The following is a 43,870-nucleotide window of genomic DNA, read 5'->3' on the forward strand; positions in this document are numbered from 1 at the left end:
ATTCAATGTAACATGTTGGTAAGCCGTATGCCTTAGTAGGGCACGTGCGGTTTGATAAGGGGGAAGCCTCGTGAGAGGTTTCCCTACTTTATTTACATATCATGACTAGTGTTATGGTTATTACGTGAGTGGTTACGGTTCTTAACTTTATGAGAGCCACTCATTGGCTCCGGCTGTCCTGATTGTTTTGGTGCATTCTTACGCATATCTTTACCATTATTTTTGTTTACCATCTTTCATCCCTCCTATCTGTTAGGATGCAGTCAATAAGTCTTTTTATGCTGAATAAATTTCACGGTTCTGTGCAATTTAACGGTATATAAATTGAAGGAGTGGATTAGAACATGCAAAAATATCCTTATAATAAAGACAAACAGCAAGCATTCCAAGCAGCACAACAGGGATATGAAAATGCACAAGGCTTGTACGAGACAATTGTGAGTGACAGTGCCAGCTATGGTCATCAACTAAAGCATTTAAAGGATGAAGTAAATGAAGCCTACCAGCAGATTGAAAATGCATTAGAGGTGGCTTCAGAACACCAGAGAGCACAATTAGAACGTTTTCAGCAAGACCTTCAATCAATGGTGACCGAAGTAAACCAAGAAGACTAAAAAAGCAGGAGGGAGACCTCCTGCTTTACTATCGCCCAGCTCGTCCAGCTGCAGCGCCTAGGGGCTCTTAGGTCTAGACAATCCGACAAGAAGGCTCGTCTTATGCCTGTCGCCCCTGTTCAAGGCGCTTCCGCTTTTGGATTTTACTGATTCTTTTTACGTTTTTTGTTGTTCATTCTCTCTTTTGCCGTTAATTCTGGCTCGCTAGCAAATTCCTCATTGAAACCAGCGCCTTTGCCTTGACCTTTAGCTGCATTCATTCCTGGAACTACATGATTAGACTTACGTTTTACCATGCCAATCACCTCCTGTCATTTAATATTTCCCTCATAACTTAAATAATGACAAAATAAAAGTTTTTTGCGATAATATTAACGAAAGGGTATTTTCCTAAAATTCTAAATTCACTTGTGTATAGTTGAGATTCACAAAATATTCTGAACAAAATACATAAAAAGCCATAAGAAAAACTTATCAATCGCAATAACTTTCTTGTTATTTACTTATATTATAGGTTGTATTAAGATAAGAATTGTGAGAAAAGTGAAGATGAATGGGAAAATTCAAACTTTCAAGACTTTTCATTAATTTTAGGAACGAATCGAACAGGGGGAATTACACATGGTAAAAAACGATGTATTTAACGCCCGTTCTTCCTTCGAGGCTAATGGTAAACGTTACCACTACTACCGTTTAGCTGCATTGGAAGAAGCAGGGATTGGCAATGTTTCTAAATTGCCATATTCTGTAAAGGTTTTACTTGAATCTGTACTTCGCCAATATGATGGCCGCGTAATTGCAAAAGAGCATGTTGAAAACTTAGCAAAATGGGGAACTGCTGAACTAAAAGAAGTGGACGTTCCATTTAAACCGACACGTGTTATCCTTCAGGACTTTACAGGTGTTCCCGTAGTAGTTGACCTTGCTTCCTTAAGAAAAGCAATGGCTGACCTTGGCGGAGACCCAGACAAAATTAATCCAGAGAAAACAGTTGACCTTGTTATCGACCACTCCGTACAAGTTGATGCTTATGGGGCTTCTGATTCATTAAAGATCAATATGGATTATGAATTTGAACGTAATGCTGAACGTTACCAGTTCTTAAACTGGGCACAAAAGTCATTTAACAACTATCGTGCAGTACCACCAGCAACAGGGATTGTCCACCAAGTAAACCTTGAATTCTTAGCAGATGTTGTGCATGTCGCTGAAGTTGATGGAGAACTTGAAGCATATCCTGATTCATTGGTAGGGACTGACTCCCATACAACAATGGTTAACGGTCTTGGCGTACTTGGCTGGGGCGTTGGCGGTATCGAAGCAGAAGCAGGAATGCTTGGACAACCTTCATACTTCCCTGTACCAGAAGTTGTTGGTGTTAAGTTAACTGGAGAGCTTCCAAATGGTGCAACTGCAACCGACCTTGCTCTTAAAGTAACTCAAATTCTTCGTAAACATGGTGTAGTTGGTAAATTTGTTGAGTACTTCGGACCTGGGGTACCTTCATTACCATTAGCAGACCGCGCAACGATTGCCAACATGGCTCCAGAATACGGTGCAACTTGCGGATTCTTCGCTATTGACGACGAATCACTTGCCTACCTACGTTTAACAGGCCGTGATGAAGAACAAGTGAAAGTAGTTGAAGAATACTGCAAAGCGAACGGATTATTCTTTGATCCTTCATTTGAACCAGTTTATACAGATGTTATCGAAATCGACCTTGCAGAAATTGAAGCAAACCTTTCTGGACCAAAACGTCCTCAAGACTTAATTCCTCTTTCTAAAATGAAAGAAGAATTCGTGAAAGCTGTTTCGGCTCCACAAGGAAACCAAGGCTTCGGTTTACAAGCAGATGAGCTTGAAAAGTCTGCAGTCGCTAAGTTTAATAATGGCGATGAAACTACAATCAAAACTGGTGCAGTAGCCATCGCTTCAATTACAAGCTGTACAAATACATCCAACCCATATGTTCTAGTTGGTGCAGGTCTGGTTGCGAAGAAAGCAGTTGAATTAGGAATGGAAGTTCCTAAATTCGTGAAAACTTCTTTAGCACCAGGTTCTAAGGTTGTAACTGGTTACCTTCGTGATTCTGGTTTACTTCCATACCTAGAGCAAATCGGTTTTAACCTTGTAGGTTATGGTTGTACAACATGTATCGGTAACTCCGGTCCATTAAAAGATGAAATTGAAAAAACAATTGCGGAAAATGACCTCCTTGTTACATCTGTTCTATCAGGTAACCGTAACTTTGAAGGACGCATTCACCCGCTTGTAAAAGCAAACTATCTTGCTTCACCACCATTAGTTGTGGCATATGCTCTTGCTGGTACAGTCAACATCGACTTTGCTACTGAAGCAATCGGTAAAGACAAAGATGGTAAAGATGTATTCTTCAAGGATATCTGGCCATCTACAGCGGAAGTAAATGATGTTGTTAAACGCACCGTTACTCCAGAATTATTCCGTAGAGAATACGAAAACGTGTTTGGTGACAACGAGCGCTGGAACCAAATCAAAACGAGCAATGAGCCATTATATGCTTGGGATGAAGATTCCACATACATTGCTAATCCGCCATTCTTTGAAGGTTTATCACCAGAGCCAGGCACTGTTGAACCTTTAACAGGTCTTCGTGTAGTTGGTAAGTTCGGTGACTCTGTTACAACTGACCATATTTCACCTGCAGGAGCCATCGGCAAGAATACTCCAGCTGGTAAGTATTTATTGGAAAAAGGCGTTCAACCTCGCGACTTTAACTCTTATGGTTCTCGCCGTGGTAACCATGAAGTTATGATGAGAGGAACTTTCGCAAACATTCGTATCCGTAACCAAATCGCACCAGGTACAGAAGGCGGCTTTACTACTTACTGGCCAACTGGTGAAGTTACTTCCATCTACGATGCTTGTATGCAGTACAAAGCAGATGGTACTGGACTTATGGTCCTTGCTGGTAAAGATTATGGAATGGGCTCTTCACGTGACTGGGCTGCGAAAGGTACAAACCTACTAGGCATTAAAACAGTTCTTGCTGAAAGCTTTGAGCGTATTCATCGTTCAAACCTAGTGTTAATGGGCGTACTTCCACTTCAATTTAAAGATGGAGAAAACGCTGAAACATATGGTCTAACTGGTAAAGAAACATTCGAAGTCCAAGTAGATGAAAAGGTAAAACCACGTGATCTTGTAAAAGTAACGGCTACTGATGAAGCTGGCAACAAGAAAGAATTCGAAGTTCTTGTTCGTTTTGACTCTGAAGTTGAAATTGATTACTACCGTCACGGCGGAATCCTGCAAATGGTTCTTCGTGAAAAATTAAAAGCTTAATTAGAAAGCTACAGCGCCCATAGGCGCTGTAGCTAGACTATTTTCAAGTTATTTACCTAACACCATGTCGAAATAGGCATGGTGTTTTTTTAGAAATAGTTGACAATTTTCTATTTTGTAAAATAAAATGGAACTATCAAACGTAAAGGAATGAACAAAGGGCGCATGAAGTTATAATCTTATTTTTCAGCACATTATTCGAATAACGAAAATGTTGAACCTGAAGAATAGGATTTTTCTGTCCTTTTTTATGTCCTGATCGTTTATACCTTTACAATGAAACCTCCAATAGGTCTACTTGTGATTGATTTTTTCGGTATAACTGTCTGACATAACTCTCTTTCAGGTTCATTGAAGGGAGTTTTTTTATGCATACAAATCAAAAAATCGTCTTAAAAGTCAGTGGAGTAGAGAAAAGTTTTCACTTGAGAAAAGTACTTGAAAATATCCAATTTAATATAAAAAGCGGAGATCGAATCGGGCTTGTCGGCTGTAACGGATCCGGAAAAACAACCCTGGCTAAAATCCTACTAGGTCAACTAAATCCGGATAAAGGTACGATTGAAATAGACGACCATGTAAAAATAGGCTACTTATCACAGTCCATCGATTATCAGGTTAATGAATGGGGTCAAAGTTTAGGAGAGGATTTATACCAATTTACAAAGGAATTGGGTCTTAATAAGGTTTATGATTGGAATGATGAACGCCTGTTGCATTTGAGCGGCGGAGAAAAACTAAAGCTTGCCCTATCACACATCTGGTCATCCAAGCCTGATTTTTTAATCCTCGATGAACCAACTAATCATTTAGATTTTAAGGGCATTAACTGGCTTATATCTGAATTGACAAAATTTAATGGACCGGTGTTAATCATCTCACATGACCGCCATTTTCTAGACCAGGCGGTAACCCAGATTTATGAATTAGAACAAAGTAAGCTCCATTTTTACAATGGAAACTATAGCGAATATATGGTTGAAAAACAAAAAAGAATTGAAAACCAACAGCATGCCTATCAGGTACAGCAGCAGCAAGTTCAATCAGTGGAAGCCCAAATGCAGCAATTAAAATCTTGGTCTGATAAAGCACACCGGGATTCAACTAAAAAAGGCTCTGGTCCCTCCAAAAGGCAATTTGGGATTAAAGAATATCATCGGGCAAAAGCGAAAAAACGTGACAGCCAAATAAAATCAAAAATGAAGCGACTAGAAAATGAATTGGACCAGAAAAGAATTGAAAAACCAAAAGAAGCAACAGAGGTTAAATTTCAATTTGAGAAAAGCGGAAAAAGAGGAAAAAGAATCATAGAGGCAAAGAATTTATCCATTGAATTTGACGATCATCGCATCCTTTTTCAAGGGTCGCAATTTTATATCAATCATGGGGAGCGAATAGGTTTATTAGGTGATAATGGCTGTGGTAAAACCACGTTAATTAGGATCATTTTAGGGGAAGAACCTCGCTATAAAGGTGATATTTGGAAGAGTGATTCGCTGAAAGCAGCCTATCTTAGTCAAGATGTGAATGATTTGCCTGCTGACAAAGCCGTTCTTGAAGCACTAGGGTTAACAGACCGACAAGATATCTATAGTGCTAGAACGTTACTTGCTAACTTAGGACTAAAGGAAGAACAAATCATGAAGCCATTGGGAACCTTAAGTCTCGGTGAACGAACAAGGGTGAAGCTTACGGATATGTTGATGAAAGATTACGATGTATTAATTCTCGATGAGCCAACTAATCATCTTGATTTAGCTAGCAGGGAGCAACTAGAAAAAACATTAAATGAGTTCACTGGGACAATTATAACTGTTTCCCATGATTATTACTTTCTAAATAAATTGTGTGATCGGCTGCTTGTATTTGAGAATCAGCAAGTGAAACGAGTTGAAAAGACCCTAGAGGAATATATAAATCCAGGTATTAAAAATACTAAAACCTGTGAAGAGGAATTATTGATTATTGAAAATAAGATTGCCTTCATTTTAGGTCAATTATCAATGATGGATCAAAAAAATCCTCAGTACGATGTGTTAGATCAAGAATTTAACTTGCTTCTTCAACAGAAAAGGAATCTTCAAAATTAATTTGTCACAACATTGGCATACGTTATTTTGTTTCAACTGACTTTATAGTGTAAAATCATTATAGCAGATGAAATAAAGGGGGTTCCCGAATGATTAAAAAAGTAATTGCCGCTGTTGTACTAGTCAGTTTACTAACAGTGGCAATTGTTCAAGCCATGGATAAAAAGACTGAAGCTCCTCAAACTTCGAGTGAAGTATCAGCAGCAGCTAAAGAGGGTCTATCGATTGGGGCTAAAGCACCCGATTTTGAATTAAAAACGTTATCTGGAGACACCGTAAAGTTATCGGATTTAAAAGGGAAAAAGGTAATGCTTAATTTCTGGGCAACCTGGTGCCCGCCATGCAAAGCAGAAATGCCTGAAATGGAGCAGTTTTCCAAGCAAATCGGCGATGATACTGTTATTTTAGCCGTTAATATCGATCCTCAATTAGATGTAAAAGGATTTGTGAATGAAAACAAAATCACGTTCCCAGTACTTCTTGATGCAGAAGACAAGGTGAATGAGACCTATCAGATCATTTCCATTCCAACAACCTATTTTATCGACAGCAAAGGAATCATTCAAAATAAATATACGGGCTCAATGAAACTTGATATGATGAAAAAATATACCCAAGAGTTAAAATAGACATTCAGGCATTGGTGAATCCAATGCCTTTTTTGTACTTTGAGAATTGTCCAGCTCCAGCACCTAGGGGCTCGGGGTCATAAGCCAATCCGTCAAGAAGGCTAAAAAGCAGCCTTCTTGACGGATTGGCTTATGCCTTTCGCCCCTGTTCAAGGCGCTTCCGCTTTTCGAACAAATTTTCAAAAAGTTGTAATAATTGCAAGCGTTATCGGGAATAATACCTGTTAGAATAGATAGTAAGGATGGTGAAAACGATGAGAAAACCTAGAAAACGTTCATTTGCGGAGCTTGTATCAGAAAATAAATCACAATTATTAAAAGACCGTGTGGCTATGGAGAAAATTGAACAACGTTTAGAAGAAAAGCGCCTTGGCAAAGCGGAGTAACACAAGAGTTTCCAATCATGCTTCCCCTTCTTATGGGTAAAATGTAAATAAGGAGGGATTGAAACATGGGTAATCCAAAAAAAGATTATAAACATTTCTCACCCAGTCATCTAGGTACACAACCTAGAGGCTTCAGTGGAAATAATGGAAAAAAAATGAATGATACTTCTGGGAAACACGCGCAAGTCATTCAAACAAAAGGCGAATAAACAATGAATATAAGATCCGTCAGGTACAAGCCTAGCGGATCTTTTTTTAATTCTAAGAAAGCATAAATTTTGCCTTCGAGAATTGTCCAGCTCCAGCGCCTAGCCCCTCGAGGTCCTTAAGACGGTCCCAAAAGGAAGGCAAAAAGCGCCTTCCTTTTGGGACCGTCTTAAGCTTGTTGGGGCTGTTCAAGGCGCTTGCGCTTTCCTATTACATTTCCTATGATTCTCCAGTGATAAATTTTGCTTTCGGTTACAAACTATATCTGTACCAAGTACACTTTGAGGAGGAATTTGACGATGACTAATAATAACCAAACTTATTCTACCAAACCTAATCCTGATGACCGCAGTGATAATGTTGAAAAACTTCAATCAATGATTCACAATACGATTGAAAATATCGAAGCCGCAGAAGATTCACTTGCTTGTACAGATAGTGAAACCCAAAAACAGCAAATCCAAGCAAAAAATGAACGCAGACGTGAAAGCATTGAATCATTCCGCTCTGAAGTAAAAGACGAGGCAAACCAACAAAGCTAATTAGGGTATAAAGGACCTGTTCATTGACGGAACAGGTTCTTTTTATAGAAATTGTCTAGCTCTAGCGCCTAGCCCCTGGATGGTTTACATGCGCTCAGGAAATGAAGGCAAAAAACGCCTTCTTTTCCTGAGCGTCTTATGCTTGTCGGGGCTGTTCAAGGCGCTTACGCTTTTCTTGAGACCTCTTATTTTATCATTGATTACTGATTATGGTAAGATAGTGTAAACTTGAGCAGTAAAAGAAATTTTAAATAGAAGAGTGATGATTTTGAATCAATTGGAAAAAAGTCGATCCGATGCCCATGAGCAGCTTCAACTGTGGGAAAAGGAATTGGAGAAAAAAGGGTTTATTTTAAATGAGGCAAAACTTGTAACCGCTATTCGAGATGAACAAAGCCCTATCACACGGTCTAAACTATTAACGTTAGGGGCCATATCTAGACTTCACCATAATAAAGAAGATTCCATTGCTGAGGTATGGTTAGAAAAGGCCTTACAGCTTAATCCGCATAATCAAAAAGCAAAAGAATATAGCATACAATCAGATTGGAAGAAATTCCAATATTTGTTAACACCTCTAACATTTCCATCAATGCGGGAAACAGATAATCGAACTGCCAAAAAGAAAACGGCAGAAGAGTATATTGCGGTATGTAAGAATTTCTTAAATGAAGCAGATGAACATTTGCACGAATTACAAAAAATGGTTGATACTGCTTCTAAGATGAACTTAATTGAACTTTTTCAAAGGTATGAAAAGCTAGCAGATTTACTTTCATCCGCGATTGAAGAAACAGGAAATTTACTAAAAGCAGCAGAAGAATATAATCAATCCATTACGGGCGTTTTCCATACATCGACTTATTTTGATGAATTAAAATTGTATATGGGAAACTTAGAAGAAATAAAGCAGCACTGGGAACAACTGTTTATTCAGGAAGAGATGCCTATTCCTGAGACTTTGGCAGCATTGGACCAACTGCAAAACATGGTTGGCATGAATTTAGTTAAAAAACGAGTGAATGATTTTTACCAGTTTTTAAAATACCAAAAACAACGTAAGGAACTGGGTTTTCAAATTAAAGACGAGCTTAGTCTTAATATGATTTTAACTGGGAACCCTGGAACAGGAAAAACGACTTTAGCCAGATTGTTGGCAAAGATTTATTATGAATTAGGAGCATTACCTCGGGAAGAAGTCATTGAGACCAATCGCTCACAATTAGTTGGATCCTTCGTCGGACAAACGGAAGAAAATGTCCGAGCTATCGTTGAACGCTCAATTGGAGGCGTCTTATTTATTGATGAAGCTTATAGTTTAAAACGTGAAGGTCAAACTGGAAACGATTATGGACAAGCAGCCATTGATACACTTGTTTCATTGATGACAAGCAAGGAATATGGCGGCAAGTTCGCGGTCATTTTAGCTGGTTACCCTGATGAGATGAGAAGCTTTATTAATGCGAATCCAGGTCTGAGAAGCCGATTCCCGCAATCTAATTTTATTCATTTGCCTAATTACTCAAATGAGGAATTAATTCAAATTGCTGAACTTGTAGCAGCTGAAAATGACTATCTTCTAACAGAAGAATCAAAAATAGAAATTCATCTTCGACTTGAAAAAGAACGTGTTGATGACACATTTGGTAACGCGCGAACGGTCCACAACATTGTTTTAGATGCTATTTTTAAAAAAGGGGCCAAGACCCCCGTTGAGGATAGAGATATTTTGGATATGATGCTGCTTGACAAAGAAGATTTTCAAATTGAAAAAGAGACTGTTTCTGAATCCCCTCAGGAACAGCTTAATCAATTAATAGGTTTAAGCTCTTTAAAATTAGAACTAAGGAAGCTTATTTCATTTGTCAAAATGCAACAATTTAGAAGAAAAAGGGGTCTTCCCACAGTACCGATTCAACTCCATGCTGTTTTTACAGGGAATCCGGGGACAGGGAAAACAACAGTCGCAAAAATCTACGCAGAGTTTTTAAAGGAATGTGGAATTTTAAAACGGGGGCATCTGATTGTTTCTAGCAGGGCTGATTTTGTGGCCGGATATGTTGGGCAAACTGCCGGAAAAACGAAGAAAAAAGTGAAGGAAGCATTGGGCGGAGTTCTTTTCATCGATGAAGCCTACTCACTACTCGGTCAAACGACCGGTGATTTTGGGAAAGAGGTCATTGATACACTTGTCGATGAAATGACAAAGCAAAATGAAAATCTAGTCATCATTTTAGCGGGTTATTCAAATGAAATGAATCAACTGCTCGAAAGCAATCCTGGGCTTCGTTCTCGTTTTAAGAAATTTTTCCAATTTCCTGACTATACAAACGAAGAATTGCTAGATATAATGTCTAATTATGCTGAAAAGTACCAATATATACTAACTGAAAACGCTAAAAACCTATTGCTTCAAACTATGGAAGATGAAAGTTTCAAAGGGAATGGTCGCTTTGCTACCAATTTAGTGGATGAAATGATACAAGCACAGGCCTTACGGTTAATGGAGGAAGAAGAAGAAGATAGCCTTTTAGAAAAAGCGATGTTTCTCGAGGTAGAAGATGTAGAAAAAGTACTAGGAAGAACTTCATATTGAGGAATGAAAGGAACTTATAGAGTGGAAAATTATTTTGTTTCAACGAGAGAAATCCAATTGTATTATGCAGATACTGATATGATGGGTGTCATTTATCATGCCAATTATTTAAAATTTTTTGAACTTGGAAGGACTGGGTTTATTGAGGACATAGGCTATAGCTATCTTGCTATGGAAGAATCCGGTTACTTTGCTCCTGTTTATGATATTCAAATAACGTACAAAAAACCATTACGGTATGGTGATAAAGCCTTTGTAAAAACTTGGGTTTCTTTAAATGATGGTATCAAAACGGTATATTCTTACACAATCGTAAATGGCAACGATGAAGTTTGTGCAGAAGGTACTTCCACACACATTATTGTGAAAAAAGATAATTTTAAACCGACCTCCTTTAAAAAGGCTTTTCCTGAATGGTACTTAAAATATGAGGAAATCAAGAAAAAATAATGGCTTTCTATGGCTGCATTTCCAACTAGGAATGAGGTGATGATTTGGCCTTTGGAATTAAAAGACATGAACTAAGAGAATGGAAACAGAAAATTGATCAAGGTGACATTGCTTTTTTAACTCATTATTGGTTGGATGACCGTTTTCCTGACTGTAAGACGGTGACCAAAGTAGGGTGCCAAGACATCGAAAAATTAGCAGAATGGGGCAAAAAATACGGGTTAAAGAAAGAATGAATCCATCATCGAAAGGATGGCTACTCCCATTTTGATTTACTGGGTCATATCCAAAGCGAAATTTTACAAAAAGAAGGTTTTATGGGACACCTTTATAAAAATAAAAACAAGCATACTTGATGAGTAAAAATATCAAGTATGCTTGTTTTTGATTATTGCAGCCATTGGTACATATGCTTTTGAATTTCTTCATACTTGGCTTGAGCGTTTGTCAGCCCAAATGAACCAGCCTTTTCAAGAGGTACGACCCGAAAGCTATGATTCTTTTGACTGCTTACATACATTGGTGTAAAAAGGGGATTGGAAATCTCAATCATGCTGCCGTTCCTGGAAACCTGTTTGGTGATATCAATGGTAGCTAATCCACCAATATCTCTGTTTTTGCCACGCTGTCCAGAAATAAAATTTCCTAAAGAATAGATGACAAACGATTTTCTACCATCTCTTGTCTTGATCCATTCCATCGGCTCTAGAACATGTGGATGAGAGCCAAAGATAATATCTACCCCTTCATTTGCAAGAAACTGAGCTAAATCCTTTTGATCTTTGCTCGGTATGGGTTGATATTCATTGCCCCAGTGAATACTCATTACTACCACATCTGAATTATCTTTTGCTCGCGCTATTTCTGATTTCATCGCATTTTTATTAATGATATTAACCAGATAGTCTTTCCCTTTGGGAATTGGAATTCCGTTTGTTCCATATGTATAGGCTAGAAAGGCGATTCTAATTCCATTCGAATTGATGATTCGTAACTTTTGGCGGTCCGCTGGATCAATAGAGCTGCCAACATGCGGTAAACCGATGTGGTCAAGGTATGATAATTCTAAACGAATTCCCTGTTCTCCCTTATCTAAGGCGTGATTATTGGCAGTTGAAACAATATCAACGCCTGAATGCGCGAGTGCATTTGCTACTTGGAAAGGGCTATTAAACCTTGGATAACCAGACAATCCTAGCTCTTTACCTCCCAAGATACTTTCTTGATTAGCTGTGAGGATGTCTGGTTTTTCTAGAATCGATTTTACCTGCTCGAAGATTGGATCAAAATTATAGTCGGCACCGTTAACAGCATCCTGGTAGACCGGACTATGAATGAGGATATCACCAATAGCTCCTACTGTTATTTTTTTTGTAAGAGTTGGGTCTCGATCAACATTAAATAGTGGACGTAATGAATGTTCCTGGACACGATAAATTTTATTCCCTGCACTTGTGCTCTGCTTCTGCTGTATGATTAGGACCGTTGAAATTGCAATACAACCAAAAATAATGAACATAGAAGGTAATAAGGTCTTTTTCTTCATAAGCTCTCCTTTATCAAGCAAACTGAAAGCAGATTATTTTTCTCTCCTTAGTCATACTATATTATATTTAAATATAAATTTACATTTATTATTTATTATTTAAACAAAAAAAGCTATAAAAGAGAGCAAGCCCTTTTATAGCCATTTTATTTTTGGTTCTGTCTTATTTCTTATTCTTTTAATATTTGCCCTGTGGCGGTATATGACAAATGACACTAACAACACTATCACGATTAATAACGGGATATTCCAATTAATGACTAATCCTGATATAACGGTATACAAAACAGCAGTAATGCCTGCAATAATTGATGATAGTGAAACATATTTGGTTATGTATAAACTAATAAAGAATACCACGATAACCGTCAAAAACATATACGGAGCTGCAAACAATACGACTCCGCCAGATGTTGCGACTGCCTTTCCACCACGAAATCCGGCAAAGATTGGATAGGTATGACCTATTACCGCAAAAATCCCAGCCAATAATGGATTTATATCCAAATGGAAGAGTACAGGAAGAGCAGCTGCTAACGTGCCTTTCAGGATGTCCGCAATCGTTACCGTTAAACCCGCTTTTACACCAAGTGTTCGAAACGTATTTGTACCACCTAAATTTCCGCTACCATGTTCACGGATATCGATTTTGTAAAATGTCTTCCCTACTATTAAGCCTGATGGAATGGAACCCAGCAAATACGCGAGGATCAAAACCAAAATAATTTGAACCATTCACAATTTCTCCTTCTATTAAGATCCAGTTCTTCTATTTTACCATGGATTTGCAAAAAAACACTAAACTTTCATCGATAACGTCCAAAAGAGACTAGAAATTAATGAAATTTAATTTAATAGATCATTAATCCCGTGAGATTTCTCCTGTTTAAGGCTAAAGTTAGAACAAATAAGGTCAAATTTATTACAAATATATGGAGAATTTAGAAACGGTTGATAAAGCAATTGAATGAGCTGAAATGTGCACCTATAATTAAGAAAAATCTATCTAATACATAAAAAAACCGACCAGGTTGAAATAGTTAAGGTCGGTTTTCTTACATAATCAAAACGTTGGATGAGGTGATTATCCTTATGGCAAGAAGTGTCTTGCAATATCTTAAATACCAATACCCAGAAATAAGAGTTTTATATGTGGAAGATGAAAAGTTTTCCCGAGAAAAACTTCTTCGGGTTTTAAATCGCCGCTTTGCACATATCCATGTCGCTATCGATGGCGTAGAGGGTTTGCAACTCTATCAAAAATATAAACCAGATTTAATCATTGCTGATATAAAGATGAATCAGATGAGCGGTTTAGAGATGATTAAGAAAATCCGTGCCCAAAATGAAAAGGTACAAGTGATTGTTACAACCGCATATGAGGATAATGAATTTTTTGTTCAATCGATTGAAAACAATGTAAACCATTATATATTAAAACCAATTGATTTAGATTTATTTCTTCAAGCAATCCAAAAATCTGTTTATCAGATTCAATTGGAAAAAGAGTTGGAAAAACAAAAGAATCTAACCAGGACTATACTTGATTTCCAAGATAATCTCATTTTTGTCATAGAAGATGACAATATTGTTGAATGGAATCAAGCTTTTACCACTATCACTGGGATTGGGATACACACCAATCATTCATCAAGCTATCAAAGTCAATTGCTTTCAAGTTTTTTTGTCGAGGATCCTCACTATTTTTATCCTAAAGATAAAACTCGTTGGATTGAGGAATTTTTAGCTACAGGGAAAACAAGCGCTAAAATCCGCTGGATATCTTCTCTCGGAAATGACTATAACTATGTCATGAAAGCGGGAACGATACCTGGTTCTAAACAAATCTTATTTGTCCTTACTGATATTACAGATTTAGAGAGAGAAAGCTGGCATAAGAAACACTTAGCCATGCTCGACCCATTAACGAGCAGTTATACACGACAAAAATTCAAGGACATTTTAGTGAATGAGATGAGACGTACCGAACGATTTGATCGAGCATTCTCACTCATTCTGATGGATATTGATGTCTTTCATACTTTAAATGGACATTTTGGTCAGACAGCAGGAGATCAAATATTAATCACCGTCTCTACCATTGTCCAGCAGCGGATTCGTGAATGTGATATCTTTGCCCGCTGGGGTGGCGAGGAGTTCATTCTTCTAGTCCCTGAGACCAATGGAAAAGAGGCTGTATTACTTGCGGAATCGATTCGTTCGATCATTGAAAAATACCCATTTCCCCATATCGGACAGGTTACGTGCAGTTTTGGAGTTTCCGAATTTGCTCCGGGAAAAACAAAAAATGAACTGCTTTTAGAGTTAGAAAAAGCACTTGCTTTTTCAAAAGCTAATGGACGAAATCGCGTAACATTATTCACCGAAGAACTTTAAGGGAGTGGTTAACTTGTTATTAATATATATTTCCATTGCATTAGTGTTTGGGTATATTATTTTGACCATTTCCTTGTCTGCATTTAAAAGTCGCATATTATTAAAAAAGCTGCAAGAGAGTGAAAAAAGCTATCGGGACTTGGCAGAGAGATACGAAGCGATTAATCGAAATTTAGAAAAAAAAATTCAGGATGAAGTAGAAAAAAATAGACAAAAGGATCATCTCCTCATCCAGCATTCTAGACTTGCTGCGATGGGAGAAATGATTGCTAGTATTGGTCATCAATGGCGGCAGCCCTTAAACAGTTTATCGCTTACCATTCAAGATGTAAGGGAGGAATTTGAATTCGGTCAGTTGGATGAAATTTATATCAACAATTTCACCAAGGAAAGTATGATTCAAATTAAACATATGTCCCGTACCATCAATGATTTTCATAAATTCTACAAACCGAACAACGAAAAAATCCCTTTTTCAATTGGAAGTTCCATTGAGGATGCCTTGTCTATTTTTTCATCAAGTCTCAAATATTATGGAATTGAGATGGAATTTGAATACCGTGGTCAACTTATGGCATATGGGTATCCAAACGAATATAGTCAAGTGGTGTTAAATATTTTAACCAATGCTCGTGATGCTTTTATTCAAAAGGATATCAACAATCGTCATATAAAGATTCAACTTGACGAATCAAAGGAATTCATTACAGCGGTTTTCACGGATAATGCGGGGGGAATTGAGCCTTCTCTTCTTGAAAAAATATTTGATCCCTATTTTACGACCAGACCGCAAGGAACCGGTCTAGGGCTATATATGACAAAAATCATTTTAGAAAATATGAACGGATTAGTAACAGTTGAAAACCATGAGGATGGTGCCTGTTTTTGTCTCTCCGTTCCAAAGTTAAAAGAGGAAGTAAAATCTGTTTCTTAAGTTAAGCTCTCTATTTTTTAGGGAGCTTTTTGAGTTTGCAAGCGTTTTATTATGGTTTTTATTGACAAAAGGGGTAAAATAAAGATATTAAACCCAAGGAGTGGTCCTAATGGCAATTGAAATTCCTAGACGGGAAGAAATAGGCGCTATATTAAATAAAGCAAAAAGAATTGCAGTGGTGGGGCTAAGTGATAATCCAGCAAAGGCCTCCTACCAGGTTTCAGAGGTTATGCAAAATGCTGGTTATGAAATCATCCCGGTTAATCCAGCTGTCGATCAAGTTTTAGGTGTCAAAGCTGTCGCTTCTTTAAAAGATATTGAAGGGCATGTTGATATCGTCAACGTATTCCGCCGTTCCGAACAATTGTTCGATGTTGCGAAAGAATTTGACGAGATTGATGCGGATGTATATTGGGCGCAGCTGGGGCTTGCCAACGAAGAAGCATATGACTTTTTAAAAGCAAAGGGATATACCGTCATCATGGATCGCTGTATTAAAATTGAATATGCTATGACAAGATAAAAACTGCTAATTTTTAGCAGTTTTTTTTTCGTTTTTCAGCTTAAAATGCACTAAAATTGTTTTACAAAAATATGTTGTTTTTGATTAGATATTTGCCAAATCGAAATAAATCGCTACAATAAAGCATAGACGCCACAAGAAGTTGTGTTAAAATAAGGGTGGCAAACATTAGTTCTATTGGATAATTTTAAAGGATAAATGACTCTTTTAAACGAATGTTATACTAAATAATTAGTTGAAAATGGCGGAGAGCGCCATTTATGTTTTTTAGGTATGAAAGGGGTATTTTAGTGGCAAGAAATCAGCAAGCTTTTGATTACAATGATGATGCCATCCAGGTACTAGAAGGTCTTGAGGCGGTTAGAAAGCGCCCAGGTATGTACATCGGCAGCACTGATTCACGTGGTCTCCACCATCTCGTCTATGAGATAGTGGATAATTCTGTCGATGAAGCATTAGGTGGTTTTGGGGATCAAATTATTGTAAAAATTCATAAAGATAATTCCATCAGTGTAATGGATAAGGGTAGAGGAATGCCGACGGGTATGCATAAAATGGGAAAACCAACCCCTGAGGTGATTTTAACCGTGCTTCATGCCGGCGGTAAATTTGGCCAAGGCGGTTACAAAACAAGTGGAGGCTTACATGGAGTAGGTGCTTCGGTCGTGAATGCCTTATCAGAATGGCTAACTGTGACCATTAAGCGTGATGGCTTCGTGTATGAACAACGTTTTGAAAATGGCGGTAAACCTGTAACAACTCTCGAAAAAATCGGTAAAACCAATCAAACAGGAACGACGATTCACTTTAAACCGGACCCAATCATTTTTTCGACAACAACTTATAACCTTGAAACTTTATCCGAACGGCTGAGAGAGTCAGCATTCTTGTTAAAAGGATTAAAAATAGAAATCATTGATGACCGTAATGATATTCACGAAGTTTTTCATTATGAAAATGGAATTGAGGCTTTTGTTCAATACCTAAATGAAGACAAAGAAACACTCCATCCTGTTGTCAGCTTTGAAGGTACTCAAATTGGCATAGAAGTAGATTTTTCCTTCCAATTCAATGATGGCTATTCTGAAAACGTCCTATCGTTCGTTAACAATGTCCGAACTAAAGATGGCGGTACACACGAGGCAGGAGCAAAAACCGCGATGACCCGTGTATTCAATGACTATGCCCGCAAAGTTTCACTTCTAAAAGAAAAGGACAAAAACTTAGACGGCAACGATATTCGTGAAGGATTATCAGCGGTTATTTCTGTTAGAATTCCGGAAGAATTGCTTCAATTTGAAGGACAAACAAAAGGAAAACTCGGAACTAGTGAAGCTAGATCTGCTGTTGATTCCGTGGTTTCGGAACATTTATCTTATTTCCTTGAAGAAAATCCTGATATCAGCTCCCTTTTGATCAAAAAATCAATTAAAGCCTATCAAGCTCGTGAAGCGGCAAGAAAAGCACGCGAAGATGCCAGAAACGGAAAAAAGAAAAAGCGTGGAGAAGCCGTTCTATCTGGTAAGCTGACTCCTGCGCAATCACGTAACCCGCAAAAAAATGAACTTTACCTAGTAGAGGGAGACTCGGCAGGAGGTTCTGCCAAGCAGGGCCGTGACCGACGCTTTCAAGCCGTCCTTCCACTGCGAGGAAAAGTTATCAATACAGAAAAAGCAAAACTAGCTGATATATTTAAAAACGAAGAAATCAATACAATTATCCACGCAATTGGCGGCGGAGTCGGTGCCGATTTTACCATAGAAGACATCAACTATGACAAAATCGTGATTATGACAGATGCTGACACGGACGGTGCCCATATTCAGGTATTATTGCTTACCTTCTTTTATCGTTATATGAAACCTTTAGTGGAAGCTGGTAAGGTATTCATTGCCCTCCCGCCTTTATATAAGGTGAGTAAAGGTTCAGGTAAAAAAGAAATAATTGAATATGCTTGGAACGAGGATGAGCTACAGGGAGCTATTAAAAAAGTTGGAAGAGGCTATATAATCCAGCGTTATAAAGGTCTTGGTGAAATGAATGCTGACCAATTGTGGGAAACCACTATGGATCCTGAAACACGAACATTAATCCGCGTCAAAATTGATGATATTGCTAGAGCGGAACGCCGTGTCACAACCCTTATGGGTGATAAGGTTGAACCGCGCCGTAAATGGATTGAAAGCAATGTAGCATTTGGTCTAGAAGAAAATGATACGATCTTAGAAAATGAAAATATTACAGTCTCAGAGGAGGTTACGGAACAATGAGTGCACTTGAAAAATTTCGCGACTTACCTCTAGAAGATGTAATCGGAGATCGTTTTGGACGCTATAGTAAGTATATTATCCAAGAACGTGCTCTGCCGGATGCACGGGATGGGTTAAAGCCTGTACAACGAAGGATCCTATATGCGATGCATGTCGAAGGTAACACATTTGAAAAAAACTTTCGTAAATCAGCCAAGACAGTTGGTAATGTTATTGGTAACTATCACCCTCATGGTGATTCTTCCGTTTACGAAGCCATGGTACGGATGAGTCAAGATTGGAAAGTAAGAAATGTCCTGATTCAAATGCATGGAAACAACGGTAGTGTCGATGGTGACCCACCAGCTGCAATGCGTTACACAGAAGCAAGGTTATCGGCGATTGCCGCAGAATTGCTAAGAGATATTGAAAAAGACACGGTAGAATTCATCCCAAACTTCGATGACACTTCTAAGGAACCAACCGTACTACCTGCGATGTTTCCGAACTTGCTTGTGAATGGATCGACTGGGATTTCAGCAGGTTATGCAACTGACATACCGCCACACCATCTAGGTGAAGTAATAGACGGCGTTATGATGAAAATGGATAAGCCAGATATAACGGTTGATGAACTCATGACCGTAATTAAAGGACCAGATTTCCCGACAGGCGGAATCATTCAAGGGATTGAAGGCATTAAAAAAGCCTATGAAACTGGTAAAGGTAAAATCATTGTCCGCAGTAAAGCAGAAATTGAAGAAATTCGCGGCGGTAAGCAGCAAATTGTCATTACGGAAATTCCATATGAAATTAATAAGGCTAATCTCGTCAAGAAGATGGATGAGTTCCGAATCGATCGAAAAGTTGAAGGAATGTCAGAGGTTCGTGATGAGACTGACCGAACAGGTCTAAGAATCGTCATCGAATTAAAAAAAGATGCTGATGCAGAAGGGGTCTTGCATTACTTATATAAAAATAGTGATCTTCAAGTAACGTATAACTTTAATATGGTCGCTATCCATAACAGACGACCAAAACTGATGGGAATCCGTGAGATGCTGGATGCCTATATTGAGCATCAAAAAGAAGTCGTTACTCGTAGAACGCAATATGACCTCAATAAAGCAAAAGAGCGTCAGCATATTGTTGAAGGTTTAATCAAGGCTTTATCGATTCTTGATGAAGTGATCGCGACCATCCGTGCATCTAAAGATAAGCGTGATGCGAAAGATAACTTAATGGCTAAATATGGCTTTACTGAAATTCAAGCAGAAGCCATTGTATCTTTACAGCTTTATCGTTTAACAAATACAGACATCACTGCTTTACGCAATGAAGCCGAAGAATTAGCCAAAAAAGTAGAAGAACTAACTAGTATCTTAGCGAGCGAGAAAAAGCTTTTATCCGTTATTAAAAAAGAACTTAAAGACGTGAAAAAACGGTTTGCAGATGACCGCCGTTCCAAAATTGAAGCGGAAATTGAAGAAATCAAAATTAATCTTGATGTAACGGTTCCTAGTGAAGATGTGATTGTGACCGTTACAATGGAAGGCTATGTCAAACGGACCAGCCAGCGTTCATTTGCGGCATCCGGTGGACAAGATCTAGCGATGAAAGAGTCGGATCGACTACTAGCCCAACTTGATATGAATACGAAAGATGTATTACTACTCTTTACGAACAAAGGGAACTACTTATTCTGCCCTGTTCATGAACTACCGGATATCCGCTGGAAGGACCTTGGGCAGCATGTAGCCAACATCATACCAATTGAACGTGACGAAGAAATCATTCAGGCCATCTCTGTCAAAGACTTTGAAATGGATGCCTTCCTTGTTTTTGTCACAAAGAACGGGATGGTGAAGAAGACAGAACTGAAAGCCTATAAGGCACAGCGTTACTCCAAACCGCTGGTTGCTGTGAATTTGAAGGATGATGACCAAGTAATTGATGTCCATTTAACCGATGGAAACCAAGAACTTTTCTTAGTCACAAACTTAGGTTATGCTTTATGGTTCCATGAAGAAGAGATTAGTATTGTTGGACAGCGGGCTGCTGGTGTAAAAGGGATTAACCTAAAAGATGACGATTTTGTAATTGGCGGTAAATTGGTTACACCTGGCAGTAACGAATCCATTGTGGTTGCAACCCAGCGTGGCGCCTTAAAACGAATGAAATTGAAAGAGTTTGATAAAACCTCCCGTGCCAAACGGGGTGTCGTTATCCTTAGGGAACTTAAATCAAAACCACATCGTATTACTGGTTTTGTAACAGCAAATGAACAGGATCTTATTATTGTTCAAACAGAAAAAGGTCACACTGAAACGTTTAAAACAGTGGATATTAGCTTTAGTGACCGCTATTCAAACGGATCATTTATTCTTGATGAAGATGAAAACGGTAAAGTGACAACTATCTGGAAAGAAGCTACAATAGAACAGGCAACTGAATAATCTTTAAGAGAACCTCCATAGAAATAAGGAGGTTCTTTTTTTCATCTTTTTTCCAAAACTGGTCATACTAACTAAAAATAGGATGCGGAGGGGAACTGGATGAAAAAAGAGATGTTACTAATCATGATTTCTTTTTTTCTTATTTCGCTAACGACCATTACCGGTGTTTATGCGATTGAAGAAAATACAAAAGCCGTCACTATTTCAAAGCAAGCAGCAGATCTGAATGGCGATGGACAAAATGAGACCATTCTTTTAAAAGGAGTGCCGGACCAAGAGCAGCAAGATTATTTGAAAAGAATCTTTATCGAAGTATTAGGGTCTAACGGCAGAACCTATAGCTTTCCTTTAGAAAGTGGATCTAAAGCTTCTCTAAAGTTAGTGGACTTAAACCATGATGGGTTAAAAGATTTATTTGCCAACGTATTAACCGGCAGTCATCAAGACGATCTCATTAACTATTTGTATAGCATAAAAGATTTTGTTCGGACAGATCTAACAGTTCCAGACCCATTAGAGATGGATGCAAAATTCAAAAATGGTTATAAAGCAGAAATTAAATTGTCCGATAATGGAAAAACGTATTTATTTGATTTGAAAGACCGTAAAGACTATTATAAAAAACTTGGTTTTTATTATCGTGGAAAACTTAACGAGCCCATGGAATTAACTGTAAACCCCTTTAATCGTATGGAGGTGGTTCAAATCGATAAACAAAGAATCGGCTTAAAAGGTCAACAATTAGTAACAGGAATTGCAAATGCAGATACGATTGCGTCTGTCGATTCCATTTGGTATTATGACCAAGGTCAATGGAAGCTTTATCGAGAAGAGGTTAAAGCATCATAATTCATTTCAATCAAAACACAGATTATGTTCTGTGTTTTTTCTTTTAGATAATAATTGACGCAAAGTGATTGGAGGAATATACTTAGGTTTATAAAAAATTAAGTTACCTAACTATTAGGTTGGTAAATAAAAAGAGGTGATTTACATTGGCCCATTTTGAAAGTGAGACGGCCCAAAAATTAATTAGTGCTTTCCAGCAATTCCGGAAAACAGGTCGGCAGGAAAAGAAAATAGGCCGCTTTAACCCGAGTGAATTCAGAGTTCTTGCACTTATTCAGCGGGCAAAAGAAAACAACAGTGAGATGAAGGTTTCGGAAATTAGTCAGAAGTTACGAGTAACTCCGCCAACTGTTACCCAAATCATTAATGTGCTTGAAAAAGATGGTTTTATTGAACGGACGATAAATCAAGAAGATCGGCGTGCTGTAAAGATTCGTTTAACAGAAGCTGGAATAAAGGCCGCTGAACAAGCTAGAAAGAAATTCTCAGAGACTTTTCTAGGCTTAGTTGATTATTTAGGGGAAAAGGAAAGTCAACAATTAGCCGATCTACTTTTTAAGGTACATGATTATTTCGAACAGTTAGATTCTTAATAGGTCATTATTTAAAAAAGGAAAATGGAGAGGGGATTATCTTGTTAAAATTAAGAAAATACATTAAACCATTTCAATTCACAATATGCCTCGTCCTAGGACTTGTCCTTTTGCAATCTTTATCCGAATTATACTTACCAACACTTATGTCGGATATTGTTGATAAAGGGGTCATTACTGGTGATACCCACTTTATATGGAAAATTGGCGGTTATATGCTGCTAGTGGCAGCTGGCGGTATGATTTGTTCCATTGCAGCGAGCTTCTTTTCAGCCAAAGCTGCATCCGGCTTCGGAAGATTATTACGTAGTAAAATCTTCTCACATGTTTCCAATTTTTCATTAAGTGAATTTGATAAGCTTGGGACAGCTTCGCTTATCACACGAACAACAAACGATATTACGCAAATTCAACAGGTCATGATTATGATGCTAAGGATGATGGCCTTTGCACCTATGATGTGTATCGGTGGGATCATTATGGCGTATTCAAAGGATGCCAAACTAACACTCGTTCTTGCTGTAGCGATTCCGATTTTAATTGTAGCCATTGTAGTCATTGCTCGAAAAGGGATTCCATTGTTTAAGGCGATGCAAGTTAAGTTGGATAAACTAAACCGTGTTTTAAGAGAGAATTTGACTGGGATTCGGGTTATCCGTTCCTTTAATCGAGTTGGTCATGAGAAAAAACGTTTTGATGAAGCCAACTGGGATTTAACGCAAACTGCTATCAGAGTTAATAAGATTATGGCTGCGATGATGCCAATTATGATGGTTGTCTTAAACCTTACGACTGTGGCAATTATTTGGTTCGGCGGACATCGAATCAGCAATGGGAATATGGAAGTTGGTGATATGATGGCATTTATTCAATATGCCATGCAAATCATGTTCTCATTCATTATGTTGTCAATGATGTTTGTGATGATTCCAAGAGCATCTGTTTCAGCAGTTCGTTTAAACGAGGTACTAGAGACAGTGGCGGATATTAAGGATCCAACTACACCTGCCTCTTTGGAAGAGAGAAAAGGCCATGTGGAATTTCGGGATGTTACGTTTAGTTATCCCGGAGCTGAAATGCCTGCCATCTCTAATATTTCTTTTTCTATGAATCCGGGTGAAGTAACGGCAATTATTGGAGGCACTGGCTCAGGTAAATCAACCCTCATTAACTTAATTCCGAGATTTTATGATGTGGATAGTGGGCAAGTAATTGTGGATGGAGTGGATGTTCGTGATATGACACAAGAGCAGCTTCGTCAAAAAGTCGGCTTTGTACCACAGCAAGCTATTTTGTTTACAGGTACCATTGCAGAAAATATTCGCTATGGCAAAGAAGATGCTACTGATAAAGAATTGGAGCATGCAGCAGAGATTGCCCAGGCAACTGAGTTTATCACCTCAATGCCAGATGGATTCCAGTCTACTATTGCTCAAGGGGGAACAAATGTTTCTGGAGGGCAGAAACAACGCTTATCGATTGCACGTGCCCTTGTAAGAAAGCCGGAAATTTATATTTTTGATGATAGTTTTTCAGCTCTAGATTTTAAAACAGATGCAAAATTAAGGGCCGCTTTAAAAAGAGAAACCTTAGATTCAACCGTGTTAATTGTGGCACAACGTGTAAGCACGATTATGGATGCCGATCAAATTATTGTATTAGATGATGGGAAGATTGCCGGAATCGGTACTCACAAAGAGCTTTTGGATTCAAGCTCTGTTTACCGTGAAATCGTCATGTCACAGCTGTCAGAGGAGGAAATCGCATGAGTGAAGATTCAAAAAATCAAAGACCGGGATTTGGCTCAGGACCACAAAGACCAGGTCTAGGCGGGGGATTTGGTCCTCGAGGAATGGGGATGCCTGTCCAAAAAGCAAAAGATTTTAAAGGTACCCTTAAAAGACTAGTCGTTTACTTAAAACCGTATAAACTCCAGCTCATTTCAGTCCTCATTACTGCGATTATTAGTACCATCTTTTCAATTGTCAGCCCGAAAATAATGGGTAAGGCGACAACAAAGTTATTTGAAGGACTAATGATGAAGTTTAAAGGTGTCCCAGGAGCAAAAATTGACTTTGATTATATTGGTCAAATTATTTTACTATTGATTGGTCTCTATATTTTGAGTGCCATATTTGCTTATTTACAGGGATATATCATGGCAGGGGTGGCACAGAAGACAGTTTATAATCTTAGAAAAGAAGTAGAGGAGAAGTTGAACCGTCTTCCATTAAAGTACTTCGATTCTCGCACACATGGGGAAATTCTCAGCAGGGCAGTCAATGATGTCGATAATATTAGTTCCACCTTACAGCAAAGTTTGACTCAACTGATTACATCAGTTGTCACGATTATTGGGGTTATCGTCATGATGCTGTCCATTAGTCCTTTAATGACCTTAATTGTCGTCGTTACGCTGCCACTAAGCTTTATCGTAACGGCCAATATTGCGAAAAAGTCCCAACAGTATTTTAAAGGGCAGCAAAAAGCACTTGGTCAGCTTAATGGTCATGTTGAAGAAATGTATACGGGTCATAAAGTGGTCAAGGTATTTGGTCATGAGAAAAAATCAATTGAACAATTTGAAGAAATCAACGAAAGTCTTTTTCAATCAGGTTGGAAAGCACAGTTTGTATCAGGTATGATTATGCCCCTCATGTCATTTATAAATAATATTGGCTATGTTTTTGTCTCCGTTGCCGGCGGAATCCTTGTTACCAAAAAGGCAATCGAAATCGGTGATATACAAGCCTTTATCCAATATGCCCGACAGTTTTCACAGCCCATAGCCCAAACGGCACAAATTGCTAATATCATTCAATCAACAATCGCTAGCGCGGAACGTGTGTTCGAGATTTTAGACGAAACTGAGGAAGTTCCAGAAGCAGTAGAACCAAAAGAAATTCAAACACCTCAAGGTAATGTTAACTTTGAACATGTTTCCTTTGGGTATAAAGAAGATGAATTATTGATTCAAGATATGAATATTGAGGTAAAATCTGGTCAAAAGGTTGCTATCGTTGGACCAACAGGTGCAGGAAAAACCACTTTAATTAATTTGTTAATGAGATTCTATGAACTTAATTCTGGTCAAATATTAATCGACGGTATTGATACCAGGAATTTTAAACGAGAAAGGTTAAGAAGTCTTTTTGGAATGGTGCTTCAGGATACATGGCTATTCAATAGTACAATACGCGATAATATCGCGTACGGAAAAGAGGGGGCCTCAGAAATGGAAATTGTGGCTGCCGCGAAAGCAGCTAATGCTGATCACTTTATTCGTACACTACCAGATGGGTATGATACAGTCTTAAATGAGGAAGCATCGAATATTTCCCAGGGTCAGAAACAATTGCTGACGATTGCAAGGGCAATCTTAGCAAATCCTTCTATTTTGATTCTTGATGAGGCGACGAGCAGCGTTGATACTCGAACAGAAGTTCAGATTCAAAAGGCGATGGATTACTTGATGAAGGGACGTACGAGCTTTGTGATTGCGCATCGGTTATCAACCATTCGTGATGCAGATTTAATTTTAGTCATGAATAATGGTTCGGTAATTGAGAAAGGGACACATCAGGAATTATTAGATAAGGGCGGTTTCTATGCTGATTTATATAATAGTCAGTTTACCAGTCAGAAAAGTGTAGGATAAAATAAAAATGCGCTTAGGGTGTTGTTCCTAAGCGTATTTTTATTTTCGTGTTCTTAAGTGGGGAGGGGGACTTAAAGACAATAGGGAGGAATTTTTGCATGAATTTGTCTTCAAGATGGGCTATTAAAGACGATATGGGGTAAATTTTTGATGGGATTGTCTTCAAGAGGGGTTCTTAAAGACGACATGGAGAAAATTTTTATTGAAATTGTCTTCAAGAGAGGCTATTAAAGACAAAAATATGATAATTCTTTTTAAAATGTCGTCAAAAGAGGATCTTGATGTCAAAAGAAAATAATATTAGCCAGAATTTATTTTGATAATTAAATTTCATTTCATTTTGTCTCACTATCTTAAGTATACTTAGTCATTGAGACAACAACTGATTTTGGGAACATAATAATATTATGTAAACTAGATAAAAGAAAAAAACCGCCAGTAGAGTGACAGTTTTCTAATCGTTAGTCGATTTGTTCTTTCGGCATATCCATTTTATCGACAGCTATTTTTAAATCATCATTCTTGATATGAGTATAAATCATCGTTGTTTGAATCGAAGAATGACCTAATTGACGTCTTAATTTGGGTACATCATTAATTTCCGCGTGGTATCTAGTAGCAAACGAATGACGCAGCTTATGGACCGATAATGCTGGTTTACCAAATGCTGTTGCATATTTTTCAATCAGTTTTTCTACGGATCTTGCTGTTAGCTGTCTCGATTTACCTTTAGGACCAATCGGGGCTGAAATAAACAATGCCTTGTTGTTTTTTTCAATTTTATATTTGGCAGCCCTAACAGCAAGGTATTCTTGAAGATCCGCCATGGCCACTTGGCTAAAGTAAACGAATTGTTCTTTATTTCCTTTACGTATTACTCTGACACAGTATTTACTGAAATCAATATCATCCAATTCGATCCCGATTAACTCCGATAAACGCAGTCCAGATCCTAAAATTAACGAAACGATGGCTGTATCACGTTCTTTATTTAACTGGTAAAAGTTATAAAGCTTTTTATTTTCTTTGTTTAATTCACCGTAATCATTGGCCACAAACAAACGAAACTTTTCGTATTCATCGCCAAGGAGGATTTTGCCTTCCATTTTATTCGCTTTGGTTTCCATACTGTCTTTGACTTCATTAAATTCGATTTTAGCCATTACATTACGGTTAAGATAAGGCTTTAACTCAGGTGTTTCAGCGATGTTTTGCAGGTAATTAAACAAAGACTTTAACGCTGATAGTTTACGATTGACCGTCAATTCCTTGTTTTCTAATTGATAATGCAGATAGTTCAGGAAGCTTTCAACCTCTAAAACGGTCATTTGTTCGAGACGTTCTAACGGGATATCCTTTACAGAACCTTGGTATAGCTGCTCAGCGATAATCCAATTGAAAAAGATTTTGTAGTCGTGACAGTAATTAAATAAGGATGCAGTCGAAAGTTTCCGCAGCTTGTGATTGATGTATTCTTCAACATACCAAGGGAGTTCGTTAATCAAGGTTTGTAATTTCTTAAAATTAGTTTGTTTATCCTGATTTACCATAATAACACCTCACTTCTATATTTTACTAATAACACATAATTACGTCAAATTTATATTTTACGTAATTATAAAGAAAAGAAGATAACCCCCTTTTCGCCCATGAAATCATCACTATAGTCCAGCGACAAGAATCTCCCTACTTAAAGATTGTATTCATTTGACAGTTCAATATAATTCAACACATTCGGCAAAAGAAGCTGATGTGTTACACGTGCCCCCATATCCCTTTCTGGCTTTTCTTTTAAGCAATTCCATATTTTCTCTCCCTAAAAAATTTATTACCAAATCAATGCCTATGTATCAAAAAAACCACTGAAACATGGTTTTTCGATTGACTCTAAGATTTAGTATTACTCTTATAATCATTCACCAGTTAAAATGTTTATGAATTAAGAAGTCATTCATCTAATCTAACAAGTCTGTCTGTTATTTGGTTATGCTCTCGTTCCGCTACCTCATAAGAGATAACATCCTCTTTTATCAATTTTTCAACGGCCTCGTGTTGTGCGTATAATGCATGTCTTTGTAATACAGATTGTTGTTTTTCTTTTAAATCGGGATACTTCTTAAAAAGCTGCTCCATTTTCTTCTGCAAGCTTGATAACTCTTGATCATAGTATGGTTGATTGATTTTTTCTGCAATGAATGCAACTTCACAGGCCCCTCCAATTTCATTCAATATTTATATATCGTTAATAACTTAACAATTTTATAATAAAATTGCTCTAGTTTTAATCCTTCTTCAATTTTACTCCCCATTAGCTCTATAAAAAAATATCTGTAGCAGCAACCATTTGTTCAACTCTTACCTCCGTTATTTAAAGTGAAATTTTAACAAACTTTTCTGTTACTTTTTATCTTTTTTATGGATTCAATGTTTTTAGAAATTTTGTACAGACTAATATTAAATAAAACTGAGGTGTATAGATGATGGGTTCCCAACAAATTATTGTTTTAGTTATTTTTTTAATCACCTACGGAGTCATAATTTCTGAAAAAATTCATCGAACTACTGTTGCTATGTTTGGTGGATTATTAATCGTTGCTTTTGGTATTCTTGACCAGAATGAAGCGGTTCACCATATCGATTTTAATACGATCGGACTATTGGTTGGAATGATGATTATTGTTAGTATCACCGCCCAAACCGGAGTCTTTGAATATATTGCCGTTTGGTCAGCCCAAAAAGTGCAAGGAGAGCCAATAAGAATTCTGATTGCTTTATGCTTGTTCACCGCAATCGCTTCTGCCTTTCTTGATAATGTGACAACCGTTCTCCTCGTGGTGCCGGTAACTTTAAGTATTACCAAACAATTGAAGGTTCCTCCGATCCCTATTTTGTTGTCGGAGATTTTTGCCTCTAATATTGGTGGTACAGCCACTATGATTGGAGATCCACCTAATATTATGATCGGCAGTGCAGTAAAGGAATTAACCTTTATGTCATTTATTTATAACCTGGCTCTTATAAATTTCATCATTTTAATAATAACAATCCTTCTATTTACACTGATCTATAAAAAACAGTTACATACAACACCAGAATTAAAAAAACATCTATTATGCAAAAGTTGCATAGAAGAAATAAAGGATAAAAAATTATTAGTTAAATGCCTTATTGTCATCATACTTACCATTGGCGGTTTTTTTGCCCATCAATTTATAAATATCGAAACGGCGACCCTTGCCTTAATAGGAGCATTTATCTTACTATTGATAACAAGGGATAAATTTTTGCATGCTGCTTTAGAAAAGATAGAATGGACAACCTTGTTCTTTTTTATTGGATTATTTGTTATTGTTGGCGGTTTAGAGGCTACTGGTTTAATCGAGGCATTAGCCAAGAAAGCTATATCATGGACAGGAGGAGAATTAAAATCAACTACCTTTCTAGTTTTATGGATGAGTGCCATTATTTCAGCATTTGTAGACAATATTCCTTTTGTTGCTACGATGATTCCATTAATTAAAGAAATGGGACATTTAGGAATTTCCAATTTAGACCCCCTCTGGTGGAGCCTTTCCCTCGGTGCTTGTTTAGGAGGGAACGGTACATTGGTTGGTGCAAGTGCGAATTTAGTTGTCGCTGGTATAGCAGCCAAGGAAGGACATCATATTTCTTTCGTAAAGTTTTTAGCGATAGGATTTCCCTTAATGATTGTATCAATCATCATTTCATCTGTTTATGTTTATATCAGGTATTTGATGTAATGGTAAGATAAAAAATGTTTGGAGGTAACACTTTGAGGAAAAAAATCACCTTAGACCCTCCTAAAATTCTTGTTTTAGGATTTGCTACCATCATTCTTTTAGGGGCAATTTTGTTGACGACGCCTATTGCAACATTGGATGGAAAGGGACTTTCCTTTCTGGCTGCCCTGTTTACAGCTACTTCAGCTACTTGTGTAACAGGACTTGTTGTAGTGGACACCGGAACTACCTTTACAATGTTTGGGCAACTGGTGATCCTGTCCTTGATTCAAGTTGGCGGTCTAGGATTTATGACGTTTTCTACGTTATTTGCCTTCCTTTTAGGAAAGAAAATATCCTTAAAAGAAAGGATTTTACTGCAAGAATCATTAAATAATCTTTCTATGGAAGGGATTGTTCGATTAGCCAAGCGCATTTTAATATTCACAGCAATAATTGAATTGTCAGGGGCTGTGTTATTAGCTATTCGATTTTCTTTTGATATGCCTATCAAAAGAGCAATTTATTATGGAATTTTTCATTCCATTTCAGCTTTTAACAATGCTGGCTTCGATTTAATGGGTGAATTTAGCAGTTTAACTCGTTATGTAGAAGATCCAATCGTTTCATTAACTATTTGTGCTTTAATCACCCTTGGCGGGATTGGCTTTATCGTTATGAATGAATTATTTGAATTTCGAAAAGTAAAACGTTTATCGCTACATACCAAAATTGTTTTGATGACTAGCTTGATATTGGTAGTAGGTGGAGCTATTTTAACTTTTTTATTAGAGCTTTCTAATGAAAAAACATTAAAACCGTTATCTTTTTCAGGAAAAGTTCTTGCTTCTATATTTCAATCTGTAACCAATCGAACGGCAGGATTTAATACATTAAATATTTCCGATTTAACCCATTCCACTCTTCTGTTGACTATTTTTCTCATGTTTATTGGAGCATCACCCGGTTCAACTGGAGGTGGGATTAAAACTACTACGTTTACGACTTTACTTGGTGCCGTATGGTCTCAAATACGGGGAAAAGAGGATGTTATTTTTTACCGTCAAAGAGTCGTTTATGAAACGATCTATAAAGCTCTTACCGTAACGATTAGTGCGCTATTTCTGGTTATGATTATTACGATGCTATTGACCGTAACAGAACAAGGTAAAGATTTCCTAATGATTTTATTTGAAGCCACTTCTGCATTTGGTACCGTTGGGCTATCTATGGGGTTGACTCCCGAATTATCACCTATTGGCAGATGCTTAATCATTTTCACCATGTTTGCTGGAAGGGTTGGTCCATTGACCATTGCCTTTGCGGTAACTATACGCAGAAATCCAGATGCGTTCCGTTACCCTAAAGGAAAAATCATGATTGGATAGTTTATATAATAAGGAGGTTTTTGCAACTTGGCAAAACAATTTGCAGTAATTGGTCTAGGTAGATTTGGGTTGAGTATTGCTAATAAGTTATACGATTCAGGACAAGAAGTGCTTGGAGTCGATGTGAATGAAGAGCGGGTAGAGGAGTCAACATCTTTTGTCACTCATTCCATTATTGCTGATGCTACTGATGAAGAAGCTTTAAAGTCTGTTGGCATCCGTAATTTTGATACAGTCATCGTCGCTATTGGAAATGATATCCAGTCAAGCATATTAAGCGTTTTACTCCTAAAAGAATCAGGTGTAAAGAAAGTAATTGCTAAAGCTATCAATAAATTACATGGACAAGTGTTGAAAAAGGTTGGAGCAGATTGGGTTGTATTTCCAGAAAGAGATATGGGAATACGAGTTGCTCACCAGCTTCTCTCACCAAATGTATTAAATTTCATTGAGTTATCAAAGGATTATAGCGTGGAAGAAGTAAGAATTCCTGATTCGATGACAGAAAAGTCTCTAAGGAAACTTGATTTGAGAGCGAAGTTTAACATTAGTGTTATCGCCATCCGTCATAAAGATGAAATTAGTATCTCACCTTCCCCTGATAAGATTATCGAACAGGGTGATATCCTTGTAGTAATTGGGGAAAATGAAGATTTGGTTAAATTCGCCAATATAAAATAAAGAAACACCTGTTCGTGGTGTTTCTTTATTTTATAGTAAGCATTTTTTGAAGGTGCCTTATTTCTAGCTTTGACTATTGTTAGATACTTTTTTCGACATCATCCAAAAACGTTATTATTTTTTCATTATTGATAATTATAGGGAGGTATTGGATAATACTTTTAGAATTTTCTAATACAATCCTGATCATTAATTTATATTGTGATGAGTTTATATAATTTTTAATACTTTCCGGTAAATAAAAGGAAAATGGAATGGATACTGATTTACTAGGTAAATTAGAATAATCGAATAAGACTGTATGACTATTTATGGTTTCTTCTTTTAGAGAGTTTTTATCTGTTCCAATTAAATCAATGTCGTATCTTTTTACTTTATTTTTTAAAATACCACCCTTGACGTCGATGGTGCCATTTATGTTATTTCCAACTTCATATATTTGTTTGTCAAGATTTATTATTGCTTTTGCTGAAACAATATTCATTTTAAGCATATAATTTTCAACATCCCTATCATTTTTACAAATTTGTGATAATAGATTCTACTTTTTGAAAATACAACTACTTTTCTTAAATAATCTAGTTTCATAGATTTGTTTTTTTAAAAGAGGCATAAAAAAAGACCAAATATATTATTCAAGTTGCCCTTTTGTATAAAACAAAAAAGCCCACTGAAACAGGTGGTCTATAGACCTCCTTCGCTTAAGCCGACGAAGTTAGCTGACGGGTAGGATAGCGAAAGAGTGACATCCTTTCTACAAACAGTAGAATTAACCCCAATAATTGGTTCCTCCGTTCCCGAAATTTCGGGATTAGACCACAATATTAATTTGTTTCTCCAATATGAGGATATTTTATCTCTATTCAAAAATGCTGTAAAGCACAAAATTTTTCATGTTTTTTGTATTCTGCCGATTTTAAATTAAACTTAGCTTTTCCCCATCTTTCTTATTTTTAATTTGGATTTTATAACTACTTTTGTAAGGATTCCAAAAAACCAACACACTCGTCATACTGTTTAAAATTTAACCGAGGATTTTAGATACATGTTTTCTTGCACTTGGCATATTTTTAAATTAATATTATGTTCTGCATTAATGAATTTTTTTATATCGTTTTCGGTTTCGCAAACAGAAACATGTTCAATCCAAACACTATAACGTTTCTTTTGTAAACATGTAAGGATACAAGGGAAATTGATGGTTCTTTAAACTTATTACAGCAAGAATAAATTAAGGTTAATTATCCCCTATTGTTTTGTTGGTCTGCTACAACTAATACATCCATATGCCGTACTTTCCTTAACAATCGTTGAGTTACGGATCCCTTTATGATTTCCTCCCAACGGGTACGTGCTGACTGCCCAATGATAACCTGGGTTGCATTTTTCTCTTTCATTTGCTTGACCAATTCCCAAAAGATATGTCGCCGATTTCCCGTTTCATATTGTTCAAATATCCCTCCAAGCCGTTCGGTCAGTAGCTGAATTTTATTTAATGTTTCCTGCTCCTTATCGGTTAAAGGATGATGGTCTTTCACATAAGCCACATACCAGAGAGCCTTTAATCGGTAAGCGATCCGGAATCCTCTGCGAATAAGCCTTTCACTGTCATTTCGTAAATTTGTACATACAAAAATCACTTCTTCTTTTCGCCATGGTCCTCTTAATGTCCGTTTTCTCTCCCACGCTTCAAGCCGTTCATCCACATCATCAGCCACTTCTCGTAAAGCTAATTCTCGAAGGGCAATAAGATTTCCCATTTTAAAGAAGTTGTTTAATGCTTGCTCCACTTTTGCAGGGGCATAAATTCTACCTTCCTTCATCCGATTCCTTAGCGCTTTTGGAGAGATATCGACCAATTCAACTTCATCAGCCTTTCGCAGGATATGATCGGGTACAGTTTCCCTAACTCTCACGCCTGTTATTTGTTCCACACTATCATTAAGGCTTTCTAAATGTTGAATATTCATTGTTGAAATGACCGAGATGCCTGCATTTAAGATCACCTCCACATCTTCGTATCTTTTGCAGTAATTATTTCCAGGCACATTTGTATGGGCTAACTCATCGACTAAAACAACTTCTGGATTACGTTTAATAATTGCATCAGTATCCATTTCCTCAAGTGCAGTTCCTTTATATAAAAGCTTTTTTCGAGGAATGATTTCTAAAGTACCAACTTGTTCAAATGTCTCTTTCCGCCCATGGGTTTCGAGGAATCCAATGACAATATCGATTCCTTTTTTCTTCAGTTCGTTGGCTTCCCGGAGCATCGTATACGTTTTCCCCACTCCAGGTGCTGCCCCAATATATACTTTTAATGTTCCCCGGTTAATTTGATTAATCTTGTTTTCCAGTTCTCCGAGAGTGAGACGCCGATAGGGATTATCTTTATCTTTTTTCCTTTGTTTGGTTGGAATAACACGTTCTCCATCCTTTTCTGCTCTATCGGCAACAATAAAAACATCGATATTTTTGGTTTTCCGCAGAATCCTGTTAATAATGGAGCCGTAAACAATTTCCTCCCACCGTGTTCGTTTCGATTGTCCCATAACAATCCGAGTTACATTGTGTTTCGTTGCATATCGAACAATTTGATCCGCTACCGAATCAGACACCATTTGAACTTCCTCAAATTCGCCGTCAACTTTCTCTACCAGTTTTATAATTGCACGCCTAAAGGTTAATTCATTTTTCGATAATTTTTTATTAGACGGCTGAAAGCAAACAACGAGCAATTCTCCACCTAATCTTTTGGCAATCTGCTGCCCGCGCCTAACCAAAATAGATCCATTCCAATGGTATTGAACGGTAACTAATATTGTTTCAGATGCTCCTGAAGGACCAATCATTCCATGCTTTTCTCGATAGTCATCAAGGTCATCATTTACTTCTCCTGCTAAATAGCGCAGTGCGAGTTCACGAAGGACTGCCAGATTTCCCCTATGAAAAAGGTTATCTCTTGATCGTTCTTGATCGATGGAAGACTCGATTGAACCTTCCCGAAGCCTTTGAAGGATCACTTCCGGAGTTACATCCAATAACTCTACTTCATCGGCGAAGGCAAGTGTATTTTCGGGAACACTGCACTGGACCTGCACTTTTCCACCTGTTAATTTATTTGCAATTCCCTTTACGTCTTCAAGCTCAAATATATTAACGGTCGTTATAATACTAATTTTCATGTTTAAAAGATAATTGATATCGTCTAATCGAGTAGGTCTTGGAGCATCCGGGCGATTATGATGTGCTAGATTATCCACTAAAACTACTTCTGGATTTCGGGTAATGATGGCTTCAACATCCAAATCACATTTTTCTTGACCATGCTCCATCCAATGTATGGAAGGAATAATTTCTAATTCACCAATCTGTTCAATGATTTTAGGACGATTTAAGGTACTAACACTCCCAATTACTACATCAATGCCTCGTTTTTTTAAACTATTGCCTTCGAGCAACATGTGAAATGTCTTTCCAGAACCAGGTACAGCACCAAGGATAATCTTCAAATGTCCTCTTCGGATTTTTTGAATCGATTCCAGAATTTCCTCTGGTGTTTTTCGACGGAACCTTTCATCACTCATGTCATCCCCTTCTCTCATTTAGATGTGCTAAAAACGAGTTCTACTCTATCAACTATTGTTTTTATATGATGCCAGATTCAGGTACATGAAACCGTTCATTCTCCTTTCGCACATAGCACCCTCCGCTTATTTTATTTGCTCTAATGCCATGTTTAACTCTAGAACATTCACACGGGGTTCTCCAAAAATCCCTAAAGAACGTCCCTTTGTATGTTCATTGATTAGGGTTAGGATTCTATCCTCTGAAACTCCCCTTGTCTTTGTGATTCTTGGCACTTGAGATTTCGCTGCTTCCGGAGATAAATCTGGGTCAAAACCGGAACCGGAAGTCGTCACTAAATCATCAGGAATCGTATCACCAATATTCGGATTTTCCTTTCTTATTTGCTCGATTTTATCACTCACTGTTTTCACGTATGCATTTGAGGCAACCGCTGCGTTCGTAGCAGCGGAAGCAGTTGGATCATATTTTGCTGCCGAAGCTCTCGGATGAAACCATTGGGGGCCGTTAAACCCTTGAGCCAAAAGCTCTGAACCTTGAATTTTTCCGTTTTGAGTGACAAGACTTCCTTCCGCTTGTTTCGGAAATAGTACCTGTGCAAATCCTGTCGTAACTAATGGATATATTAATCCACATAATATCATCAGAAATACTGATGTCCGTATTGCAGTCATAATTGTTCTCATAACAATCTCCTCCAAATCAGCTAATTAAGCTAGGTGTAAAGCCGCTACAATCATATCAATGATTTTTATTCCGATAAAAGGAACAAGCACTCCGCCAAATCCGTAAATTAGTAGGTTTCGAGAAAGGAGTTTATTCGCAGTAATTGGCTTATATTTTGCTCCCTTCATTGCAATCGGAATGAGAAGTGGAATAATGATCGCATTAAAAATCAAAGCAGAAAGTATCGCTGATTTGGGTGATGTCAATCCCATAATATTTAGAGATTGCAATTGTGGAATCACCGTCATAAACAGCGACGGAATGATGGCAAAATATTTAGCAATATCATTTGAAATTGAGAAGGTTGTTAATGCCCCGCGTGTAATCAGTAATTGTTTTCCGATGGCAATAACAGATAATAGCTTAGTAGGATCAGAATCCAAATCGATCATATTTGCAGCTTCTTTAGCAGACATAGTCCCTGAATTCATGGCAAGCCCGACATCTGCCTGTGCTAAAGCTGGAGCATCGTTGGTCCCGTCACCTGTCATCGCAACTAATTTTCCTTCAGCTTGTTCCTTTTTAATAGCCGCAATCTTATCTTCCGGTTTTGCTTCTGCAATAAATTCATCGACACCTGCTTCTTTTGCTATGGTTGCAGCGGTTAAGGGATTGTCCCCTGTACACATAACTGTTTTGATTCCCATAGCTCTTAGTTCAGCAAACCGTTCTTTTAAACCAGGCTTAACCGTATCTTTTAAATAAATGACACCGTATATCTTATTATTGATTGCAACAGCTAAAGGGGTACCTCCTGCCTTTGAAATGGCATTTGCCTTCTCGTCAAGGTCTGCAGGAACGATTCCATTATTCGCCGTTACATAATTTTTAATTGCATCTACTGCACCTTTTCTTATTTCCATCCCATCTTTTAAAGTTAGACCTGACATTCTTGTTTCTGCTGTAAATTCAATGATCTCTGCACCTTCGTATTCTTGTTCTGCCCAAGTGACACCCAACTTCCGGGCTAATTCTACCACTGACCGACCTTCAGGTGTTTCATCCTTTACCGATGCTCTTAAAGAAGCAAGAGTAACTTCTTGTTCGGAAACATTGGTTACTGGAACAAACTCACTAGCCATTCTGTTGCCAAAGGTAATGGTCCCTGTTTTATCCAAAATCATCGTATCAATATCACCGGCAGCTTCCACCGCTTTTCCAGACATCGCTAAAACATTATATTGTGTTACCCGGTTCATCCCAGCTATTCCAATGGCTGAAAGCAGTCCACCAATGGTAGTTGGAATTAAACAAACAAGCAATGCAATCAGAGTTGCCACATCTAACGGAACTCTTAAGTAATCCGCAATTGGCACCAATGTCATAATGACAAATATGAAGATTAAGGTTAATACAGCCAAAAGAGTCGTTAAAGCAATTTCATTTGGCGTTTTTTGGCGTGATGCACCTTCTACTAATGAAATCATCCGGTCAAGGAACGATTCACCTGGGTCGGTTAGGATTTTTACGATGATATAATCCGAAACAACTCGCGTTCCTCCAGTAACAGATGAAAAGTCCCCTCCTGCCTCCTTAATGACTGGAGCAGATTCGCCGGTAATGGCGGACTCATCGATTGAAGCCAATCCTTCAATAATCTCCCCGTCAGAAGGAATCATATCACCCGTATCAACACGAACAATATCGCCTTTTCGTAATGACGTAGATGGAAGTTCTTTGTAAGAACCATCTTTTTGTCTTACCATCGCCATTGTCTCAGATTTTGTTTTCCTAAGGGTATCTGCCTGAGCTTTGCCACGTCCTTCAGCTAAAGCCTCAGCAAAATTCGCAAAAAGGAGTGTAAATAGTAGGATTAAAAATACTGCCACATTATACCCTCGTCCGACCGTACTTACCCCAAAAATATCTGGTTTGATCGATAGAATCATGGTTATGAGTGTCCCGACCTCAACAACAAACATAACGGGATTCTTTATCATCACAATCGGGTTTAACTTTTTAAATGAATCAAAAATGGCTTGAAAGACCAAATCTTTTGAAATTCTTGCATTTTGAACTGCCATAAAAAATCCCCCTTTAAAAATTCCGTTCCCTTTTAATGGAACATACCAAGATGTTCTGCGATTGGACCTAATGCGAGTGCTGGGAAGAATGTTAATGCACCAACTACCAGGATAATGACCACTAAAATACCAGTGAATAACGGTGTATCGGTACGAAATGTTCCTGTTGTGGCAGCCACCATTCTTTTCGTCGCCAAAGATCCTGCAATTCCTAACATTGCAATAATGGAAATATACCGTCCTAACAAAATGACAACTCCGATTGCGATATTATAAAAGTTAGTATTGGCTGTAAGTCCTGCGAAAGCGGAGCCATTGTTGGCTGCTCCCGATGTAAAGGCGTATAAAACCTCTGAAACGCCATGATATCCTGAGTTTAGAATCGAGGAAATAGCTGTAGGTGACATCAGGGCAATTGCTGTTGGAACCAGAATAAGTACCGGGTGTGTGAGCAATGCAATGGATGCCAGCTTTACTTCTTTCGATTCTATTTTCTTCCCTAAAAATTCAGGTGTACGACCAACCATCAAGCCACATATAAATACGGTTAAAATGACATAAAGCAATCCATTTAACAATCCGACTCCTTTTCCGCCAAACACGTTATTCAACATCATTTCTCCAAGTGGAACCATACCTCCAATCGGTGTTAAAGAGTCATGCATATTATTCACAGATCCAGTGGTAGCAGCTGTCGTTACAGCCGTGAATAATGATGATTCACCTATACCGAAGCGAACTTCTTTTCCTTCCATATTCCCATGAACACCAAGTGCATTTAATGCCGGTGTCCCACTATATTCGGCTACAAATACAACTGAAAGAAACACAAAAAACATAATTCCCATTGCAGCAAAAACAGACCAACCTTGACGTTTGTTTTTAATCATGGCACCAAAGGCATATACCAAAGCTGTCGGAAGGAGCATCATACAGAGAATTTCGATCAGGTTTGATAAAGGCGTTGGGTTTTCATATGGATGTGCCGAGTTGGTTCCAAAAAAACCTCCACCATTTGTACCAATATGTTTAATAGATTCTAGCGAAGCAACCGGACCTCTGGTAATCGTTTGTTTTACGCCTTCTAATGTTGTGGCATGTGCCGCACCATACAATGTTTCAGGTATACCTTGAAATACCAAGAATAACGCAACAATAAATGATAATGGTAAAAATACGCGTGTAATGGAACGTACCAAATCCGTGTAAAAGTTGCCAAGGTTATTCTCTCGTGCGACTAACCCACGAATAAAGGCTATCGCTACAGCAAATCCTGTTGCAGCCGAAGTAAACATTGGGAAGGTAATAGCAATCATTTGTGATAAATACGAAAGTGAACTCTCTCCGCTATATGCTTGCCAGTTGGTATTTGTAATAAATGATGCCGCCGTATTAAAAGCTAAAGCAGGAGGCATACTATCAATTTTATCTGGGTTAAGTGGCAAATATTTTTGTAGCCTGAAAACAATATACATTAAAATCATCATGACAAAATTCGTGAGAAGCATGGCAAAAACATACTTCTTCCAGCCCATCGGCTCTTTTTCTTTTACACCAATTAAACGGTAAAAAAATCTCTCACCTGGTCCAAAAACTCGGTCTAAAGATGTTGTTTCATAATTGAAAACTTTCACTAGATAGTCACCCATTGGCTTTACCAATAAGCCTACGATAATTAACGTAATCACTACCTGTATTAACCCCATTGTCATTTTCTATTTCCTCCAATTAATCACTAAAATTTTTCAGGTTTAATTAAGACGTATGACAGGTAAATAATTAAAGCTATTCCGATAATCCCCGGTATGAGCATATTCGTTTCCTCCCTAAGCTTTTTCGCTGAACAAAGTAAATCCCCAAAAAAGGGCAAAAGCTAAAACAAATAGTGCGATAGTAACAAAATCATTATTCATTTTCCTACCCCCGTTCCATTACCCAAACTATATTGCGTTTTTCACTGAGTTCCGACGAAGCATTGGCAAAAAAATAGACCAATGCACACTCGTTCCCCAGTTAATCAACTACAGCGCTATCCAAATAGAAATATCCAAAAAGATATTCTATTAAGCTATTTTGCTGTATTGATCAATTAATGGAGAAAAAGTTAACATTGGTCTACATAACGCCCAGCAAGCCTATTCGCTCCCTTTGCGTTCTGTCTTCCATATTCCTTTTCCTTAAAATAGGCATAATAAAAAGACCTACTATATATAATCAAGCTGCTTTCTTGCTGAATAAACAAAAAAGCCCCCTGAATAAGGCGGTCTTGTGACCTCCCTCGCTTTAGCCGACGAAGTTAGCTGACGGGTAGGATGGCGAAAGAGTATCTCATCCTTTCTACAAAAGTAGAATTAACCCCAGAAAAATTGGTTCCTCCGTTCCTGAGTTTCCTCAGGATTAAGCCGATATATGGAATTTTTGTTACAAGGTGATTATAAGCCTGTGTATATACCATTGTAAATAACTTTTTTTGCTAACTATCATCAAAATTAATTGTTTTCAAAACAAATGTAATCTTTTCATGTTATTTCTAACTCATTATCGTTTTTTTGATATTTTCCAATAAGCATACAGCGATCTAAATCCTTTTCCATAATAAAAACCTCAATTCGTTCCCCCGTTTTTGTACTAATATCACTATGACTGGATATTACTTTGTACCCCGTACATTGTTCTACGATCCCTTCAAAGTTTTCACTATACATTTCTCGGAGTAGTTGACGCATCTTTTTCACCAATTTTCGTCCTTGATCATTGGCAACAAGATGTTTTTCTTCACAGGTTAGAACACCTTTAAATCGCACAATGACCATATCCCCTACGATGTAGGCTTTTGCTTCTTGCGGACCTCTTCCAATTAACTCTCTTTGAAGCTTTATAAAAGCTTCACTCAAATCGGCTTCCACCTTCTTTTTTTTGATTTCCATTACTACTTGTGCCCCCCATTTCAAATAAATCTATATGTATTTTAAGATCTTTTAAATAAGAAATACAGTTAAGATGTTGTTAATTTTTTTGTTAAACGAATTTATTTTATCTTTTTAATATAATATTATTAGAAAAATAGTATCAAATCATGAAGGATGATTTTAATGAAGCAAATCAAACATATAACATGGAACAGCGGTGTGATGGTCATAACTATGATGTTAATTACTTTCCTATCGTTATTCTTTAAGTATATTGGATTAACTGAAACCAATATAATCATTACTTTCATATTAGGTGTTTTGGTGGTTTCAAAATTTACAGATGGTTATTTGTATGGAATAATTGCATCAATAATTGGGGTATTGAATTTTAATTTCTTTTTTACAGTGCCTTATTACTCACTCGCTGCTTATAGACCGGACTATCCCGTAACATTTGCAATTATGTTGATTGCAGCGATTATCACAAGTACATTAACAGCAAAGGTGAAAAAAGAGGCAAGTTTATTATCATTTCGTGAAAAACAAACACAAATTCTTTATCAAATCAGTAAAAATTTACTCCAAGCAACAGATTTAGACCAAATTTTAGAAATAGGTGCGACAAAGATTTTTGAGTTCATCAATCATTCTGTTTTTATTTATGTGTTAAAATCATCGAATGGATTGAGTGAACCTTGCATCTTAAAAATAGATGAGAATGAACAAATGTTTTTTAATTGCGATGAAATAAGAAAAACAATCCAAACAAATAAATCTTTTGAAACAAAGAATGTAATCTATTTTCCGATTAAAGGACTTGACGAGAGTCTCGGAGTAATTGGGATTAACTGCTTGAATTCTTCTTTAACCATAGAGCAAAAAAGTTTTGTCGAATCCATTTCAATGCAACTTGCGCTTGCAATGGAACGTGAAAAAATTTCGAAGAAACAACAGAAAGCCCAAGTTGAAATGGAAAGAGAAAAACTTCGAGGAAATCTTCTTCGTGCAGTATCACATGATTTGCGTACACCTTTAACAGGAATTTTAGGATCTACAACTACTTTACTCGAACACGGAGAAACACTTGAAAAAGATGTGACGAGACAATTATTAGTTGATATTTTTGAAGATTCAAAATGGCTTATCCATTCTGTCGAAAACATATTAAGCATTACTCGGATGGATGATGGTAAAGTTTCAATTAATAAAAATATTGAATTAGTGGAAGAAGTCGTTAGTGAGGCAATCTTAAGAATTAAAAAACTTGACACTCAACATGAAATAAAAATAACTATCCCAGACGAACCTATTATGATTCCAATGGATGGAATATTAATTAAACAAGTATTGATAAACTTGCTTGATAACGCAATTAAATATACGCCTAACGATTCCACTATTGAAGTGAAAATCTTTCTTAAAGATGATTTTGTTTATTTCGAAGTAATTGATAATGGAAATGGCATACCCGATGAAAATCTGCCTTTGATTTTCAACCGATTTTTCACTACTTCTTCAACCCGTGGCATCGGGTTAGGTCTTGCCATCTGTAAATCTATTATTAACGCTCACGGTGGAGTAATTTCTGCTTTTAATAATGAAAATGGTGGAGCAACCTTTCGATTTAAATTACCAGTAAAGGATGATATAGATGGAGAATAAGCCAACAATTCTTGTGGTTGAAGATGACAAATCGATTAGAAATTTTATTTGTGTTTCATTAAATGCAAATGGTTATAAATACATAGAAACAGATTCGGGCAAGAACGCTATCTCATTAGCGGCATCCCATCGTCCAGAAATCATTATTTTGGATTTAGGGCTTCCAGATATTGAAGGGATTGATGTGATTACCGAACTAAGAAAATTAACAAAAGCCCCTATCGTTGTTGTATCGGCGCGAGGACAAGAAAAAGAAAAAGTTCGAGCTTTGGATTCTGGTGCAGATGATTATTTAACAAAACCTTTTAGTTTGCCGGAACTGCTCGCACGACTGAGGGTGGCTTTGCGTCATTTAATTCCTACAAGTATATCTAATCAACAGGAATTGAGTTCAATGTTTACTGTCGGAGAATTGAAAATTGATTATGAAAAACGTCATGTTTTTTTATCTAGAGATGAAATTCATTTAACGCCTTTAGAATATAAATTATTAGTCTTGATGGCAAAACATGCAGGAAGGGTATTAACACATAAATTCATTCTAAGAGAGATTTGGGGTGATACAAATGGGAGTGATACATTGTCACTCCGAGTCTTTATGGCAAACATGCGAAGAAAAATTGAAAAAGAACCAGCTCAACCTAGATATTTGTTAACTGAAGTCGGAGTAGGTTACCGGCTAGCGGATGAATAATAACATGAGACACGCTAGGAATTTTGTTAGCGAACAGGAGAGAAATGGTCCTGTTTTTCGCTTATTGTGTTAACCTGCCAGTTACTTTAAGTAGATTGCTTCACAAACTTTTTATCAAAGCTTTAGGTAGAAGTTGGATGGGGTCTTTTACCTGGATCTGCAAAGTGAAACGCCAACAATGATGCTTAAACCGACCAGACCGGGAATTAATTCAGCAAGCCCTTTCGTCGTTCTTAGCCGACATTTACAAACTTTATATGATATATCTTTTTTAAAAAATAAATTTCTAAAGAGAATAGAGTAGGCGCATGAAATATTCATGCGCCTCTCACAGATCCGTACATGCGGGTCATCGCATACGGCTCCTCCATGCTTATCCCCGTTGGGGATGTAGTTCGTTATAAATGTC

Annotated in this window: 37 protein-coding genes, 1 pseudogene and 2 riboswitches; of the genes and pseudogenes, 24 read left to right on the forward strand and 14 right to left on the reverse strand. The window is 37.4% G+C overall.

All coding sequences use genetic code 11. From position 1 onward, the window contains the following. Nucleotides 1–92 precede the first annotated feature (92 nt). Complete coding sequence (locus tag JOC76_RS26845; RefSeq protein ID WP_205181871.1) at nt 93–233, reverse strand: small acid-soluble spore protein P; 141 nt, start codon at nt 231–233, stop codon at nt 93–95. A 111-nt stretch (nt 234–344) separates the two neighbouring features. Here JOC76_RS26845 and JOC76_RS26850 point away from each other — a divergent pair, with 111 nt between their 5' ends. Then, nucleotides 345–614 (forward strand): hypothetical protein, encoded by a 270-nt coding sequence (locus tag JOC76_RS26850; protein ID WP_205181872.1) that lies wholly within the window; start codon nt 345–347, stop codon nt 612–614. Between the two features lie 143 nt (nt 615–757). On the opposite strand, the gene sspO is transcribed toward JOC76_RS26850, so the two are convergent. Beyond that, complete coding sequence (gene sspO / locus JOC76_RS26855) at nt 758–910, reverse strand: small acid-soluble spore protein SspO (protein ID WP_205181873.1); 153 nt, start codon at nt 908–910, stop codon at nt 758–760. 325 nt (nt 911–1,235) lie between these two features. On the opposite strand from sspO, the gene acnA reads away from it, so the two are divergent. The 9 genes and pseudogenes from acnA to JOC76_RS26900 all read left to right on the forward strand — a co-directional run bounded on the left by acnA (nt 1,236) and on the right by JOC76_RS26900 (nt 11,197). Continuing rightward, complete coding sequence (acnA, locus tag JOC76_RS26860) at nt 1,236–3,941, forward strand: aconitate hydratase AcnA (RefSeq protein WP_205181874.1); 2,706 nt, start codon at nt 1,236–1,238, stop codon at nt 3,939–3,941. Between the two features lie 368 nt (nt 3,942–4,309). Continuing rightward, on the forward strand, nt 4,310–6,031 hold the full coding sequence (gene abc-f / locus JOC76_RS26865; protein WP_205181875.1) for a ribosomal protection-like ABC-F family protein: 1,722 nt from the start codon (nt 4,310–4,312) through the stop codon (nt 6,029–6,031). 89 nt (nt 6,032–6,120) lie between these two features. After that, nucleotides 6,121–6,660, forward strand: coding sequence for a redoxin domain-containing protein (locus JOC76_RS26870; protein ID WP_205181876.1), 540 nt, complete (start codon nt 6,121–6,123; stop codon nt 6,658–6,660). A 254-nt stretch (nt 6,661–6,914) separates the two neighbouring features. Next, nucleotides 6,915–7,046: an FbpB family small basic protein gene (locus JOC76_RS26875; RefSeq protein WP_205181877.1), complete on the forward strand. Its 132-nt coding sequence runs from the start codon at nt 6,915–6,917 to the stop codon at nt 7,044–7,046. Nucleotides 7,047–7,111: 65 nt separating this feature from the next. Then, nucleotides 7,112–7,255, forward strand: a complete 144-nt coding sequence (locus JOC76_RS26880; protein WP_205181878.1) for an acid-soluble spore protein N — start codon at nt 7,112–7,114, stop codon at nt 7,253–7,255. Nucleotides 7,256–7,552: 297 nt separating this feature from the next. Beyond that, nucleotides 7,553–7,795, forward strand: a complete 243-nt coding sequence (tlp, locus tag JOC76_RS26885; protein ID WP_205181879.1) for a small acid-soluble spore protein Tlp — start codon at nt 7,553–7,555, stop codon at nt 7,793–7,795. 262 nt (nt 7,796–8,057) lie between these two features. Then, entirely contained in the window at nt 8,058–10,391 is a 2,334-nt protein-coding gene (locus JOC76_RS26890) for an AAA family ATPase (RefSeq protein WP_205181880.1), read from the forward strand. A gap of 3 nt (nt 10,392–10,394) precedes the next feature. Continuing rightward, on the forward strand, nt 10,395–10,841 hold the full coding sequence (locus JOC76_RS26895; RefSeq protein ID WP_205181881.1) for an acyl-CoA thioesterase: 447 nt from the start codon (nt 10,395–10,397) through the stop codon (nt 10,839–10,841). A 44-nt stretch (nt 10,842–10,885) separates the two neighbouring features. Beyond that, nucleotides 10,886–11,197 (forward strand): annotated as a pseudogene (locus tag JOC76_RS26900) (hypothetical protein). A 32-nt stretch (nt 11,198–11,229) separates the two neighbouring features. Here the strand turns inward: JOC76_RS26900 and JOC76_RS26905 are convergent. Together JOC76_RS26905 and plsY are read right to left on the reverse strand one after the other, a co-directional pair. After that, complete coding sequence (locus tag JOC76_RS26905) at nt 11,230–12,387, reverse strand: CapA family protein (RefSeq protein WP_205181882.1); 1,158 nt, start codon at nt 12,385–12,387, stop codon at nt 11,230–11,232. A 135-nt stretch (nt 12,388–12,522) separates the two neighbouring features. Further along, entirely contained in the window at nt 12,523–13,122 is a 600-nt protein-coding gene (gene plsY / locus JOC76_RS26910) for a glycerol-3-phosphate 1-O-acyltransferase PlsY (RefSeq protein WP_205181883.1), read from the reverse strand. 357 nt (nt 13,123–13,479) lie between these two features. Between plsY and JOC76_RS26915 the strand changes: the two genes are divergently transcribed. From JOC76_RS26915 to JOC76_RS26955, 9 genes are all read left to right on the forward strand, one after another. Continuing rightward, nucleotides 13,480–14,784 (forward strand): GGDEF domain-containing response regulator, encoded by a 1,305-nt coding sequence (locus tag JOC76_RS26915; RefSeq protein ID WP_205181884.1) that lies wholly within the window; start codon nt 13,480–13,482, stop codon nt 14,782–14,784. A gap of 13 nt (nt 14,785–14,797) precedes the next feature. Further along, nucleotides 14,798–15,718 carry a sensor histidine kinase gene (locus JOC76_RS26920; RefSeq protein ID WP_205181885.1) on the forward strand — a complete coding sequence of 307 codons (921 nt, stop codon included), beginning with the start codon at nt 14,798–14,800 and terminating at the stop codon, nt 15,716–15,718. Between the two features lie 109 nt (nt 15,719–15,827). After that, on the forward strand, nt 15,828–16,241 hold the full coding sequence (locus tag JOC76_RS26925; protein ID WP_205181886.1) for a CoA-binding protein: 414 nt from the start codon (nt 15,828–15,830) through the stop codon (nt 16,239–16,241). A gap of 290 nt (nt 16,242–16,531) precedes the next feature. Then, nucleotides 16,532–18,511, forward strand: coding sequence for a DNA topoisomerase IV subunit B (gene parE / locus JOC76_RS26930; RefSeq protein ID WP_307784774.1), 1,980 nt, complete (start codon nt 16,532–16,534; stop codon nt 18,509–18,511). After that, entirely contained in the window at nt 18,508–20,946 is a 2,439-nt protein-coding gene (gene parC, locus JOC76_RS26935; RefSeq protein ID WP_205181888.1) for a DNA topoisomerase IV subunit A, read from the forward strand. The genes parE and parC overlap by 4 nt, the downstream gene beginning before the upstream one ends. 99 nt (nt 20,947–21,045) lie before the next feature. Further along, the gene (locus JOC76_RS26940) at nt 21,046–21,795 is read left to right on the forward strand and encodes a YybI family spore inner coat protein (RefSeq protein ID WP_205181889.1); all 750 of its coding nucleotides are present in this window, start codon (nt 21,046–21,048) and stop codon (nt 21,793–21,795) included. 146 nt (nt 21,796–21,941) lie between these two features. Next, nucleotides 21,942–22,388: a MarR family winged helix-turn-helix transcriptional regulator gene (locus tag JOC76_RS26945; protein ID WP_205181890.1), complete on the forward strand. Its 447-nt coding sequence runs from the start codon at nt 21,942–21,944 to the stop codon at nt 22,386–22,388. A 41-nt stretch (nt 22,389–22,429) separates the two neighbouring features. Continuing rightward, nucleotides 22,430–24,157 (forward strand): ABC transporter ATP-binding protein, encoded by a 1,728-nt coding sequence (locus JOC76_RS26950; protein WP_205181891.1) that lies wholly within the window; start codon nt 22,430–22,432, stop codon nt 24,155–24,157. Further along, entirely contained in the window at nt 24,154–26,046 is a 1,893-nt protein-coding gene (locus JOC76_RS26955; protein ID WP_205181892.1) for an ABC transporter ATP-binding protein, read from the forward strand. Before JOC76_RS26950 ends, JOC76_RS26955 begins: the two co-directional genes overlap by 4 nt. 461 nt (nt 26,047–26,507) lie before the next feature. Here JOC76_RS26955 and xerS read toward each other — a convergent pair whose 3' ends face one another. Both xerS and JOC76_RS26965 read right to left on the reverse strand, forming a co-directional pair. Then, on the reverse strand, nt 26,508–27,596 hold the full coding sequence (gene xerS, locus JOC76_RS26960) for a tyrosine recombinase XerS (RefSeq protein WP_205181893.1): 1,089 nt from the start codon (nt 27,594–27,596) through the stop codon (nt 26,508–26,510). 397 nt (nt 27,597–27,993) lie between these two features. After that, nucleotides 27,994–28,275: a hypothetical protein gene (locus JOC76_RS26965; RefSeq protein ID WP_205181894.1), complete on the reverse strand. Its 282-nt coding sequence runs from the start codon at nt 28,273–28,275 to the stop codon at nt 27,994–27,996. A gap of 251 nt (nt 28,276–28,526) precedes the next feature. Here JOC76_RS26965 and JOC76_RS26970 point away from each other — a divergent pair, with 251 nt between their 5' ends. From JOC76_RS26970 to JOC76_RS26980, 3 genes are read left to right on the forward strand one after another with little or no spacing between them, the layout of a single operon-like run. Further along, the gene (locus JOC76_RS26970; protein ID WP_205181895.1) at nt 28,527–29,807 is read left to right on the forward strand and encodes an ArsB/NhaD family transporter; all 1,281 of its coding nucleotides are present in this window, start codon (nt 28,527–28,529) and stop codon (nt 29,805–29,807) included. Between the two features lie 14 nt (nt 29,808–29,821). Then, nucleotides 29,822–31,174, forward strand: a complete 1,353-nt coding sequence (locus tag JOC76_RS26975; protein ID WP_205181896.1) for a TrkH family potassium uptake protein — start codon at nt 29,822–29,824, stop codon at nt 31,172–31,174. A 27-nt stretch (nt 31,175–31,201) separates the two neighbouring features. Continuing rightward, a complete protein-coding gene (locus tag JOC76_RS26980; RefSeq protein WP_205181897.1) occupies nt 31,202–31,855 on the forward strand; it encodes a potassium channel family protein in 654 nt (217 codons plus the stop codon). A 79-nt stretch (nt 31,856–31,934) separates the two neighbouring features. Here the strand turns inward: JOC76_RS26980 and JOC76_RS26985 are convergent, their stop codons facing one another. The 8 genes from JOC76_RS26985 to JOC76_RS27020 all read right to left on the reverse strand — a co-directional run bounded on the left by JOC76_RS26985 (nt 31,935) and on the right by JOC76_RS27020 (nt 41,120). Then, entirely contained in the window at nt 31,935–32,339 is a 405-nt protein-coding gene (locus tag JOC76_RS26985) for a hypothetical protein (RefSeq protein ID WP_205181898.1), read from the reverse strand. A 205-nt stretch (nt 32,340–32,544) separates the two neighbouring features. Continuing rightward, nucleotides 32,545–32,683: riboswitch (cyclic di-AMP (ydaO/yuaA leader) on the reverse strand. Between the two features lie 413 nt (nt 32,684–33,096). Further along, a complete protein-coding gene (locus tag JOC76_RS26990) occupies nt 33,097–35,442 on the reverse strand; it encodes a universal stress protein (protein WP_205181899.1) in 2,346 nt (781 codons plus the stop codon). Between the two features lie 126 nt (nt 35,443–35,568). Next, entirely contained in the window at nt 35,569–36,129 is a 561-nt protein-coding gene (gene kdpC / locus JOC76_RS26995) for a potassium-transporting ATPase subunit KdpC (protein ID WP_205181900.1), read from the reverse strand. A gap of 24 nt (nt 36,130–36,153) precedes the next feature. Then, complete coding sequence (kdpB, locus tag JOC76_RS27000) at nt 36,154–38,193, reverse strand: potassium-transporting ATPase subunit KdpB (RefSeq protein ID WP_205181901.1); 2,040 nt, start codon at nt 38,191–38,193, stop codon at nt 36,154–36,156. Nucleotides 38,194–38,225: 32 nt separating this feature from the next. Continuing rightward, complete coding sequence (gene kdpA / locus JOC76_RS27005) at nt 38,226–39,899, reverse strand: potassium-transporting ATPase subunit KdpA (RefSeq protein ID WP_205181907.1); 1,674 nt, start codon at nt 39,897–39,899, stop codon at nt 38,226–38,228. A 29-nt stretch (nt 39,900–39,928) separates the two neighbouring features. Further along, on the reverse strand, nt 39,929–40,006 hold the full coding sequence (kdpF, locus tag JOC76_RS30990) for a K(+)-transporting ATPase subunit F (protein WP_372442018.1): 78 nt from the start codon (nt 40,004–40,006) through the stop codon (nt 39,929–39,931). 291 nt (nt 40,007–40,297) lie between these two features. Then, nucleotides 40,298–40,435: a hypothetical protein gene (locus JOC76_RS27015; protein WP_205181903.1), complete on the reverse strand. Its 138-nt coding sequence runs from the start codon at nt 40,433–40,435 to the stop codon at nt 40,298–40,300. A 28-nt stretch (nt 40,436–40,463) separates the two neighbouring features. Beyond that, a riboswitch (cyclic di-AMP (ydaO/yuaA leader) is annotated at nt 40,464–40,607 on the reverse strand. Between the two features lie 105 nt (nt 40,608–40,712). Further along, the gene (locus JOC76_RS27020) at nt 40,713–41,120 is read right to left on the reverse strand and encodes a Na-translocating system protein MpsC family protein (protein WP_205181904.1); all 408 of its coding nucleotides are present in this window, start codon (nt 41,118–41,120) and stop codon (nt 40,713–40,715) included. Nucleotides 41,121–41,285: 165 nt separating this feature from the next. Between JOC76_RS27020 and JOC76_RS27025 the strand changes: the two genes are divergently transcribed. Both JOC76_RS27025 and JOC76_RS27030 read left to right on the forward strand, forming a co-directional pair. After that, nucleotides 41,286–42,767 carry an ATP-binding protein gene (locus JOC76_RS27025; RefSeq protein ID WP_205181905.1) on the forward strand — a complete coding sequence of 494 codons (1,482 nt, stop codon included), beginning with the start codon at nt 41,286–41,288 and terminating at the stop codon, nt 42,765–42,767. Further along, the gene (locus JOC76_RS27030) at nt 42,757–43,461 is read left to right on the forward strand and encodes a response regulator (protein ID WP_205181906.1); all 705 of its coding nucleotides are present in this window, start codon (nt 42,757–42,759) and stop codon (nt 43,459–43,461) included. Before JOC76_RS27025 ends, JOC76_RS27030 begins: the two co-directional genes overlap by 11 nt. Nucleotides 43,462–43,870: the final 409 nt, after the last annotated feature.

Source organism: Neobacillus cucumis, from assembly GCF_016908975.1.
GTDB classification, from domain to species: Bacteria; Bacillota; Bacilli; order Bacillales; family Cytobacillaceae; genus Neobacillus; species Neobacillus cucumis.

Excerpts from the sequence above, each read along its gene's own strand:
- JOC76_RS26845 (WP_205181871.1), bottom strand. The coding sequence starts at position 233 with ATGGTAAACAAAAATAATGGTAAAGATATGCGTAAGAATGCACCAAAA.
- JOC76_RS26850 (WP_205181872.1), top strand. The coding sequence starts at position 345 with ATGCAAAAATATCCTTATAATAAAGACAAACAGCAAGCATTCCAAGCA.
- sspO (WP_205181873.1), bottom strand. The coding sequence starts at position 910 with ATGGTAAAACGTAAGTCTAATCATGTAGTTCCAGGAATGAATGCAGCT.
- acnA (WP_205181874.1), top strand. The coding sequence starts at position 1,236 with ATGGTAAAAAACGATGTATTTAACGCCCGTTCTTCCTTCGAGGCTAAT.
- abc-f (WP_205181875.1), top strand. The coding sequence starts at position 4,310 with ATGCATACAAATCAAAAAATCGTCTTAAAAGTCAGTGGAGTAGAGAAA.
- JOC76_RS26870 (WP_205181876.1), top strand. The coding sequence starts at position 6,121 with ATGATTAAAAAAGTAATTGCCGCTGTTGTACTAGTCAGTTTACTAACA.
- JOC76_RS26875 (WP_205181877.1), top strand. The coding sequence starts at position 6,915 with ATGAGAAAACCTAGAAAACGTTCATTTGCGGAGCTTGTATCAGAAAAT.
- JOC76_RS26880 (WP_205181878.1), top strand. The coding sequence starts at position 7,112 with ATGGGTAATCCAAAAAAAGATTATAAACATTTCTCACCCAGTCATCTA.
- tlp (WP_205181879.1), top strand. The coding sequence starts at position 7,553 with ATGACTAATAATAACCAAACTTATTCTACCAAACCTAATCCTGATGAC.
- JOC76_RS26890 (WP_205181880.1), top strand. The coding sequence starts at position 8,058 with ATGATTTTGAATCAATTGGAAAAAAGTCGATCCGATGCCCATGAGCAG.
- JOC76_RS26895 (WP_205181881.1), top strand. The coding sequence starts at position 10,395 with ATGAAAGGAACTTATAGAGTGGAAAATTATTTTGTTTCAACGAGAGAA.
- JOC76_RS26905 (WP_205181882.1), bottom strand. The coding sequence starts at position 12,387 with ATGAAGAAAAAGACCTTATTACCTTCTATGTTCATTATTTTTGGTTGT.
- plsY (WP_205181883.1), bottom strand. The coding sequence starts at position 13,122 with ATGGTTCAAATTATTTTGGTTTTGATCCTCGCGTATTTGCTGGGTTCC.
- JOC76_RS26915 (WP_205181884.1), top strand. The coding sequence starts at position 13,480 with ATGGCAAGAAGTGTCTTGCAATATCTTAAATACCAATACCCAGAAATA.
- JOC76_RS26925 (WP_205181886.1), top strand. The coding sequence starts at position 15,828 with ATGGCAATTGAAATTCCTAGACGGGAAGAAATAGGCGCTATATTAAAT.
- parC (WP_205181888.1), top strand. The coding sequence starts at position 18,508 with ATGAGTGCACTTGAAAAATTTCGCGACTTACCTCTAGAAGATGTAATC.
- JOC76_RS26940 (WP_205181889.1), top strand. The coding sequence starts at position 21,046 with ATGAAAAAAGAGATGTTACTAATCATGATTTCTTTTTTTCTTATTTCG.
- JOC76_RS26955 (WP_205181892.1), top strand. The coding sequence starts at position 24,154 with ATGAGTGAAGATTCAAAAAATCAAAGACCGGGATTTGGCTCAGGACCA.
- xerS (WP_205181893.1), bottom strand. The coding sequence starts at position 27,596 with ATGGTAAATCAGGATAAACAAACTAATTTTAAGAAATTACAAACCTTG.
- JOC76_RS26970 (WP_205181895.1), top strand. The coding sequence starts at position 28,527 with ATGGGTTCCCAACAAATTATTGTTTTAGTTATTTTTTTAATCACCTAC.
- JOC76_RS26975 (WP_205181896.1), top strand. The coding sequence starts at position 29,822 with ATGTTTGGAGGTAACACTTTGAGGAAAAAAATCACCTTAGACCCTCCT.
- JOC76_RS26985 (WP_205181898.1), bottom strand. The coding sequence starts at position 32,339 with ATGAATATTGTTTCAGCAAAAGCAATAATAAATCTTGACAAACAAATA.
- JOC76_RS26990 (WP_205181899.1), bottom strand. The coding sequence starts at position 35,442 with ATGAGTGATGAAAGGTTCCGTCGAAAAACACCAGAGGAAATTCTGGAA.
- kdpC (WP_205181900.1), bottom strand. The coding sequence starts at position 36,129 with ATGAGAACAATTATGACTGCAATACGGACATCAGTATTTCTGATGATA.
- kdpB (WP_205181901.1), bottom strand. The coding sequence starts at position 38,193 with ATGGCAGTTCAAAATGCAAGAATTTCAAAAGATTTGGTCTTTCAAGCC.
- kdpA (WP_205181907.1), bottom strand. The coding sequence starts at position 39,899 with ATGGGGTTAATACAGGTAGTGATTACGTTAATTATCGTAGGCTTATTG.
- kdpF (WP_372442018.1), bottom strand. The coding sequence starts at position 40,006 with ATGCTCATACCGGGGATTATCGGAATAGCTTTAATTATTTACCTGTCA.
- JOC76_RS27020 (WP_205181904.1), bottom strand. The coding sequence starts at position 41,120 with ATGGAAATCAAAAAAAAGAAGGTGGAAGCCGATTTGAGTGAAGCTTTT.
- JOC76_RS27025 (WP_205181905.1), top strand. The coding sequence starts at position 41,286 with ATGAAGCAAATCAAACATATAACATGGAACAGCGGTGTGATGGTCATA.
- JOC76_RS27030 (WP_205181906.1), top strand. The coding sequence starts at position 42,757 with ATGGAGAATAAGCCAACAATTCTTGTGGTTGAAGATGACAAATCGATT.